The following is a 51,853-nucleotide window of genomic DNA, read 5'->3' on the forward strand; positions in this document are numbered from 1 at the left end:
CAAATCCCGTCGTAGCCACCAAATTATTGGGGTATCGCCAAGCGGTAAGGCACCGGATTCTGATTCCGGCATTCCGAGGTTCGAATCCTCGTACCCCAGCCATACAAGACAATTTGAAAAGACACTATTGGGGTGTCGCCAAGCGGTAAGGCACCGGATTCTGATTCCGGCATTCCGGGGTTCGAATCCCTGCACCCCAGCCAAATTGACAACAGGCCCGCTTTTGCGGGCTTTGTTGTTTTTGTCGTCTGACAAATCTTTGTTTCAAACAGCTACGCTGCTGTTAAGTCCGGTCACAGAGGCGCTTCCCGAAGAGCAAAGCGTCCCGCGCAAGGACAAAAACGCCGGGAGCGTTTTTGAACAACGCACCGCGTTGGCCCGTTTACGGGCGCACCTCAGGGATGAGGTGCGTAATCGCGCGGGACGAGCGGTCATGGATGACGAACAGCGACTTTGCGATCGGGGAGCCCCTCTGTGGCCGCGCACGGACGCCGCAGCCACGCCTGTTCTCAAGTACTTAACACTCTGCTCTTCGGCCCCAAAGACCGCAGCCGCGCCTACCTCTTACCTACAAACCCAGCGCGTAGCGCAGCACCTTGCGCTTCAGCGCGCCCGAACGCTCCGCGGCCATCAGCCCCAGATTGCGTGCGAATTTCAGCGGCGGCAGCCGATTGCTAAAGGCGAAATAGAACAGATCCATCCCGCCCTGCATCAGCAGATTATCGCGACGACGCTGTGACTGATAACGACGCAGCACATTCTCGGACGCCCACTCCTGCGCGTTGGCGCGCGCCTCCACCAGCACCTCCACCAGCGCGTCTACATCGCGATAGCCCAGATTAACGCCCTGCCCCGCCAGCGGATTAATGGTATGCGCCGCATCGCCGATCAACGCCAGGCCAGGCAGCACATAGCGCTGCGCATGACGGCGCACCAGCGGAAAACCGCCCGCCGCATGCGCTTTAAACCGTCTCAGCCGCGCCGGGAAGGTCGCGGCGATCTCTTTCTCCAGCTGGGGCAGCGGCATCGCCTGCAGCTGACGAATACGCGCCGGCGCGTCATACCACACCAGCGAGGCGCGATTATCATACAGCGGCAGAAAAGCGCGCGGCCCCTGCGGCGTAAACTGCTGCCAGGTGGCGTCGCCCGCCGGGTGCTCGCAGGTCACGCTAATCAGCAAACAGGATTGCGCATAGCTCCAGCCGTCGATGCCGATGCCCGCCATCTGCCGCACCTGCGAGTTGGCGCCGTCGGCGCCGACCACTAGCCGGGCGTGCAGCGCCTCGCCATCGCTGAGATCGAGCCGCCAGCCGCCGTTCTCCTGCTGCAAACCTGCGAGCGTCGCGGGACAGCGCAGCGCAATACCGAGCTGCTCCATCCTTTCCCACAGCGCGCGCTGCAACACGCTATTTTCGACCATAAAACCCAGCTCCGGCAGGCCGAGCGACGCGGCGTCGAAACTAACGTGAGCCGTCTGCCACTCCCAGGTTTCCAGCTTGCGATAGGGCGCGCAGCGCATCGCCTGCACGCGCGGCCAGACGTCGAGCTGCTTCAGCAGACCCGCCGAGGCGCTGCCGATGGCGGAGATACGCACGTCGGGATCGCTGTCGGCGTCAAAAGGCGCAGGCTCCGCGCGCTCCACCACCGCGACGCGAAACTGCTGAAGCGCCAGACCGCACGCCAGCGCGGCGCCGACCATGCCGCCGCCCACCACCACCACATCAAAGCGGTTATCCTGCATTGCTCATCTCCTTCTGAATCTTTACCCGCTGCGAAAAGCGGGATAACTGGCGCAAAGTGTACCGGAAAAACGCCCGGGCAGCAGAAATGGCCTGCCCGACGAGAGAGGGATCGTCGCTCGCGCCGCAGATATGCGAAGTATGGCGGCTATGCGCTGGTCACAACAGCGTCAAAGCATTACAATACGCGCCCTGCACCTCACTGCACTGAATCAATGGCTAGTTCGACAATGAAAAAACTGCATATCAAAACCTGGGGCTGTCAGATGAATGAGTACGATTCATCCAAGATGGCTGACCTGCTGAACAGCACCCACGGCTACACGCTGACCGAGGAAGCTGAAGAGGCAGACATTCTGCTGCTCAACACCTGCTCAATTCGCGAAAAGGCGCAGGAAAAAGTTTTCCACCAGCTTGGACGCTGGAAAAACTTAAAAGAGCGCAACCCTGATTTGATTATCGGTGTCGGCGGCTGCGTGGCGTCGCAGGAAGGGGATCACATTCGCCAGCGCGCCAGCTATGTGGATATCGTATTCGGTCCGCAAACCCTGCATCGTCTGCCGGAAATGATCAACAGCGTGCGCGGCAGCAAAAGCCCGGTGGTGGATATCAGCTTCCCGGAAATCGAAAAATTCGACCGTCTGCCGGAACCGCGCGCGGAAGGTCCCACCGCCTTCGTCTCCATCATGGAAGGCTGCAACAAATACTGCACCTTCTGCGTCGTGCCCTATACGCGCGGCGAAGAGGTCAGCCGTCCCTGCGACGACATCTTGCTGGAGATCGCGCAGCTGGCGGCGCAGGGCGTGCGTGAAGTCAACCTGCTCGGCCAGAACGTCAACGCCTATCGCGGCGCGACCTTCGACGGCGAAATCTGCACCTTTGCCGAACTGCTGCGCCTGGTGGCCGCCATTGACGGCATCGACCGCATTCGCTTCACCACCAGCCATCCGATCGAATTCACCGACGACATTATCGAGGTCTACCGCGACACGCCTGAACTGGTGAGCTTCCTGCACCTGCCGGTACAGAGCGGCGCAGACCGCATTCTGACGCTGATGAAGCGCGCCCATACCGCGCTGGAGTACAAAGCGATTATCCGCAAGCTGCGCGCCGCGCGCCCGGATATCCAGATCAGCTCCGACTTTATCATCGGCTTCCCGGGTGAAACCCAGCAGGACTTCGAACAGACCATGAAGCTGATCGCCGACGTCAACTTCGACATGAGCTTCAGCTTTATCTACTCCGCGCGTCCCGGCACGCCGGCGGCGGATCTGCCGGACGACGTCTCGGAAGAAGAGAAAAAGCAGCGCCTCTATATCCTGCAGGATCGCATAAATCAGCAGGCGATGGCCTGGAGCCGCCGTATGCTCGGCACGGTGCAGCGCATTCTGGTGGAAGGCACCTCGCGTAAAAACGTGATGGAGCTGTCGGGCCGTACCGAAACCAACCGCGTGGTGAACTTCGAAGGCTCGCCGGAGATGATCGGCAAGTTCGTCGATGTGGAGATCGTCGACGTCTACACCAACTCGCTGCGCGGCAAAGTGGTGCGCACCGAAGATGAGATGGGCCTGCGCATCGTAGAAAGCCCGGCATCGGTTATTGCGCGCACGCGCAAAGAGAACGAGATCGGCGTCGGCACCTTCCAGCCTTGATACGCGCTTCACTCAGCGGCGGCGCCTGTGGCGTCGCCGCTCTTTTCTTCTGCACGCCCTTGGTTTCTGGACGCGCTGCCCAAATATCGTTAGCGATGCTTGCGCCCCGGCGACATGCCATAAATAATTTCTCAAAGTGCCGTCGTTAATCAACCCGGCATCAGCACACATTCTAACTGGCCCTGAGTGACCCAAAGGATTCGTTTGAATATCGAAACTCGTGAAATCGCCCTTGAACCGGCAGATAACCGCCGACTGATGAGCCTGTGCGGTCCGTTCGACGACAACGTCAAACAGCTTGAGCGTCGTCTGGGCATTGAAATCAACCGTCGCGACAACAGCTTTAAGCTGGTTGGTCGCGCGCTCTGCGTCAACGCCGCTGAAGATATTCTGCGTACCCTTTACGTCGATACCGCGCCGGTGCGCGGCGTCATCCCGGATATCGATCCAGAGCAGATCCATCTGGCGATTAAAGAGAGTCGCGTGCTGGAGCAGACCGCCGACAGCGTGCCGGAATTCGGCAAAGCCGTGCATATCCAGACCAAACGCGGCGTGATCAAGCCGCGCACGCCGAATCAGGCGCAGTACATCGCCAATATTCTCGACCACGACATCACCTTCGGCGTCGGCCCGGCCGGTACGGGTAAAACCTACCTTGCGGTTGCGGCGGCGGTGGATGCGCTGGAGCGCCAGGAGATTCGCCGAATTCTGCTGACGCGTCCGGCGGTGGAAGCGGGCGAAAAACTTGGCTTCCTGCCTGGCGACCTGAGCCAGAAGGTCGATCCCTACCTGCGCCCGCTCTATGACGCCCTGTTCGAAATGCTGGGCTTCGAGCGCGTCGAAAAGCTCATGGAGCGCAACGTGATTGAGGTCGCGCCGCTCGCCTATATGCGCGGCCGCACGCTGAACGACGCCTTTATTATTCTTGATGAAAGCCAGAACACCACCATCGAACAGATGAAGATGTTTCTGACGCGCATCGGCTTCAACTCCAAAGCGGTGATCACCGGCGACGTCACGCAGATCGACCTGCCGCGCAGCACTAAGTCGGGCCTGCGCCATGCCATTGAAGTGCTCTCCGATGTCGAGGAGCTGAGCTTCAACTTCTTCCACAGCGAAGACGTGGTGCGTCACCCGGTTGTGGCGCGAATCGTCACCGCCTATGAAGCCTGGGAAGAAGCGGATCAGAAACGCCGCGACAAGCTGGCGGAAGAGCGTAAACGCGACGCGCTGGCGGCGCAGATCGAGGCGCAGGAGAGTAAATGAGCCAGGTGATTCTTGATCTGCAGCTGGCCTGCGAGCAGACCGGCGGCCTGCCTGACGAGGCCGCTTTCCAGCGCTGGCTGGAGGCGGCGGTTACCCCTTTTCAGCCGGAAAGCGAAGTCACCATTCGCCTGGTGGACGAGGCGGAGAGCCATGAGCTTAATCTGACTTATCGCGGCAAAGACAAGCCGACCAACGTGCTCTCTTTTCCCTTCGAGGCGCCGCCGGGCATTGAGCTGCCGCTGCTGGGCGACCTGATCATTTGTCGTCAGGTGGTGGAGCAAGAGGCGGAAGAGCAAGGCAAAAGCGTTGAAGCGCACTGGGCCCATATGGTGGTGCACGGTACGCTGCATCTGCTCGGCTACGACCATATCGAAGATGACGAAGCTGAAGAGATGGAAGGGATCGAGACTGAGATAATGCTTGCTCTTGGTTATCCCGATCCGTACATTTCGGAAAAAGAAGACGCCTGAGCCGCTGGCTCAGTTTATCCCGCTGTCGGCGAGGACGCCGACAGCAACCACCCTCATCAGAGAGATCTCTAAAAAAACGCCATGAGCGACGACCATTCTCAAAACAGCGATGCACCCAGTAGTAAAAAGGGATTTTTTTCCCTGCTTATCAACCAACTGTTTCACGGCGAACCGCAAAACCGTGATGAACTACTGGAGCTGATCCGCGACTCCGAGCAAAAAGAGCTGATTGACGAAGATACCCGCGACATGCTCGAAGGGGTGCTGGATATTGCAGAGCAGCGCGTGCGCGACATCATGATCCCGCGTTCGCAAATGATTACCCTGAAGCGCAACCAGACGCTGGACGAGTGCCTGGACGTGATTATCGAATCCGCGCATTCACGTTTCCCGGTAATCAGCGAAGACAAAGACCATGTCGAAGGCATTTTGATGGCGAAAGATCTGCTGCCGTTTATGAGCAGCGAATCAGAGCCGTTCAGCATGGAAAAAGTGCTGCGCCCGGCGGTTGTGGTGCCGGAAAGCAAGCGCGTCGACCGCATGCTGAAAGAGTTTCGTTCTCAGCGCTATCATATGGCGATCGTTATTGATGAATTCGGCGGCGTCTCCGGCCTGGTCACCATCGAGGATATCCTTGAGCTGATCGTCGGCGAAATCGAAGATGAGTATGACGACGAAGAAGATCGCGATATCCGTCAGCTGAACCGTCAGACCTATACGGTGCGCGCCCTGACCCCGATTGAAGATTTCAACGAGGTGTTCGGCACGCAGTTCAGCGACGAAGAAGTGGACACCATTGGCGGACTGGTCATGCAGGGATTCGGCCATCTTCCCGGACGGGGAGAGAGCATTGACATCGACGGTTATCATTTCAAGGTCGCGATGTCCGACAGCCGTCGCATCATCCAGGTACACGTAAAGATTCCGGAAAACGCGCCGTTACCCCAACTGGATGACGAATAACCCTATGTCTTTGGCCCTGCTTTACCCGCGCCAGCGGGTACGTTTGTTGCTGGCATTGTTAACGGGTGCCGTCGGCACCCTCTCCTTTTCCCCCTATGATTTCTGGCCCGCCGCGCTGCTGTCGCTGGGCGGCCTGCAGCTGCTGACGCTGGATCGACGCAGCGGCCAGGCCACCGCTATCGGTTTCGCCTGGGGCTTCGGCCTGTTCGGCAGCGGCATAAACTGGGTTTACGTCAGTATCGCCACCTTTGGCGGCATGCCCGGACCGGTCAACGTCTTCCTGGTGATTTTGCTGGCCGCCTATCTGTCGCTCTACCCGGCGCTGTTTGCCGGCGTGCTTAGCCGCATCTGGCCGCGGGCGACGCTGTGGCGCCTGGCGCTGGCGGCGCCGGCGCTGTGGCAGCTTAGCGAGTTTCTGCGCGGCTGGGTGCTGACCGGCTTTCCCTGGCTGCAGTTCGGCTATAGCCAGATCGACGGCCCGTTAAAAGGCCTGGCCCCGCTGGCGGGCGTGGAAACCCTCACCTTTATTCTGATGATGGTCGCAGGCCTGCTGGCTTACGCCATTCACCAGCGCAGCGTAAAAAGCGCTGTCGCCGCGCTGCTGCTACTGGCGCTGCCGTGGCCGCTGCGTTATATCCACTGGACCCAGCCGCAGCCGGCGCGCAGCGTCGAGGTGGCGCTGGTTCAGGGCAATATTCCGCAGTCGATGAAGTGGGATCCGCAGCAGCTGCTCAACACGCTGCGCGCCTATAACGGCCTGAGTCAGCCGCTGATGGGCAACGCGCCGCTGATTATCTGGCCGGAGTCGGCGATTACCGATCTGGAAAGCAATCAGCAGCCCTTTTTGCGCGCGCTGGACGGCGAGCTGCGCCAGCGCGGCAGCGCGCTGATCACCGGCATCGTCGATTCTCGTCTGGAGCAGAACCGCTATCACGACTACAACTCGGTGATCGTGCTGGGCGGCGAGAAGCCCTACAGCTATCAGAGCATGAACCGCTACCAGAAAAACCATCTGGTGCCGTTCGGCGAGTTCGTGCCGCTGGAGAACCTGCTGCGTCCGCTGGCGCCCTTCTTCGATCTGCCAATGTCCTCCTTCAGCCGCGGCGCCTATCTGCAGCCGCAGCTGCAGGCGGCGGGCTACCACCTTACCAGCGCTATCTGCTATGAGATCGTGCTGGGCGAGCAGGTGCGCGCCAATTTCCATCCCGACACCGATTTTCTGCTTACCGTCTCCAACGATGCCTGGTTCGGCCACTCTATCGGCCCGTGGCAGCACTTCCAGATGGCGCGCATGCGCGCGCTGGAGCTGGGGCGTCCGCTGCTGCGCGGCACCAATAACGGCGTGACCGCGGTGGTGAATGCGCAGGGCGAAGTCGAGAAGATCCTGCCGCAGTTTACCCGCGGCGTGCTGCTGGATAAGGTGACGCCGACCACCGGCGAAACGCCTTACGCCCATGCCGGCCTCTGGCCGGTCTGGCTGCTGACGCTGTGCGCCGCGCTGCTGGCGCTGTGGCGCCGCAAGGCCTGACCTGCCGTACGGCGGCGAGCGCCCTGCTCGCCGCCTTTCCCCATATTCCGCTCGCTTTTACGCCTTCGCCCCCGATTTTCTGCTGCGCCGTTAACCTGGCACGATGCTTGCTATCAGTAACCCTGTTTCCTGTAAACCTGGCGGACTAACGCGTTAACGCGAGCTGCGCTGCACCGTTTAAAGGCAGAGCGACGCACCCTGAGCGCGCAACCTGAGAAATACGCCTCAATTTGGTGCGGAACACTTCGCAAAATAAGAAACTTTTTCGTTTCATAACGTTAACAATCCGCTATGTTAGTGAATATTCTTAGCGCGCCGACGCGATGAGATAACAAAAAAAGCAGCAGGAAATACACACAACATCACACATCTGCGCAGTTTATATTCTGCGCGACATCTCTTGAAGGAGTTGGACCATGCAGATTCGCAAAGTGGCACTATCGCTTTTGCTGGCAGGCGTTGCGGCAGCGGGCGCGGCCCAGGCGGAAGACCTCAGCGGCACCCTGAAGAAAATCAGCGATAATGGCGTTATCGTCGTGGGGCATCGCGAGTCCTCTGTTCCTTTTTCTTATTACGACAACCAGCAAAAAGTCGTGGGCTATTCGCAGGCTTACTCCAACGCCATCGTCGAGGCGATTAAAGCGAAGCTGAACAAACCGGATCTGCAGGTCAAGATGATCCCTATCACCTCGCAGAACCGTATTCCGCTGCTGCAGAACGGCACTTACGACTTCGAGTGCGGATCCACCACCAATAACCTTGAGCGCCAGAAACAGGCGGCGTTCTCTGACACCATTTTCGTTATCGGCACGCGTCTGCTGGTGAAAAAAGGCGGCGACATCAAAGATTTCGCCGACCTGAAAGGCAAAACCGTGGTCGTCACCTCTGGTACCACCTCGGAAGTGCTGCTGCATAAGCTCAACGACGAGAAGAAAATGGATATGCGCATCATCAGCGCGAAAGACCACGGCGACTCGTTCCGCACGCTGGAAACCGGCCGCGCCGTCGCCTTTATGATGGATGACGCCCTGCTGGCCGGCGAACGCGCTAAGGCGAAGAAGCCGGATAACTGGGAGATCGTCGGCACGCCGCAGTCGAAAGAGGCCTATGGCTGTATGCTGCGTAAAGACGACGCGTCGTTCAAAACCCTGGTCGATGACACCATCGCCAAAGCGCAGACCTCGGGCGAAGCCGCGAAGTGGTTCGATACCTGGTTCAAGCAGCCGATTCCGCCGAAGAATCTGAACCTGAACTTCGATCTCTCAGCGGATATGCAGGCGCTGTTCAAAACGCCGAACGACAAAGCACTGAACTAACAACGACAACAAGGGCGGCTTCGCTGCCCTCTCGATTGCTGAAAACCCGGCGCGGACAGACAAGCTGCTCAGGTCGTTCCCCTGAAGCAGGCAATACAGACGCCGTTCATCAATCTTCAGGGTAGCTTAGCTACCCTTTTTTACCGGAGCTCGTTATGGGTATCGACTGGAACTGGGGCATCTTTCTCGAACAGGCCCCGTTCGGCAACACGACCTACCTTGGCTGGCTGTGGTCCGGATTTCAGGTGACCATCGCGGTCTCCTGCTGCGCCTGGATTATCGCCTTTCTTGTAGGATCTTTATTCGGCATTCTGCGCACCGTGCCTAACCGCCTGCTTTCGGCGATCGGCACCTGCTACGTAGAGCTGTTCCGCAACATTCCGCTGATCGTGCAGTTTTTCTTCTGGTATCTGGTGGCGCCAGAGCTGGTGGGCGAGAAGCTCGGCATGTGGTTCAAATCGGAGCTGGACCCCAATATCCAGTTTTTCACCGCGTCGGTGATCTGCCTCGGCCTGTTTACCGCCGCACGCGTCTGCGAGCAGGTGCGTGCCGCCATCCAGTCGCTGCCGCGTGGGCAAAAGAACGCCGGTCTGGCGATGGGATTGACCCTGCCGCAGACCTACCGTTACGTGCTGCTGCCTAACGCCTACCGCGTGATTGTGCCGCCGATGACCTCGGAAATGCTCAACCTGGTGAAGAACTCCGCTATCGCCTCGACCATCGGGCTGGTGGATATGGCGGCGCAGGCGGGCAAACTGCTCGACTACTCGGCGCACGCCTACGAGTCCTTTACCGCGATTACGCTGGCCTATATCGCCATTAACCTGGTGATCATGCTGATTATGAGTCTGGTGGAGCGCAAGGTGCGCCTGCCGGGGAATCTGGGAGGAAAATAATGTACGAGTTTGACTGGAGTTCAATTCCTCCCAGCCTGCCCTACCTGCTTAACGGTATGGTGATTACGCTGAAGATCACCGTGACTGCAGTAGTGTTCGGCATTATCTGGGGCACGCTGCTGGCGGTGATGCGGCTGTCGAGCTTTAAGCCCATCAGCTGGTTCGCCAAAATTTATGTCAACCTGTTCCGCTCGGTGCCGCTGGTCATGGTGCTGCTGTGGTTCTATCTGGTGGTGCCGAGTTTCCTGCAGCAGGTGCTGGGCCTGTCGCCCAAAACCGATATCCGACTGATTTCAGCCATGGTCGCTTTTTCGCTGTTTGAAGCGGCGTACTACTCAGAAATTATTCGTGCCGGCATCATCAGTATCTCACGTGGGCAGGGTAACGCCGCGCTGGCGCTGGGCATGACGCACTGGCAGTCGATGCAGCTGATTATTCTGCCGCAGGCGTTTCGCGCCATGGTGCCGCTGCTGCTGACGCAGGGCATCGTGCTGTTCCAGGATACTTCGCTGGTCTATGTCTTAAGCCTGGCGGACTTTTTCCGCACCGCGTCCACCATTGGCGAGCGCGACGGCACCCAGGTGGAAATGGTTCTCTTCGCCGGTCTGGTCTACTTCGTTATCAGCCTGAGCGCTTCGCTGTTGGTCAGCTATCTAAAAAGAAAAAGGACGGTTTAAATGATTAGCCTGAAAAATGTTTCTAAGTGGTATGGTCACTTTCAGGTGCTGACCGACTGCACGACCGAAGTCCAGAAAGGGGAAGTGGTGGTAGTGTGCGGGCCGTCAGGCTCGGGCAAATCGACCCTGATCAAAACCGTTAACGGTCTGGAGCCGATTCAGCAGGGCAATATTCTGGTGAACGGCACCGAAGTGAACAACAAGAAAACCAATCTGGCGCAGCTGCGCAGCAAGGTCGGCATGGTGTTCCAGCACTTCGAGCTGTTTCCCCACCTCAGCATCATCGATAACCTGGTGCTGGCGCAGGCAAAAGTGCTGAAGCGCGACAAAACCGCCGCGCGGGATAAAGGTCTGAAGCTGCTGGATCGCGTCGGGCTGACCGCTCATGCGCAGAAGTTTCCCGGCCAGCTGTCGGGCGGCCAGCAGCAGCGCGTGGCGATTGCGCGCGCGCTCTGCATGGATCCTATCGCCATGCTGTTCGACGAGCCGACCTCGGCGCTCGATCCGGAAATGATCAACGAAGTGCTCGACGTGATGGTGGAGCTGGCGCAGGAAGGCATGACGATGATGGTGGTGACGCACGAAATGGGCTTTGCCCGCAAAGTAGCGAACCGCGTCATTTTTATGGATGAAGGCAAGATTATCGAAGATACGCGTAAAGACGACTTCTTTAATAATCCGCAGTCGGATCGCGCGAAGGATTTCCTGGCGAAGATTCTGCACTAAGGGATAACCTGGCCCTGGCGCTTATGCGCCAGAACCGCCTGGCGGCCATCCGGCCTGCGACAGCCTTGTCGCGGGCCGTTTTACTCTTCGGACAGTCTCATCCGCGTAAGCACAGTCGCCGTTCTTACGGCTCAAACGGCTGGCGCTGGAACTGATCGTGGCCGCACTCCGGGCAGCACGTTAACGTCTCAGGGGTATAAATCGCGCGCGTAAAGTGACACTTCTCGCACACCAGATTGCCCAGCCCCACCACCTCGCCGCTCTGATACACGCCGTGATGATGGAGATCCTGAAACACCTCGCGCCACTCCAGCTGGCTCTTGTCGGTAATATCCGCCAGCTCTTTCCACAGGCTCTCGCGCATAATGCGCATAAACAGCGAATCGTTCGCCTTCTCTGGCTGATGGACCTCCTGATAGCTGCGTGCAAACTCCTCTAAATCGCGTCGAACCGCCGCCAGCGCCTGGTCGATCTCGCCCGGCGTCGCGGACTCGCTGGCCATCAGCTGCTGACGTCGCGACGTCACCAGCGCGTCGATATCCCGATCGCCCTGGCGCAGTCGCTCCGTCAGCGCGGCCAGGGATTCACGGTAAATTTGCGCCACTTTGTTCATTTTATTCTCCTTTCTGCGCGGGTAAGCCAGCTTTAAGTTTAGCCGCTTTGCGCCGTTTGCCGCGTTGTTTAGCAAAGCGAATCGGAATATGAGAGCAGGATGCAGCCTTCCGCGAGAAATCGCCGCAACAGGGCGGTGAAGTGTTGTTGACCGGCAGCCATATGGGTATGCTATGCGGATCTTAAAGTAAGCTAAGCGTTATTCATTAAGGACCACAGGCTGCCATGCAAGAGCAATACCGCCCGGAAGAGATAGAATCCCGCGTCCAGCAACACTGGGACGAAAACCAAACGTTCAAAGTGACCGAAGATGAGAGCAAAGAGAAATATTACTGCCTCTCCATGCTGCCCTATCCTTCCGGCCGCCTACATATGGGCCACGTGCGTAACTACACCATTGGCGACGTGATCGCCCGTTACCAGCGTATGCTCGGCAAAAACGTGCTGCAGCCGATCGGCTGGGACGCGTTCGGCCTGCCGGCGGAAGGCGCGGCGGTAAAAAACAACACCGCGCCCGCGCCATGGACCTACGACAACATCGAATATATGAAGAACCAGCTGAAACTGCTGGGCTTCGGCTATGACTGGAGCCGCGAGCTGGCCACCTGCAAGCCGGAATACTACCGCTGGGAACAGTGGTTCTTCACCAAACTGTATGAAAAAGGCCTGGTTTATAAAAAAACCTCGGCGGTGAACTGGTGCCCGAACGATCAGACGGTGCTGGCGAACGAACAGGTTATCGACGGCTGCTGCTGGCGCTGCGACACCAAAGTCGAGCGCAAAGAGATCCCGCAGTGGTTCGTTAAGATCACCGACTATGCCGATGAGCTGCTTAACGACCTCGACACGCTGGAAGACTGGCCAGAACAGGTCAAAACCATGCAGCGCAACTGGATTGGCCGTTCCGAAGGGGTCGAGATCACCTTCGACGTTGCCGACAGCGAAGAGAAAGTGACCGTTTACACCACGCGTCCGGACACCTTCCTGGGCGCTACCTACGTCGCGGTCGCCGCTGGCCATCCGCTGGCGCTGCAGGCGTCGATGGGCAACCCGGTGCTGGCTGACTTTATCGCCGAATGCCGCAACACCAAAGTCGCCGAAGCAGAGATGGCGACGATGGAGAAAAAAGGCATGGCAACCGGCCTGTTCGCCATCCATCCGCTGACCGGCGACAAAGTGCCAGTCTGGGTCGCCAACTTCGTGCTGATGGAGTACGGCACCGGCGCCGTTATGGCGGTTCCGGCGCACGACCAGCGCGACTGGGAGTTCGCCACCAAATACGATCTGCCGATTACGCCGGTCGTGCTGAACCAGGACGGCAGCGAGCCGGACGTCAGCGCCGCCGCAATGACGGAAAAAGGCACCCTGTTCAACTCTGGCGAATTCAGCGGTCTGAGCCATGAAGCAGGCTTTAACGCTATCGCCGACACGCTGGCCGCGAAAGGCGTCGGCGTACGTAAGGTCAACTACCGTCTGCGCGACTGGGGCGTCTCCCGTCAGCGCTACTGGGGCGCGCCGATTCCGATGGTGACGCTGGAAGACGGCACCGTGATGCCGACGCCGGAAGATCAGCTGCCGGTGATCCTGCCGGAAGATGTGGTGATGGACGGCATTACCAGCCCGATCAAAGCGGACCCGGAGTGGGCGAAAACCACCGTTAACGGCCAGCCGGCGCTGCGTGAAACCGACACCTTCGATACCTTTATGGAGTCATCCTGGTACTACGCGCGCTACACCTGCGCCAACTATGATGAAGGTATGCTGGATCCGGCCGCGGCCAACTACTGGCTGCCGGTGGATCAGTATGTCGGCGGGATTGAACACGCCATCATGCACCTGATGTACTTCCGCTTCTATCACAAGCTGCTGCGCGACGCGGGCCTGGTGACCTCTAATGAGCCGGCGAAGCGTCTGCTGTGTCAGGGTATGGTGCTGGCGGACGCCTTCTACTACCTCGGCGCCAACGGCGAGCGCAACTGGGTCTCTCCGGTAGACGTCACCGTCGAACGCGACGAGAAAGGCCGCATCGTGAAAGCGACCGACAGTCAGGGCCGCGAGGTGATTTACGCCGGCATGAGCAAAATGTCGAAGTCGAAAAACAACGGCATCGACCCGCAGCTGATGGTTGAGCGCTACGGCGCCGACACGGTTCGCCTGTTTATGATGTTCGCTTCGCCGGCGGAAATGACGCTGGAGTGGCAGGAGTCAGGCGTCGAAGGCGCGAACCGCTTCCTGAAGCGCGTGTGGAAACTGGCCTACGAACATACGGCAAAAGGCGCGACGGTAGCGCTGGATATCGGCAGCCTTAACGACGATCAGAAAGCGCTGCGTCGCGATCTGCACAAAACCATCGCCAAAGTTTCAGACGACATCGGCCGTCGTCAGACCTTCAACACCGCCATCGCGGCGATTATGGAGCTGATGAACAAGCTGGCGCGCGCGCCGCAGGAGAGCGAGCAGGACCGCGCGCTGATGCAGGAAGCGCTGCTGGCCGTCGTCCGCATGCTCTACCCGTTCACCCCGCACGCCAGCTATGTGCTGTGGCAGGAGCTGGGCGGCGAAGGCAGCGTGGACAACGCCGACTGGCCGGTAGCGGACGAGGCGGCGATGGTGGAAGAGTCGCTGCTGGTGGTTGTGCAGGTAAATGGTAAAGTGCGTGGTAAAATTACCGTGGCCGCCGACGCGACGCAGGAGCAGGTTCAGGCTCGTGCCGCCCAGGAACATCTGGTGGCGAAGTACCTTGACGGCGTCACCATCCGCAAAGTGATTTATGTACCCGGCAAACTGCTTAACCTGGTCGTAGGTTAAGTTCAGGAGGAACTGTGCGACATCTGATTATCAGGCTGTTTGTCCTGCTGGCGGTGATGGTTACCGCCGGCTGTGGTTTTCATCCGCGCGGCACCACGCAGGTGCCAAGCGAGCTGAAAACGCTGATCTTGAACAGCGGCGATCCGTACGGTCCGCTGGCGCGCACGGTGCGTCAGCAGCTGCGCATCAACAACGTCACCATCGTTGAAGATACGAAGCAGAACCGTACCGACATCCCGACGCTGCGCCTGGGCGCTGAAACACAGGGCCGCGATACCGCCTCGGTGTTTATCAGCGGTACCACCGCGGAATACTCGCTGATGATGAACGTGACGGCGCAGGTTCTGCTGCCGGGCAAAGGCATCTATCCGATCAGCACCACGGTGTATCGTTCGTTCTTTGATAACCCGAACGCGGCGCTGGCGAAAGATGCCGAGCAGGACATGATCGTGCAGGAGATGCGTCAGCGCGCCGCAGAGCAGCTGGTGCGTAAGCTGCTGACCGTGCATGCCGCGCAGATGAACCAGAAAGAGACGCTGCCGGCGTCGGCCAGCGAACCTGCGGTGCCCGCGCCAGCCTCCTCCTCTTCCGCTACCAGTACGCAATGATCAGGATCTATCCTGAGCAACTTGGCGCGCAGCTCCGCGAGGGGCTGCGCGCTTGCTATTTGTTAGCCGGAAACGAGCCGCTGCTGCTGCAGGAGAGCGCCGACGCGGTGCGCGCCGCTGCCGTCGCGCAGGGGTTTGAGGAGCATTTAAGCTTTACGCTCGACGCCCAGACCGACTGGGAAAGCCTCTTTGCCAGCTGTCAGGCGCTCAGCCTGTTCGCTCAGCGTCAGACGATGACGCTGCTCTTCCCGGAAAACGGCCCCAACGCCGCGATGGCCGAACAGCTAAATAAGCTGGCGGGCCTGCTGCATGCCGATATTTTGCTGATTTGCCGCCTGGCGAAGCTGACCAAAGCCCAGGAGAACAGCGCCTGGTTTAAGGCGCTCTCCGCCCATGGCGTGCTGGTACCCTGCCAGACGCCGGAGCAGGCGCAGCTGCCGCGCTGGGTGGCGACGCGCGCCAAAAGCATGAAGCTCTCGGTAGACGACGCGGCGATCCAGCTGCTCTGCTACTGCTATGAGGGCAATCTTCTGGCGCTGGCGCAGGCGCTGGAGCGCCTGTCGCTGCTCTGGCCCGACGGCAAGCTGACGCTGCCGCGCGTGGAAGAGGCGGTCAGCGATGCGGCGCACTTTACCCCGTTTCACTGGGTGGACGCGCTGCTGGCGGGCAAAAGCAAGCGCGCGCTGCACATTCTGCATCAGCTGGAAAAAGAAGAGAGCGAGCCGGTTATTCTGCTGCGCACCCTGCAGCGCGATTTAATGACGCTGCTGCACCTGCAGCGCCATCAGGCGCAGCAGCCGCTACGCGCATTGATGGATCAGCAGCGCATCTGGCAGAACCGCCGCGCGCTGTTTACCGAGGCGCTGCAGCGCGTGGACGGCGCGCGCCTGCAGCGCGCGATTCGCCTGCTGACGCAGATTGAACTCACCCTGAAGCAGGATTACGGGCAGCGTATCTGGCCGCAGCTGGAGACGCTCTCGCTGCTGCTCTGTCATCGACATTTTCCTGCGAGCTTCGCCAGTGTCTGAACTTCACGCCCTGTTCGGCGGCACCTTCGATCCCATCCACTTCGGCCACCTGCGGCCGGTAGAAGCGCTGGCGCAGCAAACCGGCCTGGCGCGCGTGCTGCTGCTGCCTAACAACGTGCCGCCGCATCGCCCGCAGCCGGAAGCCAGCGCGGCACAGCGCGTCGAGATGCTGCGCTGCGCCATTCAGGACCGGCCGCTGTTCGATATCGATACCCGCGAGCTGATGCGCGAAACGCCGTCGTGGACGGTGGCGACGCTGGAGGCGCTGCGTGCCGAACGCGGGCCGGATCAGCCGCTGGGATTTATTATTGGTCAGGACTCGCTGCTTAACCTGTCGGGCTGGCACCGCTGGCAGGATTTGCTGTCGCTTTGTCATCTGCTGGTGTGCAAGCGTCCCGGCTACCCGACCGAGATGGCGTCGCCGGAGATGCAGCGCTGGCTGGAGAGCCATCTGGCCGTTGATACGGCGCAGCTGCACCAGCAGCCCGCCGGCTTTATCTGGCTGGCCGATACGCCGCTGGTGAATATCTCCGCCACGGAAATCCGGCAGCGCCGTCACGCCGGCCTGTCGTGCGAGCAGCTATTGCCGCCGGCCGTTATCGACTATATCGACCGCGCTGGCCTCTATCTGAAATAAGCGCTCACCGGGCGTATATCGCACGGGCAAAGGCGTGCTATACTGCGCGGCTTAATTTTTTGGCTGCCTCATCGGGGCCAGCAGCCGGCCCGCTACTATCCGTATTAAAGGGGAACCTTTTGCAAGGTAAAGCACTCCAAGAGTTCGTTATTGATAAGATTGATGATCTTAAAGGTCAGGATATCGTCGCGCTCGACGTTCAGGGTAAATCCAGCATCACCGACTGCATGATCATCTGCACCGGCACCTCGACGCGCCACGTCTCGTCTATCGCCGATCACGTGGTGCAGGAGTCGCGCGCCGCCGGTTTGATCCCGCTCGGCGTCGACGGCAAAAACGCCGCTGACTGGGTGGTGGTCGATCTGGGCGACGTCATCGTGCACGTCATGCAGGAAGAGAGCCGCCAGCTTTATGAGCTGGAAAAACTCTGGAGCTGACGCGTGAAACTGCAGCTTGTGGCCGTGGGCACAAAGATGCCCGACTGGGTGCAAACCGGTTTCACTGAGTATCTGCGTCGTTTTCCCAAAGATATGCCGCTGGAGCTGGTGGAAGTCTCTGCCGGAAAACGCGGCAAAAACGCCGATATCAAGCGTATCCTGGAAAAAGAAGGCGAGGCGATGCTGGCCGCAACCGGCAAGGGCAACCGCATCGTTACGCTCGATATTCCCGGCCAGCCGTGGGAAACGCCCCAGCTTGCTCAGCAGCTGGAGCGCTGGAAACAGGACGGCCGCGACGTCAGCCTGTTGATTGGCGGTCCGGAAGGATTATCGCCTGCCTGCAAAGCCGCCGCCGAGCAGAGCTGGTCGCTTTCCGCGTTGACGCTGCCTCATCCGCTGGTGCGCGTGCTGGTCGCTGAAAGCCTCTATCGCGCCTGGAGCATCACCGCCAATCATCCTTATCATCGTGAATAACCGGTAAGGCTAACCCCGACATTTTAAGTAGCGGATGAAATTACAAAGCAACGCCTTTCGCGATTACAGTGCCGAGCAGAAACTCTTTGTCCGTCGGGCGTTAATTGCGTTCTTCGGAATTCTGGTGCTCTCCAGCGTGCTGGTGGTCAATCTTTACCACCTGCAAATCCTGCGCTTTGAAGATTACAGTACCCGCTCTAACGAAAACCGCATCAAGCTGGTGCCGGTGGCGCCGAGCCGCGGCATTATCTACGACCGCAACGGCACCGCGCTGGCGCTTAACCGCACCATCTATCAGGCGGAGCTGGTGCCGGAAAAAGTCGACAACCTCAAGCAGACGCTGGAAGATCTGCGCCCGGTGCTGGATCTCACCGATGAGGATCTCGACGCCTTCGACAAAGAGCGCAAGCGCGCGCGTCGCTTTACCTCGATTGCCGTTAAAATCGGTCTTAACGACGTACAGGTAGCGCGCTTTGCCGTCAACCAGTACCGCTTTCCCGGCGTCGAAGTGAAAGGCTATCAGCGTCGCTACTATCCCTACGGCCCGACGCTGACGCACGTCGTCGGCTACGTCTCCAAAATCAACGACCGCGACGTGGCGCGCCTCGATAAAGAGGGCAAGTGGCCGAACTACGCCGCGACGCACGATATCGGCAAGCTGGGCATCGAAAGCTACTACGAAGATGTGCTGCACGGCATTACCGGCTATGAAGAGGTCGAGGTGAACAACCGCGGCCGCGTGATCCGCCAGCTGCACGAGCAGTCGCCGCAGGCCGGACGCGACATCTGGCTGACCATCGATCTCAAGCTTCAGCAATATATCGAAACGCTGCTGGCCGGCAGCCGCGCGGCGGTGGTGGTCAGCGATCCGCGCACCGGCGAGATTCTGGCGATGGTCTCCACGCCCAGTTACGATCCAAATCTCTTCGTCGACGGCATTTCGGGTAAAGATTACCGCGGCCTGCTCAACGACGAAAACCGCCCGCTCTATAACCGCGCCATTCAGGCCTCCTATCCGCCCGCCTCGACGGTGAAGCCCTATGTGGCGGTCTCCGCGCTGAGCGCCGGCGTCATCAACCGCAATACCAGCCTGTTCGATCCGGGCTGGTGGCAGCTGCCCGGCTCGGAAAAGCGCTATCGCGACTGGAAAAAATGGGGCCACGGCCGTCTCAACGTGACCAAATCGCTGGAGGAGTCGGCGGATACCTTCTTCTATCAGGTGGCGTATGACATGGGCATCGACCGCCTGTCAGAGTGGATGAACAAATTCGGCTACGGCCACCGCACCGGCATCGATCTGCCGCAGGAGAGCGCCGGCAACATGCCGACGCGCGACTGGAAGATGAAGCGCTTTAAAAAGCCGTGGTATCAGGGCGACACCATTCCGGTCGGCATCGGTCAGGGCTACTGGACCGCGACGCCGCTGCAGATGAACAAGGCGCTGATGATCCTGATTAACGACGGCGTGGTCAAAGTGCCGCACCTGCTGCGCGCCACCCGCGAGGGACGCACCATGGTGCCCTGGCGTCAGCCGCCGGGCGAACCGATCGGCGACGTTCACTCCGGCTACTGGGAGATCGCCAAAGACGGCATGTACGGCGTGGCGAACCGCGCAAACGGCACGGCGCATAAAAGCTTCGCCGACGCGCCCTATAAAATCGCCGCCAAATCGGGCACCGCGCAGGTCTTCGGCCTGAAAGAGAACGAGACCTATAACGCGCACAAAATCGCCGAGCGTCTGCGCGACCATAAACTGATGACCGCGTTTGCCCCCTATGACAAACCGCGCGTCGCCGTCACCATGATTCTGGAAAACGGCGGCGCAGGCCCGGCGGTCGGCACGGTGATGAGACAGATTCTCGACCACATTATGCTGGGCGACAACAATACGGCTCTGCCGGACGCGGTCCCTACCCCGCCCGGCTATGAAGGTGAATAACGATGTCGATGAACGATAGTCCGCAGAAAAGATCGATCTGGACGCGTATCCACATTGATCCGCTGTTTATGCTGGTGATTCTGGCGCTGCTCGCATATAGCGCCATCGTGATCTGGAGCGCCAGCGGTCAGGATCCGGGCATGATGGAGCGCAAAATCGGCCAGATTGCGATGGGCCTGGTGATGATGCTGGTGCTGGCGCAGGTGCCGCCGCGCGTCTATGAGGGCTGGGCGCCCTATCTCTATATTATCTGCGTGATATTGCTGATCGCGGTGGACGCCTTCGGCCATATCAGTAAAGGCGCGCAGCGCTGGCTCGACCTCGGCGTGGTGCGTTTCCAGCCCTCGGAGATCGCCAAGATCGCCGTGCCGCTGATGGTGGCGCGCTTTATCAACCGCGACGTCTGCCCGCCGACCTTAAAGAATACCGGCATCGCGCTGATCCTGATCTTTATGCCGACGCTGCTGGTCGCGGCGCAGCCCGACCTCGGCACCGCTATCCTGATTGCCGCCTCCGGGCTGTTCGTGCTGTTTCTTTCCGGCATGAGCTGGAAGCTGATCGGCGTGGCGGTGCTGCTGGTCGCGGCCTTTATTCCGGTGCTCTGGTTCTTCCTGATGCACGACTACCAGCGCGACCGCGTAATGATGCTGCTCGATCCGGAAAGCGATCCGCTCGGCGCGGGCTACCATATTATTCAGTCTAAAATCGCTATCGGCTCCGGCGGATTGCGCGGCAAGGGCTGGCTGCACGGCACCCAGTCGCAGCTGGAGTTTTTGCCGGAGCGCCACACCGACTTTATCTTCGCCGTGCTTGCGGAGGAGCTCGGCCTGGTGGGCGTGCTGATCCTGCTGGTGCTCTATCTGCTGCTGATCCTGCGCGGGCTGGTGATCGCCGCGCGCGCCCAGACCACCTTCGGCCGCGTGATGGCGGGCGGATTAATGCTGATTTTGTTCGTTTATGTTTTCGTTAATATTGGCATGGTAAGTGGTATCTTACCGGTGGTTGGCGTCCCTCTGCCGCTGGTCAGCTATGGCGGCTCGGCGCTTATTGTCCTTATGGCGGGATTCGGCATCGTAATGTCGATCCATACTCACAGAAAAATGTTATCTAAAAGCGTTTAAGAGGCTGCACATGCGTAAGGAATGGCCTGCTGTTGCTCTGGCACTACTGGTTTTGACCGCCTGTACCACCACCCAGGAACCGCAAAACACCGCGCCGCCGCAACCGGCCTATAACGGCCCGGTGGTGGAAATCCCGGGCGTCGAGCCAAAATATGAGCCCATTAATCCCGGCACCAGTCAGGATTACAGCGCGAACGGCAAGTCTTACCGTATCGTCAAGGATCCTTCTAACTTCAGCGAAGTGGGATTAGCCGCCTGGTACGGCGACGAAGCGCAGGGCAAGCGCACCGCTACCGGCGAAAGCTACGATCCCGATGCGCTGAGCGCGGCGCACCCTACGCTGCCGCTGCCCAGCTACGTGCGCGTCACCAACCTCGCCAACGGTCGCCAGATCGTGGTGCGCGTCAACGATCGCGGTCCTTATACGCCGGGACGCATTATCGACCTGTCGCGTGCGGCGGGCGATCGCCTCAATATCTCTAACAATAGCCGCGTGCGCGTCGATTACATCAAGGTCGCGCCGGACGGCACGCTCTCCGGTCCCGGCACCATCGGCACCGTGGTGGCCAAACAGAGCTACGCCCTGCCCGCGCGCCCCGATCTCGGCGGCAACGGCGTGATGAACGGCAGCAGCGAACCTGCCGCCGCGCCGGTGCCGGCGCAGGATATTCGCGCCGTCGACAACCGCACCCTGCAGAGCAATGGCGAGATGGGCGCACCTGTCAGCAGCAGCGGCTTCCTTGGCGCCCCTCAGCCGCTGGCAAACGGCGTGCTGGAGGGCAGCGAGCCTGCGCCGCAGCCGGTCGCCGCGCCCGTGGCCGCACCAGCGGCGGCGCCTGTCGCCAGCAGCGCGACCGCACAGCCTTCCGGCGGTTTCGTGGTGCAGGTGGGCGCCATCAACGACGCCGCGCGCGCGCAGCAGATGGCGCAGAGCCTCGGAGAGAAATATGGCGTGCCCGGCTCGGTCGAGAATGCCGGCAACAACGTCTATCGCATTCAGCTCGGCGGTTTTAAAAACCGCGCCGACGCCGCTGCGCTGCAGCAGCGCCTGAATGCCAACGGGCAGGCTTCATTTATCACCAGCGCGCGTCGTTGAATCCCCGGCTTGCCGCGCTGGACATCTCTGCTAACAACAGAATGCCAAAGCCAGATGCCTGTAAAACAGGCATTTGCTATGATGAGCCACTTTTTTTTTAACCTTAACTCACGGATGTTGTAGTCCATAACATGAACACGCTGAAACCCTCTCGTTTTCTGAAACGCCTGACAGTGGGATCACTGGTCGCCTTTTCGCTCAGCCACGTAGCATTTGCTGATGACGTCAACCTTAAAACGATGATCCCGGGCGTGCCGGATATCGATGCCGAAGCCTATGTGCTGATCGACTACAACTCGGGCAAAGTGCTGGCCGAGAAGAACGCCGATGCCCGTCGCGATCCCGCCAGCCTGACCAAAATGATGACCAGCTATGTCATTGGTCAGGCGGTCAAAGCAGGCAAGATCCACCAGGAAGATATCGTGACCGTCGGCAAAGACGCATGGGCGACCGGCAACCCGGTGTTCAAAGGCTCGTCGCTGATGTTCCTGAAACCGGGCGATCGCGTGCCGGTTTCCCAGCTGACGCGCGGCATCGTGCTGCAGTCGGGCAACGACGCCTGCGTGGCGATGGCGGACTATGTCGCTGGCAGCCAGGACGCCTTCGTCGGCCTGATGAACAACTACGTGAAGGCGCTGGGCCTGCAGAATACCCACTTCCAGACGGTGCACGGCCTGGATGCGGACGGCCAGTACAGCTCGGCGCGCGATATGGCGCTGATCGGCCAGGCGCTGATCCGCGACGTGCCGGACGAGTATTCGGTTTATAAAGAGAAAGAGTTTACCTTCAACAATATCCGCCAGACCAACCGCAACGGTCTGCTGTGGGATACCAGCCTCAACGTCGACGGCATTAAAACCGGCCACACCGAAGCGGCAGGCTACAACATCGTCTCTTCCGCCACCGAAGGCCAGATGCGTCTGATCTCGGCGGTACTGGGCGGCCGCACCTTCAAAGGACGCGAAGTCGAGAGCAAAAAGCTGCTCACCTGGGGCTTCCGCTTTTTTGAAACCGTGGCGCCGCTGAAGGCGGGCAAAGAGTTCGCCTCTGAGCCGGTCTGGTTCGGCAACAGCGATCGCGTACAGCTGGGCGTAGAGAAAGACGCCTACCTGACCATTCCGCGCGGCCGCATGAAAGATTTGAAAGCCAGCTATGTGCTGAACAACAGCGAACTGCACGCCCCGCTGCAGAAAAATCAGGTCGTGGGCAGCATCAACTTCCAGCTTGACGGCAAGACCGTGGAACAGCGTCCGCTGGTGGTGCTGAACGAAGTGCAGGAAGGCGGATTCTTCAGCCGCATCATCGATTACATCAAGCTGATGTTCCATCACTGGTTCGGCTAAGCGGCCTGGCGGTTGAAAAGTCGCCACGTCGTCGCCATAACTACGCTATGATAATGCTCCCGCTTCGGCGGGAGCCTGTTTTTTATGCACCGGAGTCAATATGAAAACCAAACTGAATGAACTGCTCGAATTCCCTACTCCTTTTACCTATAAAGTGATGGGTCTGGCGCAGCCGGAGCTGGTTGATCAAGTGGTTGAAGTGGTGCAACGCCATGCGCCAGGCGACTACTCGCCCGACGTCAAGCCAAGCAGCAAAGGCAACTACCACTCGGTATCGATCACCATTAACGCCACGCATATCGAACAGGTGGAAACCCTGTATGAAGAGCTGGGCAATATCGATATCGTGCGCATGGTGCTGTAAGTGCCGGCGTCGGCGAAGGGTCTTGGTCTTGCCCTTTGCCGACGTTATACTCAGCCTTTCCTCCTTAACCGGACCGCCGTTTTGTCAGCAGATACGCTTCTTATTCGTCAGCTCGGCCAGCGCGACTGGCAGCCCGTCTCCGATGCCATGCATCAGTTTACCGATCGCCGTAACGGCGACAGCCGCGACGAAGTCTGGCTGGTGGAGCATCACGCCGTTTTCACCCAGGGTCAGGCCGGCAAGGCCGAACATCTGCTGATGCCGGGCGATATTCCGGTAGTCCAGAGCGATCGCGGCGGTCAGGTCACCTATCACGGCCCGGGCCAGCAGGTGATGTACGTGCTGATTGACGTTAAGCGCCGCAAGATCGGCGTGCGCCAGCTGGTGACCGCGCTGGAAGAGACGGTGATCGGCACGCTGGCGCACTTCGGCGTCGAGGCGCGCGCGCGTCCAGACGCGCCGGGCGTCTATGTCGGCGAGGAGAAGATCTGCTCGCTCGGCCTGCGCATCCGTAAGGGCTGCTCGTTTCACGGTCTGGCGCTTAACGTCGCGATGGATTTAACCCCGTTTCTGCGCATCAATCCCTGCGGCTACGCCGGGATGCGCATGACGCAGCTCAGCGCCTTTCAGCCCGGCGTCAGCCTGGCGGACGTGCAGCCGCTGCTGGTGGCGGCCTTCGCGCGCCAGCTGGGCTTTACCCGGGTAGAATGGCTGGCGGCTGAATCCGCGCCGCTGCCTTAACCGTGCATGCGAATTTACAAAATTGTAACTTTTCCCGCCGCCGGACGGCTGCTTCTGCCAGGCGGAACTGATATAATTTTTGAAATTTTATCAAATAAAGTTGAAAGCTTTACCGCTGGCCTGAAGGCGAAAGCTCTCATCACGCAATCCGACCGGAACCTGCAGACTTATGAGTAAACCAATTCAGATGGAACGCGGCGTCAAATATCGCGACGCAGATAAAATGGCGCTGATCCCGGTGAAAACCGTGGTGACAGAACGTCAGGAGCTGTTACGCAAGCCCGAATGGATGAAAATCAAGCTGCCTGCGGATTCCAGTCGAATCCAGGGCATCAAGGCGGCGATGCGCAAAAACGGCCTGCACTCGGTGTGCGAAGAGGCCTCCTGCCCTAACCTGGCTGAATGCTTTAACCATGGCACCGCGACCTTTATGATCCTCGGCGCCATCTGTACCCGCCGCTGCCCGTTCTGCGACGTGGCGCATGGCCGCCCTAACGCCCCGGACGCTGGCGAACCGTTGAAGCTGGCGCAAACTATCGCCGATATGGCGCTGCGCTATGTGGTCATTACCTCGGTAGACCGTGACGACTTGCGAGACGGCGGCGCGCAGCACTTCGCCGACTGCATCAGCGCGATCCGCGAAAAGAGCCCGACGATTAAAATCGAAACCCTGGTACCCGATTTCCGCGGCCGTATGGACCGCGCGCTGGAGATCCTCACCGCCACGCCGCCAGACGTCTTCAACCACAATCTCGAGAACGTGCCGCGCGTCTATCGTCAGGTGCGTCCGGGGGCAAACTACGACTGGTCGCTGAAGCTGCTGGAACGCTTTAAAGAAGCGCATCCGTCGATCCCGACTAAATCGGGTCTGATGGTGGGCCTGGGCGAAACCAATGCGGAAATTATCGAAGTGATGCGCGACCTGCGCCGCCACGGCGTCACCATGCTGACGCTGGGCCAGTACCTGCAGCCGAGCCGTCACCATCTGCCGGTTCAGCGCTACGTCAGCCCGGCCGAGTTCGATGAGATGAAAGAAGAAGCGCTGGCGATGGGCTTCACCCATGCCGCATGCGGGCCTTTTGTGCGCTCTTCATATCACGCGGATATGCAGGCGAAAGGCCTGGAAGTGAAATAAACTCACTCCTGTCGCAGGCAATAAAAAACCAGACGCTGTAAGGTCTGGTTTTTTTATGTCCGTAAGAAATAAATGGTTACATCTATTCTCTGGCGGTCATGCATCACTCTTTATGGGTGACGCGCTCTGCCGGAACATCTTCAGCCGTTGTCTTGGTTGCGGTGGGTTCTTCATCTTTCATGGCTTTTTTGAAGCCTTTGATTGCGGAGCCCAGATCGCCACCCAGTGAACGTAACTTGTTGGTGCCAAAAAGCAGTACGATGAGCGCACCGATGATCAGCAGTTTGGCAATACTGATACCTTCCATACTTTACCTTTCAACCTAAGCGAAGAAAATGAACAGTGCTATTTACGCGCAGATCGCCGCCAACCTCAACTAGATTCTGTAACAGAGTAAGATTGTTGATGCGGCATTAAATAAAACGGCTTAAAAACGCCTGGGTGCGCGGATGCTGCGGCTGCGCAATCACCTGCTCGGGCGGCCCCTGCTCCACTACCACGCCGCCATCCATAAACACCACCCGGGCGGCCGCTTCGCGTGCGAATCCAATCTCGTGGGTCACTACAATCATGGTCAGCCCCTGATCCGCCAGCGTGCGCATGGTGGCCAGCACTTCGCCGACCAGTTCAGGGTCAAGCGCCGAGGTCGGCTCGTCGAACAGCATCAGCGTCGGCTTAATCGCCAGCGCGCGAGCAATCGCCACACGCTGCTGCTGGCCGCCGGACAGATGCCGCGGCCAGGCGTCCGCCTTGTCGCTCAATCCTACCGTCGCCAGCAGCGAACGCGCATAGGCGATCGCCTCGTGACGCGGAAATTTATGCACGCCGATCGGCGCCTCGATAATGTTCTGCAGCACCGTCAGATGGGGATAGAGGTTGAACTGCTGGAACACCATGCCGATCTTCTGGCGCTGAAGGGCGATTTTACGCGGCGAGAGGCGATGCAGAATGCCCTTTTTCAGCTCGTAGCCAATCTGCTCATCTCCTACCATGATCGAGCCGCCGTTCATATCTTCCAGATGGTTGATGCAGCGCAGGAAGGTCGATTTGCCCGAACCGGACGGCCCGAGGATCACTACCACCTCGCCGGGAAAGACGTCGAGATCGATCCCTTTCAATACCTGGTTATGGCCGTAACTTTTATGGACGTTACGCGCGCTGACCAGCGGCGCGACAGCACTCATAAATCCTCCTTCTGAAGCAGGCGCGCGCCGGAGAGCGGCGTGGATGCGCGCGACTTCGCCGCCTCTACCGTGCGGCGCGTGCCGCGCGCGTAGTAGCGCTCTATCGCCGACTGGCCGACGTTGAGAATCGAGGTAATCAGCAAATACCAGATCACCGCCACCATCAGCATCGGGATAATTTCAAAGGTGCGGTTATAGATCGCCTGCACCGAATAGAGCAGATCGCCCATGGCGATGACGCTCACCAGCGAGGTCGCTTTAATCATGCTGATCAGCTGGTTGCCGCTGGGCGGAATAATGGCGCGCATCGCCTGCGGAATGATGATGCGTCGCAGCGCGCGACTGCGGCTCATGCCGAAGGCCTGGGTGGTTTCGACCTGGCCGTTGTCCACCGACAGCAGTCCGGCGCGGATAATCTCCGCCATATAGGCCGCCTCGTTCAGCGCCAGCCCGGCGATGGCCGCCGTCAGCGGCGTAATCAGATCGTTGGTGTTCCAGCTGGCCCAGGTCACGGATGTCCAGGGCAGCGTCAGCGAAAGCGTGGGAAACAGTGTCGACAGGTTGTACCAGAATATCAGCTGCACCAGCAGCGGCGTGCCGCGAAAGAACCAGATATAGAGGCTGGCGATGCCGTTCAGCAGCCGGTTCTCCGACAGACGCCACACCGCCAGCAGCAGTCCCAGCCCGGTGCCGAGGATCATCGAGACCACAGTCAGGCCGAGCGTGATTTCCAGCCCCTTCAGCACCGATTCCTCGGTAAACCACTGCAGCACCACCTTCCATTCGAAGTTGGGGTTGGTCGCCACCAGCCAGAGAAAGTTGGAGGCGAGGATCAGCGCCACAATCCAGGAGGCCCAGCGTCCCCAGGCGGGCGCGCTGCGGGCGAAAGCCACGTCGCGCTGCTGCACGTCGGCCCTGTCCGTGGCTCGTGTATTGTGGATGTCTGGACTCATTTTGCCGCCCCTTTCGCCAGGTTGAGACCCGGCGCGCTAATCATATTGCCGTCCAGCTTCCACTTTTTCATGATGGCGGCGTAGGTACCGTTTTGGTAAAGCGCCTTATAGCCATCCAGCACCACCTGGCCCAGCTGCGACCCTTTCGGCACCACCGTGCCCTGGAAAATATCGCCGAAGCCGTTTTTCTGCCCCTTGCCCGCCAGCTCAAGCTGGCCGCTCGCCTGCTCGATAAAGTATGTCAGCGGCGCCTGCGAGGAGAAGAAGGCGTCCGATCGCTTCGAGCGTACCGCAAGAATCGAGGAGGGCTGATCGGTGAAGGATTGCACCACCACGGCCGGTTTGCCCGCCGCTACGCACGCTTCCGACTGTTTGCGGATCACCTGTTCTGCCGATCCCGCCGCCATCACCGCGATGCGCTTGCCGCAGGTATCCTCCAGTCCGTTAATTTTTTGCGGATTGCCCTTCTGCACTCCGAACACCACGAACTCCTGCACGAAGTCGATAAAATCCACTTTCTGCTGACGATCCGGGTAGTCGCCTATCGGGCCGATCGCCAGCTGGTAGCGACCGGAGTTAATGCCGGAGAGCACCCCTGACAGCCCGCTGACCGTGGCGTGCTCGATTTTTACGCCCAGCAGCTGGCTCAGCGCGCTGCTGAGATCGGCAGAGGCGCCGTCCATGGCGTGCGGACCGTTGACGATTTCATAGGGCGGAAAGGATCCGTTGTTTACCGAGATCATCTTGCCCGCCTGCTTAATGGCGTCGGGCAGGCGGTCATGCAGCCCCTTATCGACCTGCTGCGTCGGTATGGCGTCGGCGGCGTGGGCCAGCGAGGCGCTCAGGCCAAGCGCCAGCAAAATGGCGGTTGCACTCTTTTTCACGGTGGTTTCTCCCAGGCGTGCTTATTCTGTTTTGAGTTCCGGACGGGCGAAGCGGCGATTTTCCAGCACCGGCAGCACGCTGCGCGCATAGGCGATACGCTGCGGATCGAGCTCTGCAAACACCAGCGCGGTCGACTCCGGCGCTTTGGCGATGGCGACGCCCAACGGATCGACGACCAGGCTGTTGCCGATGTTGCGCGGGCCGCACTCGCCCACCGCCACCATATAGCAGGTGTTCTCCAGCGCCCGCGCCGTCGTGAGCAGCTCCCAGTGCCTCTCTTTCAGCGGACCTTTTACCCAGGCGGCGGGCAGCACCAGCACCTCGGCGCCGTCCAGCGCCAGACGCCGCGCCAGTTCGGGAAAACGCACGTCGTAGCAGGTCATCAGCCCCACCTTCATGCCGGCGACCTCGACCAGCGGCGGGATAACGGCGCCGGGATTGACGCGCTGCGACTCCTGCATAGCGAAGGCGTCGTAGAGGTGCAGCTTTTCATAGGCGGCGATGATTTCGCCGTTGCGCAGCGCAACCAGCACGTTCAGCGCTTTGTCGCCCTCGGTCGGCACATGCACGCTCATCATGGTGGTCAGCGCGCTGCCCTGACTTTTCGCCAGCAGCTGCGTCAGAAAAGGGCCGTCCAGCGGCTGGGCCGCCTTCAGCACCAGATCGGGATCGGCGATATCGCGCGCCAGCACCCCTTCCGGCAGCACCAGCAGATCGGCGCCGCCCGCTTCGGCGCGCGCCATAAGATCGAGGCAGATAGCCGCGTTTTCCTGCCATTCGCGGCTGACTGCGAACTGCCCCATCGCTACTTTCATCATATGTCCCCCTTGCTGGCCGCCGGGAAGATCGCTTCCGGCGTCAGGCGCGTTTTCGTCAAACCCTGCAGATAAAGCTCATCGGCAAAGTCGGCAATCATCTTCTTGTTAACCTCAAACCCGTTCTGATTCCAGCTGGCGGGCAATTCCTGCGCGGTGCGTCGCAAATCGTCCAGTAGCCAGGGCGTGGTGTCAGCGTACTTCTCCCGCTTTTGCATCCATAACCGCCATGAGCGGTCGATAATCTCGCTGAGCGCCAGCGGCAGCCAGGGATGCGCCTCCGCCAGCGCCGGCTTGAGCGCCAGAATATGGATGCCCGGCACATAGCCGACGCGATGGAAATAGTCGCGCTCCGCCTGCTGGAAATCGACCTGTAGCTGACGCAATCCGGAGTCGGGCTGGAAAAATCCTTCCGGCATAAAAGGCGTAAACAGCGCGTCCAGCTCTCCTGCCCGCAGCAGATCGAGCAGCGGTCGCTCGCCCGGCGCCGCCTCGATGCGGCCCGGACGGCCAAACCCCGCCAGGCGATCGACGACGGGATGCGACTCCGTCAGGCGACCGGCGAACCAGTAAGCATCGTCGATCTCTATGCCCGCCTCACGCAGCACGGCGCGCGTCCAGGTGTTGCCGGAATCCTGCCAGCCGGTGACGCCGATGCGCTTGCCTTTCAGCTGCGCCGGCGTCGTGAGCGGACTGTCGGCAGTGGTGATAATGCAGCGCTGCCGAAAGCCGCGCATCAGAAAGTGCGGCAGCCCCAGCAGGCCGGTTTCGCCGCGCGCGCGTCCCTGGGCATAGCGGCTGAAAGAGACTTCGCCGCCCTCATAGTCGGGGCTATTGGCCAGGTGATCGACCAGCGTGCCGACGCGGTCAATCACCAGTTCAAAGCCCTCTGGCTGCAGGTCGCCCAGCGCCAGCGGCGTAAAGTAATCCCAGTCGCGCACGGCCAGTCTGACGGTTAGTCTGCTCATGTTTGCCCCGTTAGCAGGTAGCGCCCTGCGGCGCCGATGATTTATTCATCAAATAGTGCTTGAATTTGATACTAGTTCGGGAATACTTATCTGAACAATCATTAATTCGTTACTGAACAAAGTATTTTCTTATGACGCAAACGGTAGATATCGACTGGCTGAGCGAGCAGATAAGCGACGCCTCAGTAAAAGGCATTGCGCTGGCGGCTTCCACGCTGATCCGCGAGGGCAAGATTGCGGTAGGTATGCAGATGCCTGCCGTACGCGAGCTGGCGGAGAAGCTGGGCGTCAGTCCGGCAACGGTGTCGGCGGCCTGGGGACAGCTCAAAAAGCATAAAGTGCTGGCGGGCAAAGGACGCAGCGGCGTCTGGGTGTCGGGCAATACCGTGATGCCGCGCCCGATTCGTTTTGAAAAGATCGGCAACTACGGCGACAACATCCGCGCCGATCTGTCGATGGCCTCGCCCGATCCCGCGCTGCTGCCCGATCTGCAGCCTGCCCTGCTGGCCGCGCTGCAGTCGCCGCACCTAAACAGCTATGTTCGCGAGGCGATTTCGCCGGTGCTGTTGTCGGCCATCAAGCCGCGCTGGCCCTACGCGGCCGAAGCCTTTCTGGCCACGGACGGCGGCTTCGACGCGATGAATCTGGTAGTGCAGACGCTGGTGTCGCCGGGCGATCGCGTGGTGATTGAGGATCCCACCGCGACGCGGCTGCTGGATATGCTCGATAACGTCGGCGCGGAAATTCTGCCGTTAGCCTGCGACGATGAGGGACCGCTGCCGGAGATGCTCGCCGCGCTGCTGCAGAAGTCGCCGGTGATGGTGATTTACCAGCCGCGCACCCATTCCGCGACCGGCAACAGCGTCAGCCGAGCGCGGCAGGCCGCGCTGGCGCAGACGCTGGCGCAGAGCGCGACGCTGATTGTCGAAGATGACGGGCTGGGCGATCTCTCCGCGACGCCCGCCTGGAGCCTCGGCACTATTTTTCCTGACCGCACGCTGCACGTCCGCTCGTTTTCCAAAGCTTACGGCCCCGATCTGCGGCTGGCGGTGCTCTCCGCTACGGCCGAGATGGTGAGGCGCATTCAGGCGTGGCGCAATTTCGGCGTCAGCTGGACCAGTCGAATTTTGCAGGATAGCGTCGCCTGGCTGCTGCAGGACGCCGCGACGCAGGAGACGATCGCCGCCGCGCGCGCAATCTATCGCCAGCGTCGCGAGCAAATGCTGGCGGCGCTGGCGGCGCACGGGCTGAGGCTGCCGATGCGCGACGGGCTAAGCATCTGCATACCGGTGGCGTCGGAGCAATATGCGATGATTACCCTGGCGGCGCGCGGCATCGCCGTGCTGCCCGGCGAGCGCTGTCGGCTGGGGCCGACGCAGTTTATACGCGTCAGCATCGCCTGTTTGCAGGAGAAGCAGCTGGAGATGCTGGCCAGCGCGCTGGCGATCGCCGCCGGGCGCGAGGCGCGGCTTAGTTCAGACCTTTGATATGGTAGCGCGGCGACTCTTCATAGCCTTCGCGCAGGTAAAACTGGTTGGCCTTGAGCCGCGATGCGTGGCAGTGCACTTCCATGCGGTCGCAGCCGCGCTGCATCGCCATCGCTTCGGCGTGCTGCAACAGCTGCTGGCCGACGCCCTTGCTGCGTTCCCCTTCTGCGATGCAAAAATAGCTGATGCGCGCAAAGTCGCCCGCCAGCGCCAGCTGAGGAATAAAATGCATCGACAGGAATCCCAGCACCTGGGTGCCATGCTCCGCCACCAGCAGCATCTCGTCGGGATCGCTGCTCAGCTGGGCAAGGCGTTTATCGATAAAGCTCTCGGTGCCGCCGTAGCCTAATTCGGCCAGCAGCGCGCTGAGCGCAAAGCTGTCTTTCGCCTGTGCCTGACGTATATTCATCCTGCCTCCTGAAGAAGATAATGCTGCCGCTCTGTTATATAGCGTCGGCAAAAAAAAAGCTGCAACTAAGGGTTGTTATAATAATGTTACGAGGGTTTTATGTGACTGACGCCGCAGTTCGTGCGGCGTTACGCATTCAACATAAGCAATTCAGGCGGAGTTAATCTTTGTCGGCAAGGTCGGGCAGCGTAACGAGCGGGTTTTGGCCTTTTTAAGGTATAAAAAAACCCGCCATAAAGCGGGTTTTTGAAATTCTGACTGTTAACTTACAGGCTGATAACGTTAGCAGCAGATGGGCCTTTGGCGCCTTCGGTGATTTCAAACTCTACGCGCTGACCTTCAGCCAGAGTTTTGAAGCCGTTGCTCTGGATAGCAGAGAAGTGTACGAACACGTCTTTGCTGCCATCTTCTGGAGTAATGAAACCGAATCCTTTAGATTCATTAAACCACTTAACGTTACCTTTAATCTTGGACATCTATATTACCTTTACATGAAAAATGGACACTAAACTGTGTCGCCGTCTAGTACAGCAATTGCCGTGACATTTGTCCAGTGAGAATTGATGAAAAAGTGATAAATATCGCCTTTTTTTCACTTCCTCCCCGCCTGACAGACGCCCCTAAAAGTTAAAACTGAAACCGCAGCCAGGCGAAGTAGACGTTGCCGTTATTGTAAGTGCCCGGAATATAGGTCATCTGAAAATTTAGTGGACCATAACCCACCGACGCCAGCGGCAGCAGCGCGGGAACCGGAATATAGCGCCAGTTATCACGCGCCGTGACGCCAGCGGTGTAGCCGGCGCCGAGATGAAAACGGCTTCCGTCGATCGGATGCCACGTCGCCTCCCAGCCGTAGCCGGTGAACGGCTCCCACTTGTTATAGGAGTCCTTAAAAGCCATCAGATAGAGGCCGTGCCAGTTGCCCTTATCGTCATAGCGTGAGATACCGCCGCCCGCACCCCAGGGGCGCTCGTTGTAGCGCTCGATATGCTCGTCATCGTAGGTCCAGCGGTTATGCCAGGTGATAGCGGGCAGATAAAAATCTTTGTTCTGAGGCTCTTCCCAGGTCTGCTGCACGTTGCTGGTGAAAGTGTTCCAGCCGCTCTGGATGCTTTGCGTCAGGGTCGCAGCCTGAAGGGAACATGAAAAAATAAGCGCGGAGCAGGCGCCCACTACGGCGCTCGAAGAAGACCGGTTCACAACTCTTTTCCTGTACAAATCGACGGCGCGCCGACCAGCTTGCTCCTTTCCGGCCGCACGCATCCTGGTTAAATACAATCCTGCGTCAGGGGCGCGATTATGCTCAACCGAAATCAAACCGGGACCAAACAGAGAAAAATAACTGCGTTTAGCCGCCTCGACAGGCGTGTCCAAGGCCATTTCAGCGCCTCATCAGGCAGCTTCTGATATGCCGCTCCGCGCCGGGGTTACCAAAAGAAACAATAACTTTATGTAATTATTAAACAATTAAACAGCAACCCCAAAAGATAACGCGCATTAATTGTTTAGGATTTTTGATAAATAAACCGGAGGGATTTGTTAGAATAGCGCCTGTTCGATTCAGGCAAGGAGAGCATTAGTATGGTAATGAAGATTCGCTGCACCGCCTGCGGCAGTGCGAAGTTTACTTTTACCCACGATCCCTCAGCAGATCCGGCGTTTCATGGCGCACGCTGCGCCAGCTGCAATAAGCGTCTGACGGCGCGGGATCTGTTGCCGAATACGCTCGTCGACCCTATCGCGCGCTGTCTGGTCGCGCAGGCGTCTAAGAGGAACAGAAGCAAGGGCACCTGAGCGGTGCCCGCGTTGATTCAGAAAATTAACTTAAATACGCCGGTCAGCGTCAGTAATCCAACAATGAAAATGATGGCGATAATCCACAAAATTATTTTCATATCCATGTTCCTTTGCCAGTAAAAAACCTTTCCGGATAAGAGTATAGCCTATCGCTGCGTTTTTGCTGGACCACTTTCCGCGCTGGCCGGCGTGCACCCTTTCCAGATAAGCCCGAACTATTTTTGCGACGCCGGTCGCAGCAGCTGCTTTTTTAACCACTTCACGCTTCGTTTCCGCCTTTTGCACCCGCTAAACTTTTAGCGGCAAAGGCAGGCCTCTGCGACGACCACCGTAAGATGAGCAACAAGGAGACACTATGAGCATGATAAATACCAGTATGGGTCGCTACAGCCTCAAGGCGAAAAATGCTGGCGATCACATTAAAGGGTCTTTCGCTATCAATGATGAAGGCGGCACGCAGCTCAGCATGCAAGAGTTCGATGAGCACTATATTGATGATGTTATCAACAACGTGATCTACCCCGTCACCGGCGGTAATCGCGAAATTTCGCGCGCGCTGCGCGAGCAAATGGTCAAAGCCGGCTTTGAACAGCCGCACTAACCCCTCTTTGGGCCACGCGTTGTGGCCCATCTCCTCCTCTGAAACCATCACTTGCCGTCGCTTTTTTTTAGCCGCAGGATGCGGTGTACCCATAAAAAGGAGAAGAGCAAAGTGAGTGAACTCTATCGAATCAATGCCGCGCGGCTGCATCAGTTTGTGCAGGCGATATGGCTCCACGCCGGCAGCGAAGCCGACGAGGCGCGTCTGGTGGCGGATCATCTGGTGGCGGCGAATCTGGCCGGACACGACTCCCACGGCGTCGGCATGATCCCCAGCTATATGCGCTCGTTCAGCCAGGGCCATCTGCAGCTTAATCAGCATCCGGTGCTGGAAAAAGACGCCGGCGCGGTGCTGACCTTTCACGCCCGTTCCGGCTTCGGCCAGGTGGCCGCTTATGAGGCGATGCAACAGGGCATCGCGCGCGCGCAACAGCTGGGGATCGCCGCGGTCGGTCTGCACCACTCGCACCATATCGGCCGCATCGGCCACTGGGCTGAACAGTGCGCCGCGGCGGATCTGGTCTCTTTTCATTTCGTCAACGTGATGGGCGACCCGATGGTGGCGCCGTTCGGCGGCAGCGATCGCCGCTTCGGCACCAACCCCTTCTGCGCCATTTTTCCGCGCCGTGACGCCAGCCCTCTTCTGCTCGATTTCGCCACCAGCGGCATCGCCTTCGGCAAAACGCGCGTCGCCTGGAATAAAGGGGTCGACGTGCCGCCTGGCTATTTGATCGACCATCAGGGCAAGCCGACCGAACACCCTGCCGTTATGCATGAAGCGCCCTACGGCTCGCTGCTGCCCTTTGGCCTGCACAAGGGCTATGCGCTGGCAACCCTGTGCGAAATCCTCGGCGGCGCGCTCTCCGGCGGACGCACCACCCATGAGGAAACGGTGCTCGCCAGCCATGATGCGATCTACAACTGCATGACCGCCATCATCCTTAACCCGGAAGCGTTCAACGCGCCGGCGATGCAGGAGGAAGCGGAAGCCTTTCTTGACTGGGTGAAGCGATCGCCGCAGAGCGGCAGCGAGCCGATTCAGGTGCCGGGGGAATGGGAAGAGGCGAATCGCGCGCAGCGCGAGCGTGAGGGGATCCCGCTGGACGCCAACAGCTGGGGGCAAATTTGTCTCGCGGCGACCCAGGCGGGAATGCCTGACGAGGAGCTGGCCGCGTTTCGCGCGCTGGCCAGCTAAGGCTATCCGCCGGGCAACGCCCGGCGGTAAAGCTTAAATCACCATCGACAGCAGCATACAACCCACCAGACCGCACACCGAAATAATGGTTTCCAGCGCCGACCAGGAACGAATAGTCTCGCCAATCGTCAGGTTGAAATACTCTTTAAACAGCCAGAAGCCGGGATCGTTGACGTGGGAGAAGATGACGCTGCCGGAACCGACCGCAATCACCATCAGCTCCGGACTGGCGCCGCTGCTGGCGATCAGCGGTGCGACGATGCCGCCCGCGGTAATCGCCGCCACGGTGGCGGAGCCGAGCGCAATACGCAGCACTGCGGCAATCGACCAGGCCATAAAGATGGGTGAAACGTTGCTCTCCTGCATCATCGCGGCAATATATTTATCGACGCCGCTGTCCACCAGCACCTGTTTGAACGCCCCGCCGCCGCCGATAATCAGCAGCATCATGGCGATAATTTTAATCGAATCGGTAATGGTGCCCATTACCTCATCCATGCTGCGTCCGCGATTAAGGCCGAAAGTGAAGATGGCGATCAGCACCGCAATCAGCGTCGCCATCACCGGATCGCCGAAAAACTCCGCATAGGGCAGCAGCACATGCCCTTTCGGCAGCACCATTTCCGCCAGCGCACGCAGCGCCATCAGCACCACCGGCACCAGCGCGGTCCAGACGCTGACGCCGAAGCCTGGCATCTCTTCTTCGCTAAAAGTTTTCGGGTTATAGAGCCCTTCGGGGATCGGTTTATCGATGCTTTTCAGGAAGCGGGCGTAAACCGGGCCGGCGAGGATCACCGTCGGGATGCCGAGCAGCGTGCCCCACAGCAGGGTTTTGCCCATATCGGCGTTAAACAGCGTTGCGATCGCCGTCGGACCGGGATGCGGCGGCAGGAAGCCGTGCGTCACCGACAGCGCGGCCGCCATCGGCACGCCGACGTAGAGCAGCGGCACGCGCGCCGAAGCGGCGATGCTGAACACCAGCGGCAGCATCAGCACGAAGCCAACTTCATAAAAGAGCGCGAAGCCAACGGTAAAGCCGGTCAGCACCAGCGCCCACTGAATATGCTGCTTGCCGAACTTCTCAATCAGCGTCGTGGCGATGCGTTGCGCGCCGCCGCAGTCGGCCAGCAGTTTGCCGAGCATGGCGCCGAAGCCCATAATCAGCGCCAGGCTGCCGAGCGTGCCGCCGACGCCGTTTTTAATTGAAAGGATCACTTTATTGACCGGCATGCCCTGCATCATGCCGACCACCAGCGCCACCAGAATGAGCGCGATGAATCCATTAAGTTTGAAGCGAATCATCAGCAGCAGCAGTAACGCCACGCCGATCGCCACAATAAGTAAGGGCATAGGTTTTCTCCACCTTACTGACCGGCCAGCGCCAGCAGCATATTGTTATCATGGGTCCGAAACGGACATTGGGTACGGCATCGAAAAAACGGACTAACAGTCAGACACAACCTGTTACCAGTAACATGTTAAGGGTAACATCCTGATGAAAGCACCTCCCTGCAGAGGCTGAATTTCTGTTTTGCGAAGGTGATCAACTTTTCATCGCAGCGTTATCAGAAAGTTTGCCGCTGCCGCCGTTCGGCTTTTGGTTACACTCTCTCTTTTCCTGATGACATAAGGATGTTGCGGTGAGTGAGAACCTGATCGAGCTGTACAGCAATCAACGAACCCTCTCTGGACGCGGCAGTATCAGTAAGCTGGTGCCGCTACTGAGCGCCGATCCTCAGCCTACGCTGCTGTTCTGCGGGCGCTCTTTTCTTAACGGGCCGATCTACGCGCGTCTGAAAAGCGAACTGAACGATCTCATTATTGGTTATGAAATCGTGGCGCATGAAGCGTCACCGGCTGAGATTGACGCCTGGGTCACACGCTGGCGCGGTCACGTAGACCGCGTGGTGGCGATTGGCGGCGGCAGCGTGCTCGACGGTGCCAAAGCTTTCAGCGCCATGATGCAGCATCCGCTTCCCACCGCGCGCTATCTGGAAAAGGTCGGCGACACGCCGGTGCAGGCGGTAACGCTGCCGCTGATCGCCGTGCCGACCACGGCCGGCACCGGTAGCGAGGCGACGCAGAACGCCGTGGTGACCGACCAGCATGACATCAAGGTTAAGGCTTCGCTGCGCCATCCGGTATTTGTCCCGCAGGTGGCGATTCTGGATGCGGATTTGCTGAAAGGCGCGCCCGATAAGGTGCTGGCGACCTGCGGCATCGACGCCTTTACCCATCTGTTCGAGGCTTACCTCTCCAGCAAGGGCAATCTGTTTACTCGCCAGCTGGCGCTGACCGGGCTGCGCCAGTTCGTTCAGGCCTGGCCCGCGCTAAACCGCGACGATGCGCAGGGCGACGCGGCGCGCGAAGCGATGATGATGGCCTCATGGCTGGGCGGCGTCTGCCTCAGCAGCGCCGGTCTGGGGGTGATCCACGGCATCGCCGGCGAACTGGGCGCCATCAAGCCTTATCATCACGGCGAAGTCTGCGGCCGGCTGCTCTTTCCGTTCCTCGATCTGCTGGCAGAAAGCGACGATGCGCAGCAGCAGCAGCTGATGCAGGATCTGCAGCAGCAGCTTTTCGCCGCGCCGGAGGCGCAGCCAGCGCGCTTTTTGAAAAACTGGCTGCAGCAGCAGGCGATCGCGCCTTTCTGGCAGGAGACCCAGACGCTGAGCAGCGAAGAAGCGGAGTGGATTCTGGCGCGCGCCAACAGCAAAAACTCGCTGGTGAACTACAGCCAGCAGGCGATGCGCGCGATGCTGGCGCAGGCGTGGCGCGTGGTGCCCGCGCAGGCATAACGGGCAGCGACGCCGCCGCCCGCCCGCCCGCGCAGCTTTCAGGCGAACGGCGGCGCGCCCGCCAGCATCGTCTCAATAACCTGCAGCACGCCCGCCTCGTTGTTGCCGGGCGCAGCGTAGCGCGCCGCCTCTTTCACCCGCTGCGGCGCGTTGGCCATGGCGAAGCTAAACCCGGACTGCCTGAGCATTTCCAGATCGTTGCCGCCGTCGCCAAACGCCAGCACCTGCTGATGATCGATGCCCCAGCGCTGCGCCAGAATATTCAGGCCGTTGGCCTTGTGGTGGCCCGGCACGATAAGATCCACCGAGCCGTGGCCGCTCGAGGTCGCCGCCGCCGCGCCCGCGTGCAGCCGCTGAATATCCGCCATCAGCGGTTCGACATAGTCGTCGGAGAGGTTAAGCGCGAACTTGAACAGCCGATCGTCGCCCGTCTCTTCCAGCGAATTAATGGCCTTCAGCCGATGGCAGTAGTGGCGCATTTTCGCCAGCCACTGCTCTTCCACTACGCCGCTGAAGTAGTAGGCGCTTTCACGTCCGCACAGGATATAACGCAGGCCGGGATAGTTGCCGTTTTGCAGCGTATCGAGCACCGCATGCACGTCCGGGCGAGAAAATGCGCCGCAGAACAGCTCTTCTTCGCCATCCAGAATCCAGGCGCCGTTCTCCGCCACAAAAGCGATCTCGCTGGCGATAGCGGGAAAGAAAGATTTCAGCTGGTAGTACTGATTGCCGCTGGCGACGACAAATTTAATGCCGCGCGCTTTCATCTCTTCATAGCAGCGCATAAAGCGCGGGCGATCGTACTGCTTCTGGTTATCAAGAAAGGTGCCGTCCATATCGACCGCCACCATTTTTACCGCTGTCATCTCGACTCCTTATCAGGCGAAAGGGAACAGTGTGGAAGCAAAGCATAGCCTGGCGAGCGTGAAAAAAAGAGGAACAGGCGCGCGTGCGGGCAGCCGGTTTTCAGAAGATTGAGGCGGAAATCAGGGAGAACGGGCGGCCGGGGCCGCCCGAATGGCAGGTTTAGTTAAAGGCGTTGCCGAGGATCAGCGAAGTGATAATGCCCGTCGCGGCGGCAATCAGCACATAGTTACCGTCGATATAGGACCAGTACTCGCCGCGCGGCGGCTCCGGCAGACGGCGCTCGCGCCAGTCGTCTACCCGATAGTGCGGGCCGCGATATTCGTGCGGCATCGGGTGGCCGCGGCGAAAATCGTGTCCGTTCCACGCGAAATGATCGCGGTCACGGTCGCGATAGTCATGTCGGTCGCCATGCGGGTTGCCGGCGAAACGGTCGCGATCCGGACCGCGATCCGGGCCATGGCCCTGCGGACCACGGCCGCGATCGTCATGGCGGTCGCCATCGTGACGATTGCCGTCATGCTGCTGCCAGGGCTGGCCATGATGGTCGCCCGGGCCGTCAGCCCAGGAAAGGGTAGAAATCAGTGAGCTGCATGCAATAAAAGTCGCGATAACGCGTAATGTTGTTTTTTTCATCGTAAACCTCCAGTGGCAACAGCGAACGTCGCGCCGTTGAGCTCTACTATCGGCGATTTGCATGGCGCCTGCATCTCCAAAACTCTTAAAAATCGGTAACTTACAGACTATTACGCCGTTTAGCGCTTCCTTAACACTCGGCAGAAATTGTGGAGACCGCTGGACCTGCGGGCGGTGCGACGAACAGAGCGGGCGGTAGCGCGTAAAATGGCGGTTTAACAAAGCGGAAAATAGAATCAAACAGAAATGAAAACCCGATCGAAATCGATCGGGGGAATCGAAATTCCTTTATACCGAAGACCGGCTAATCCTTGCCAAATCAAGGAAAAAAACTAGAGGAGACAACACCACATCACCAGTGTTGAACAAAGAGATTAACACTGTGGCTATTATTTTGGCAGCACTAATTTTCCTAATTAGGATATTTCCTGATTTATATCACGCTGCGCCGACTTATTTTTTAGCGTGAATTAGACGTTCCGTTAAATATCCGCCTCGGGCATCTCTATTCAGGCAAAACAGGTATGGGGTCTGACCAGAGAGGGAAATTAATTATTCGGCCTATTAATTTGGCTGCTAAATATTGCCTTACGAAAACTTTAGCGCGCGGTCTGGCTGCTCGCCCGCATGCCGCGTCAGATCTGCCCGTGACGAAGCACAGCCCCAACTAAAAAAGCAACATTGTTTTCATTTTATTTACCTTTTATCCACCCTGCTTAGCCTGCTTCATTAATCGTAATTTTTTAGCGAAAGCGATAAAGCGCGTGATATGCGCTGCGCCCAATAAAAAAATCGTCAGCTAAAAAGCTGCGGTAAATCCTCTATTTCCAGCGCGCTAAAATAGTATCCCTGCAGACCGTAAAGCGGGATATGTTCCAGCGCCGCCATATCCTCTTTATTCTCGACACCCTCTACGATTATCTGCGGACAATAGCGCTGAATATTGGCCATCAATACTGGAAAGATCGATTTATCCTTTTGCTCCCAGAAAAAGCGCTTGTCGATTTTCACCGCCTCAAACAGGCCGGTATAGAGCGCTTCCAGATTGGCGAAGCCGGTGCCGAGATCGTCGAGGAAGAAACGAATGCCGCGCGCCTTCAGCCGATGCAGCGTTTCGCGCGCCTCGTGATCCTGATGAAAGTCGATAGCTTCGGAAACCTCTAAGCGTATGACGCTGGCGGTGCTGAGCAGCCAGCCCAGCCGCGCATCCTCTTCCAGCATAGTCACCATATCGCGGTCTACATTGATACTGACGAACAGGTGATGCGCCTCAAGCAGCGCCACGACCGGCGACAAATCGCTCAGCTGCTCATAGAGTAGATCGCGCTTTTCGCTGCACGGCATATTTTCAATCACCATAAAGGGATTGCGCGATTTCCCCGCCAGCGAGGTATAGCGCGTGAGCAGCTCAAAACCGACAAAGCGGCCGCTCTGCGACATAACCGGCTCAAGGATAAATTTTTTACTCAGCGTAGAGGCCAGGGAGTGTGAATTCATAAATACCTCGGGCAGAGCCCAAACGGCAGCGATCGCCCGCACGACGCCAGCAAGGCTAACTGCGGTTTATTTAAGAGTAGCGAAAGATAGCGCGACGGGAAGGTAAATTAACCGCGCGTTTTGTCAACGCGCGGTCGGCGGTTCAGGGCGCGCTTAAGGTCACCGGCGCGTCCGGCAGACGGGTAAAGTGGGTCACGATGTAGTGGAAATCGGCCGTGGGATTGAGCTGTGCAAACGTCTGCGGATAGAGATCTTTCGCCAGAATCTCCATGCCGATGATGTTGTAAGGATGGTTATAGAAGTGGTGATAAACGCCATAAACGCGGCCATTCTCGACCGGCGCGATCTGCTTCAGACCGCTGCGGTTCAGCAGGCCGCTAAAGGTCGCTGAAATCTCTTGCGGCGTCGTGTTATAGCCAAACGGCAGTACGCCAGGATTAGGACGCTTCGAGCCGGTCATAATATAAACATCCGGCTTCATGGCGATAATCTTCTCCAGCGAGACGAAGCCGGCATTGCCCGGCAGCAGCGCGGAGCCGATATTCTTACCGCCCACCGCCTCCACCAGACCGCCCCAGCCGTTATGGCCGTGAGTGAAACAGCAGTTGTCGCTGTTGCCGGCGATCGGCTCAATAAATACCGTCGGCTTCTGCGGCACTTTTGCGATGGCCGCGTCGAGCTGCTGTAAACGCTGCTGATAAAAGGCGGTATAGTCGGCCGCCTCTTTCTCGCGGTTAAGCACCTTGCCGAGCAGCGTCACGCTGCGCGCGGTGTTCTCTTTCGGGTGCAGCTCATAGTCGATAAACAGCACCGGAATGTTGAGCCCTTTCAGCGTATCCAGCACGCCTGACTGCTGCAGCGCCGATTTCGCGCGCAGCTGGGCAATCATCAGATCCGGCTTCTGCGCCAGCACGCTTTCGAGATTGACCTGCCCCTGATCGTTGAAGCCCATATCAACAATGTTGCTCGCCTGCGGCCAGCGCTGCTTCAGCAGATCCCAGGTCTGGGTATCCTGCTTTTTCGGCAGGTTATTCCAGGCCACCACGCGCCTGAAGGGATTGTCGCGGTCGAGCAGCGCCAGCGCCAGCACGTCGCGGCCATCCTGCAGGATCACATGCTGCGGCTCATGATCGAGCCGAATAGCGTTGCCGTCGAGATCGGTGATCTGCAGCGGATACGTGGTGGCGCCGCACGCCGCCGACGTCAGCAGCCCGGCCAGCAGAAGTCCCTTTTTCATCGCTTACTACCTCAGTAACTAATAATTATTCTCAACAAAGTTAGCATGTTGCGGGACGGGAAAGCTATACCGCCGCTAAACGGCCCGCGCGTAGCGGGCGCCTTCTCGTTAACTGATCAGGGAGTAGAAGATGGCGGAGATCGCCACCAGTCCAACCAGCACCACAAACAGATTGCTGAGATGCCCGCTGTATTTGCGCATCGCGGGAACGTGGCGGATGGCGTACATCGGCATCAGGAACAGAATTATCGCGATCACCGGCCCGCCGAGGGTTTCGATCATATCGAGAATGCTTGGATTCCAGCTCGCCACCAGCCAGGTGCTGAGCAGCATAAACAGCGCCGTCGCCCGGTTCAGCTTCGCAGGCGCCAGGCTTTTGCCGCGGCTGTGCAGCATTTTATTGACCAGACCGTTAAAGCCTTCGCGCGCGCCGAGATAGTGCCCGAGGAAAGATTTGGTAATGGCGACGATGGCGATCAACGGGCCGAGCCAGGCGATAACCGGGACGTTAAAGTGGTTGGCGAGATAGGAGAGAATCGAGATGTTCTGCGCCTTCGCCGCGGCGAGATCCTGCGGCGACAGGCTGAGCACGCAGCTAAAGACAAAAAACATCACCGTCGCCACCATCAGCAGATGGGAACAGGCGAGAATGCGCGAGCACCTGGGCTCCGCACCTTCGCCATACTCCGCGCGCTTCGCCACGGCGAACGAGGAGATGATTGGCGAATGGTTAAAAGAGAAGACCATCACCGGGATCGCCAGCCACAGCGTCATGGCGATGCCTTTGCCGCCGCCGCTATGGTGCAGCGACAGGGTCTGCAGCGCCGCGCCGTGCCAGTGCGGGATTAGATAAACCGCCAGCAGCATCAGTACCGCGACAAAGGGAAAGACCAGAATGCTCATCGCCCTGACGATCATCTGTTCGCCGAAGCGCACCACCGTCATCAGACCGATAATCAGTATCAGCGACAGCAGCACGCGCGGCGGCGACACCAGCCCTAACTGATGCTCAATAAAGCTCTCTACCGTATTGGTGATCGCCACGCTGTACATCAGCAGAATGGGAAAGATGGCGAAGAAGTAGAGCAGCGTAATGATTTTGCCCGCGCCGGCGCCGAAGTGCTCTTCCACCACGTCCGTAATATCTTCTCCCGCGTTTTTGCCGGAGAGCACAAAGCGGGTCAGCGCGCGATGGGAGTAGAAGGTCAGAGGAAAGGCGAGGATCGCCATAATGATCAGCGGCAGCAGCCCGCCGACGCCCGCGTTGATCGGCAAAAAGAGCACCCCTGCGCCGATTGCGGTGCCGTAAAGCCCCAGCATCCAGGTGGTGTCGGTTTTGCGCCAGCCGCGTTCGGCGGGCGCCTCTGCGGCTGCGGTCAGCGCGCCGGTTTGCGTGGTTTTCATCTGCCTGTCCTGTCGTCATGACCTCAACGCCGTCGACGGTGAGTTGGCATCGACGGCCGCATTACCGCGCCGCCCTGCTCCGCCGCTCTGCGGCAGCGCGAAAGGTCGCGGCAAAAAAACGTCTCTCCACGGCGGGAGTAAACGATTGCGCAGGATTTTTACACACCTTAACGACAGGCTTCAACCACGATGCGCCAATCGTGCATATTTAGGTCGAATATGCGTTAACTCGGCGATGTGGCCGCGTTGTCGCGCGCGCTCTGCCGCGCTGGATTTAAATTTTTAAACGAAACCACAGATTGGCATTACAAAGCGCGCCGGGCGTTCTATAGTTCACCCGCAACACTTAACCCTGAGGTTTATGCATGCGTGTTAAAGGACTAAATATCGGTTTCTTCATCGTGATTCTGGCGATAGTGACCGTTGCATTTTTCGATGTACTGGCGCCCTACTTTTCACCAATTCTCTGGGCCGCCATCCTGGCGGTGATCTTCGCCCCGCTGAAGACCTGGCTGCGGCACAAAATGGGCGATCGCAACGGTCTGGCGTCGCTGGTGACGCTGCTGATTATCTGCCTGATTGTGTTTACGCCGCTGGCGATCATCGCCTCTTCGCTGGTGGTGGAGGTTAACGCCGTCTATCTCAAGCTGCAGAGCAATTCGGCGCAGTTTCCGACGGTATTCGCCGATCTGCTGCATCACCTGCCCGGCTGGCTACGCAACTTTCTCTCTGAGCATCAGATGAATAACGCGGCGCAGATCCAGCAGAAGCTCTCGACCTTCGCGCTGAAGGGCGGCCAGTATATGGCGGGCAGCGTTTTCCTGATCGGCAAAGGTACCTTCACCTTTACCGTCGGCTTCGGCGTGATGCTCTATCTGCTCTTCTTCCTGCTGAAGGACGGCTCCTATCTGGTGCATCTGATTCTGGAGGCGCTGCCGCTTTCGACCTACGTGAAGCATCACCTGTTTATGAAGTTCGCCGCCGTTTCACGCGCCACGGTCAAGGGCACGGTGGTGGTCGGCATCGTGCAGGGGATTCTGGGCGGGCTGGCGTTCTGGTTTGTGGATATCGACGGCAGCCTGCTGTGGGGCGCGCTGATGGCGTTCCTGTCGCTGATCCCCGCCGTGGGCTCGGCCATTATCTGGGTGCCTGCGGCGATATTCTTCTTCGCGACCGGCGCGCTGTGGAAGGGGCTGTTCCTGGTCGGTTTCTTTGTGGTGATCGTTGGACTGGTGGACAATATTCTGCGCCCGCTGCTGGTGGGTAAAGATACCAAAATGCCTGATTACCTGATCCTGATCGCCACCTTAGGCGGCATGGAGATTTACGGCATTAACGGCTTTGTGATTGGTCCGCTGATCGCCGCGCTGTTTATCGCCTGCTGGAACCTGCTGTCGGGCAAGGATAACCGCGACAACGTCGAAGAGATTGACGAAGAGTTTATCGAGGAAGGGAAAAAGCTGTCGGACGAAGCCGCTCTCGGGAATGACGCGGGTAGTGGTGCGTAAGCGGCCTCCCTGCCGACGCGGCCCGCGCAAACAGGCACCTCATCTCTGAGGTGCGGGAGTTGCCGGGCCAACGCACCCTTTTACCGGCTTTGGGAGCCGTCTGTGTGGAACGCACTCAGGCGGCTCTGGCGTTTAGTGAATCGCGTCGGTTTTGCCATGCCAGTAGTTATAGAGACGCAGCGCCGCAGGCTGTATCGCGTCAGTGCTCTGCAGGTAGGCGATCTCATCCATACCGTCGAGTTTCTCGACCTCATCGATATCGCCATGCAGCGCAATCGCCTGCAGCGAAGGCTGTAGCTCGGCGGGCAGCTCCGGCCACTCCGCCAGCGCTACGCCGGTCATATAGCCGAAGCACCACTCCTCCACCACCAGCAGTTCGCGGCCGTCCATTTCACGGTAGCCGAACAGCGGCTCAAACTGCTCCGGGTAGAGGCTGAGGCGCTCGGCGATATCGTTCATCATCCGCGCCGCCAGCGTATTAAAACGCTGCTCGTCCGCTGGATCGTCCCAGTCCGGCGCGCTTTCGCCCCAGATAACCGGCTTCATCGCATCGAGCGCCAGCGGCGACGGACTGGAGAGCGCCGCGGTAAAAAGACCGTCCAGCTCGCTGATATCGATCAAGCCGTCTTCGCTGTCGTGCTCCATCAACACATCTTCCATCCACTCGATTTCGTCTGCGTTCAGTGGGCCTGTAGCCATGGTAATTCCTCTTGTGGTGTGTCGAAGGGGTGGGCGGCGCGCGCTGGCAGGCAGCCCTGTGGAAAGTCGGGTGAGAGAACCGCGTCTCTGCAGGGAATCTATTTCGCTGCGGGTAGTGTGCCTGAGAGCAGGCGCGAAGCCAACCAAAGAGACCGGCGGCGAGCGGATGTCGTGCCGCGCCGGTATGAAGCCGGTCACGAAATTGATATGGCAAAAAGGGGTCGTCAGCGGCGGCGAGCGGCCGCTTATGCGCGCTATCGCCAGTCGCTGCCGGAGGTCGCTCTCAGCAGGCCGAAAATTCATGCATCACACGCATTAATCGATACGCAAAATGCACTTATTAACTCCGCCTTCCTGTTCCAGTCTTGAGTCACAACAAAGTAATGAATCATTAACATTACGTAAACGCTGGAGCATTTAATGGAAACATCCTCTGCATCAATCAACACGGTTCGCGCCCGGGCAGGCGCGATCTTTCGCGTCACCTCGGGAAACTTTCTCGAGCAGTTCGACTTTTTCCTGTTCGGCTTTTACGCCACCTATATCGCCCACACCTTCTTTCCGGCGAGCAGTGAATTCGCCTCGCTGATGATGACCTTCGCCGTTTTCGGCGCTGGCTTCCTGATGCGCCCCATCGGCGCGGTGGTGCTGGGCGCCTATATCGATAAAGTGGGCAGACGCAAAGGGCTTATCGTCACGCTCTCGATTATGGCGACGGGCACCTTTCTGATCGTGTTGATTCCTTCCTATGCGGCGATCGGCTACTGGGCGCCGCTGATTGTGCTGATGGGACGGCTGCTGCAGGGCTTTTCCGCCGGCGCGGAGCTGGGCGGCGTCTCGGTTTATCTCTCTGAAATCGCCGCCCCGGGCAAAAAAGGCTTTTATACCAGTTGGCAATCCGGCAGCCAGCAGGTCGCCATTATGGTGGCAGCGGCGATGGGATTCGCCCTCAACGCCCTGATGGAGGAGAGCGCGATTCGCGACTGGGGATGGCGCATTCCTTTTCTGTTCGGCTGCCTGATCGTGCCGTTTATTTTCTTCCTGCGCCGCAACCTGGAGGAGACGGCGGAATTCAGCGCGCGCCGTCAGCACCCTGAAATGCGTCAGGTCTTTAGCACACTGCTCGGCAACTGGAAAACCGTGATGGCGGGCATGCTGATGGTGGCGATGACCACCACTGCCTTCTATCTGATCACCGTTTATGCGCCCACCTTCGGCAAAAAAGTGTTGATGCTCAGCGCATCGGACAGCCTGCTGGTGACCCTGCTGGTGGCGGTCTCAAACTTCATCTGGCTGCCGATTGGTGGGGCGATCTCGGATCGCTACGGGCGTAAACCGGTGCTGATCGCCATGGCGCTGATCGCCATCGCGACCTCCTACCCTGCCCTTAAATATCTGGCGGCCGATCCGAGCTTCTACTCGATGCTGGGCGTGCTGCTGTGGCTCTCGTTTATTTACGGACTCTATAACGGCGCCATGATCCCGGCGTTAACGGAGATCATGCCGATCTCGGTCCGGGTCGCCGGCTTTTCGCTGGCCTATAGCCTGGCCACCGCGCTGTTTGGCGGCTTTACGCCCGCCATCTCCACCGCGCTGATTGAAGTGACCGGCGACAAAGCCGCGCCTGGTTTATGGATGAGCTTCGCCGCCGCGTGCGCGCTGCTGGCGACCCTGTTTCTCTATAAGCAAGAGGCGGTTCATCATCACGCCGCTAAAAAAACGTTCGGTTAAGGAAAAAAAGATGAAACGATTGTTACCCCGCCTGCTGCTTATCGCGCCGCTGTTTATCCTGAGCTGGGATGCGTCGGCAAAAGAGATCACGGTAATGATCTCCGGCGGCTTCAAGGCCGCCTGGGAGAAACTCAGTCCCGCCTTCGCCGCTGAAAAAGGCTATATCATCAAGACGGTGCCAGGGCCGTCGATGGGCCAGTCGCCGGAGGCGATTCCCAACCGGTTAGCCGCGGGCGAAAAAGCGGACGTCATTATTATGGTCGGCTACGCGCTGGATAAGCTCGATAAAGAGGGCCGCCTGCTGCCCGGCACGCGCACCGAGCTCGCCGACTCAAAAATCGGCGCGGTGGTGAAAAAAGGCGCAGCCGTGCCCGATATCACGACGGCGAGCGCGCTCAGAGCCACCTTGCTGAAGGCGCATTCGGTTGCCTATTCCGACAGCGCCAGCGGAAAATATGTCGAGACGACGCTGTTCAACAAACTGGGCATCGCTGAACAGCTAAAGCCTAAGGCGACGATGGTGGAGAAAACCCCTGTGGCGCAAAGCGTCGCCAGCGGCCGCTACGAGATCGGCTTCCAGCAGGTCAGCGAACTGCTGCCGGTATCCGGGGCGACCTTTATCGGCAAGCTGCCGGAGGATATGCAGTATGTCACCCGCTTCGCCGGCGCGGTCTCCAGCCATTCAGCCCAGCCGGAAGAGGCGAAAGCGCTGCTGGCGTACCTCTCCTCTCCCGGGGTGCAGCAGCAAATTCAGGCAACCGGTCTCGATTCCGTTAGCGGTCGTTAGCCTGCCCCTCAGCCGCGTTTATCGCAATAATCATCGCCTCCAGCTCACCGGCAAGATGCGGCAGCTCCTGACCGGTGCGCTTCACGATGCCGACCGTGCGGCGCACCGTCGGCTCATTCAGAGGAAGGGTGGCTAAAAACGGGTGGCCCGCTTTCGGCATCGCCATCCCCGGCACCGCGGCGATCCCCAGCCCGGCCTCCACCATGCCCAGCAGCGTCGTAACATGACGCGTTTCGCAAACGCTCGGCTTTTCCGGCACGATGCCCGTCAGCGCCTGATCGAGCAGGTTGCGGTTACCTGAGGTCTTATCCAGCCAGACATAGGGCCAGCTATAAAATTCCCGCCAGCTCAGACTCTTCCTGCCGGCGAGCGGATGGTCGCGCGGGCAGACGGCGACGTAGGCCTCATCCACCAGCGGCAGAAATCTGACGTCCGGCTGCGGCGCGCCGGTAAAGCTCAGGCCGAAATCGGCCTGCCCGGCGATCACCGCGTCGTAGACGTCGCCAGCGCTGGAATCGATCAGCTTGATGCGCACGCGCGGGTAGTGAAGCTGAAACTGCGCGATGACTTTGGGCATAAAATAGTAGGCGGCCGACGGCACGCAGGCGACGGTCACCAGGCCCGTTCGGTGCGGATTGACGTCCCCGACGTCGGCGATGGCGCTCTCTAAATCTTTCAGGATCTGCTGCGCGCGCGGCGCGAAACTGCGGCCCGCCATGGTCAGGCTAACGCGCCGCGTGGTTCTTTCGAACAGCCTGACGCCAAGCGACGTCTCTAACTTTTCGATGCGTCGGCTCAGCGCCGGTTGAGAAAGATGAATCGCCTCTGCGGCGGCTTTAAAGCTTCTGAATGTCACCAGAGCCTGAAAAGCGTAGAGATCGTTAAGGTCGACGTTTAGCGTCATCGGCTTCATATCGCAGTAGGTTCCAGGTTAACGGCGGTAAGCGCCTTATTCTACAGGGATGCGCCGTCGTTGCGGGCATCTTTGCTACAGCGCCGGGGCTACCCCGCTACTTTAATTCCCTCAGCAGGCTGCCAGGCGTTCCACATCCGCCAAAAAACGTCGGCGACCACCTCTTTAAGGTTTTCCGGCTGAAACTGGACGCTGCTGCAGGCGGGTCCGAGCGCGGCCTCGATACGCGCCTCGCACTCGTCGGTGCCGAGATTCAGCACGAAGCCATCGCAGTGCAGGCTTAGCCAGATTATTCTGCCGCAGGTGCAGGACGAAGGGTTATGCAGGGTAACTGCCGTTGAGGTTTCTGTGGTGTTCATCATAGGGCCCATTAAGCGAATAGAGGCCGCGTTACAGGCCGGTTATCTGCCGGCCTGGCGGCAATAGCTGCCTTGTCGGCAGCCGGTAACAGCACGTGGCGCGATCGTTCAACGACTAAGCGGCGTCCGCCAGCTTGATTTCCTTTAACAGGCTGAACGCCATTTTCATGTGATCTTCACTGACGACAAACGCCCTGAAGACGCCGCGCTCGTCATAGCCTTTGGCGACGAGGCCGGTCGCTGAAAACGCCATTTGCCATTGATAAGCGGGATTCGCCGGATCGCCCGCCAGGTGGAGCGGCATATCGGGCGTTTTTACCTTGATCAGCATGGCGGGCAGCGTCAGCTTCGCGCCGCCGCCGGTGAGATTGCGGCCCAGCGTCATCGCCGCCAGCATGGCGGGCTGAAGATAGGGCATCAGCCTGCCCTGGATTTCCGCACAGTCGCCCAGCGCGTAGATATCGGGCGCGGAGGTGGCGAGCGCCTCGTCGACCACAATGCCGCGACGCACCTCAACGCCCGCCTTCTGCGCCAGATCGAGATCGGGACGCAGGCCGATGGCGCACACCACGGCGTCGAAGCGCCCTCGCTCGCCGTTGCTGAAGCGCGCTTCCAGCGCGTCGCCGTCGCGCGCCAGCTCGACGAGTTCGGTCTGGAACCGGAACTGAACGCCGCTGCGCACCAGATGATGCTGCAAGCGGCCGCCGATTTCAGGCGGCAGCAGCGCGGAAAGCAGAGATGCGCTGCGGTCGATAAGCGTCACCTGCTTGCCGGCGCGGTTAAAATCCATCGTTAGCTCGGTGCCGATCAGGCCGCCGCCGATCATCAGCACCCGCTCCGCGTTAGTCAGATCCGCTTCGCATTGCCGGAACTCTTGCTGGCTGTTCAGGGTATAGATGAGTTCCCTGCCCTTCACGGCGGGCACCATGGCGCCGGCGCCGGTGGCAAGAACCAGCCTGCCATAGGGAAAATCCCCCGCGCTGGTCTGCACCAGGCGCGCCGCGCGATCGATGCCGCTGACGCGGGTAAAGGGATGCAGCATGATGTTCTGGCTTTCCGCCCACTCCGCCGCCGTCTGGCGGGTTAACGCCTCGGCGCGATAGCCCATGCTGAAGACATGGCTGAGCTCGGGTTTGTTATATTCATCGCAGCTGTCGGCGGCGATAATACGAACCGGCACGCTTTTATCCTGCTGCCGGATAAATTTCACCAGCTGCCGCGCGGCGAAGCCGGAGCCGATAATAACGATATCTGCTGACACAGGTTTAGCCCTCATAAGGATCGAACACGGATTTGCCCAGCGCGCAGCCGGGGCATAAGAAATCGTCCGGCACCTCCTCCCACGGCGTGCCGGGCGCGACCTCCTGACCGGGTTCGCCCTCTGCCGGGTCGTAAACCCACTGGCATACGGTACAAATCATTTTCTGATCGCTCGCCCTGTCCGCTTCCGCCACGCCGCCGCCGCTGCTTTCGGGCGCGGCGGCGGCAATCACCGCGGCGGCGCTGTCGACGGCAGCCGCGGCCGTGGGGATCGGCGAGAGCGCCCAGGCG

General features: G+C 59.3%; 53 protein-coding genes and 2 tRNA genes. 32 read left to right on the top strand and 23 right to left on the bottom strand.

Annotation, left to right across the window (positions count from 1 at the left end; genetic code table 11):
* The first annotated feature begins 27 nt into the window (after window positions 1–27).
* Together B3229_RS15295 and B3229_RS15300 are read left to right on the top strand one after the other, a co-directional pair.
* Window positions 28–102 (top strand) — tRNA-Gln (locus B3229_RS15295).
* Window positions 103–128: 26 nt separating this feature from the next.
* Window positions 129–203, top strand: a tRNA-Gln gene (locus tag B3229_RS15300).
* Window positions 204–568: 365 nt separating this feature from the next.
* Here the strand turns inward: B3229_RS15300 and ubiF are convergent.
* Complete coding sequence (gene ubiF / locus B3229_RS15305; RefSeq protein ID WP_286872130.1) at window positions 569–1,741, bottom strand: 3-demethoxyubiquinol 3-hydroxylase; 1,173 nt, start codon at window positions 1,739–1,741, stop codon at window positions 569–571.
* Between the two features lie 213 nt (window positions 1,742–1,954).
* Here ubiF and miaB point away from each other — a divergent pair, with 213 nt between their 5' ends.
* The 9 genes from miaB to B3229_RS15350 all read left to right on the top strand — a co-directional run bounded on the left by miaB (window position 1,955) and on the right by B3229_RS15350 (window position 11,233).
* Window positions 1,955–3,391 (top strand): tRNA (N6-isopentenyl adenosine(37)-C2)-methylthiotransferase MiaB, encoded by a 1,437-nt coding sequence (gene miaB / locus B3229_RS15310; RefSeq protein ID WP_033751793.1) that lies wholly within the window; start codon window positions 1,955–1,957, stop codon window positions 3,389–3,391.
* Window positions 3,392–3,595: 204 nt separating this feature from the next.
* Entirely contained in the window at window positions 3,596–4,657 is a 1,062-nt protein-coding gene (locus tag B3229_RS15315) for a PhoH family protein (protein ID WP_033751796.1), read from the top strand.
* Window positions 4,654–5,127 (top strand): rRNA maturation RNase YbeY, encoded by a 474-nt coding sequence (ybeY, locus tag B3229_RS15320; RefSeq protein WP_033751799.1) that lies wholly within the window; start codon window positions 4,654–4,656, stop codon window positions 5,125–5,127. The genes B3229_RS15315 and ybeY overlap by 4 nt, the downstream gene beginning before the upstream one ends.
* 81 nt (window positions 5,128–5,208) lie before the next feature.
* Window positions 5,209–6,090, top strand: a complete 882-nt coding sequence (corC, locus tag B3229_RS15325) for a CNNM family magnesium/cobalt transport protein CorC (RefSeq protein ID WP_033751802.1) — start codon at window positions 5,209–5,211, stop codon at window positions 6,088–6,090.
* Between the two features lie 4 nt (window positions 6,091–6,094).
* Window positions 6,095–7,618, top strand: coding sequence for an apolipoprotein N-acyltransferase (gene lnt / locus B3229_RS15330; protein WP_286872136.1), 1,524 nt, complete (start codon window positions 6,095–6,097; stop codon window positions 7,616–7,618).
* Between the two features lie 416 nt (window positions 7,619–8,034).
* Window positions 8,035–8,934 carry an amino acid ABC transporter substrate-binding protein gene (locus B3229_RS15335; protein ID WP_048783099.1) on the top strand — a complete coding sequence of 300 codons (900 nt, stop codon included), beginning with the start codon at window positions 8,035–8,037 and terminating at the stop codon, window positions 8,932–8,934.
* Between the two features lie 155 nt (window positions 8,935–9,089).
* A complete protein-coding gene (locus B3229_RS15340; protein ID WP_033788922.1) occupies window positions 9,090–9,830 on the top strand; it encodes an amino acid ABC transporter permease in 741 nt (246 codons plus the stop codon).
* Complete coding sequence (gene gltK / locus B3229_RS15345) at window positions 9,830–10,507, top strand: glutamate/aspartate ABC transporter permease GltK (protein WP_033751813.1); 678 nt, start codon at window positions 9,830–9,832, stop codon at window positions 10,505–10,507. Before B3229_RS15340 ends, gltK begins: the two co-directional genes overlap by 1 nt.
* Window positions 10,508–11,233: an amino acid ABC transporter ATP-binding protein gene (locus tag B3229_RS15350; RefSeq protein ID WP_286872142.1), complete on the top strand. Its 726-nt coding sequence runs from the start codon at window positions 10,508–10,510 to the stop codon at window positions 11,231–11,233.
* Between the two features lie 124 nt (window positions 11,234–11,357).
* Here B3229_RS15350 and B3229_RS15355 read toward each other — a convergent pair whose 3' ends face one another.
* Window positions 11,358–11,846, bottom strand: a complete 489-nt coding sequence (locus B3229_RS15355) for a zinc ribbon-containing protein (protein WP_286872143.1) — start codon at window positions 11,844–11,846, stop codon at window positions 11,358–11,360.
* Window positions 11,847–12,070: 224 nt separating this feature from the next.
* Between B3229_RS15355 and leuS the strand changes: the two genes are divergently transcribed.
* From leuS to lipA, 13 genes are all read left to right on the top strand, one after another.
* The gene (leuS, locus tag B3229_RS15360) at window positions 12,071–14,653 is read left to right on the top strand and encodes a leucine--tRNA ligase (protein ID WP_048783104.1); all 2,583 of its coding nucleotides are present in this window, start codon (window positions 12,071–12,073) and stop codon (window positions 14,651–14,653) included.
* A 14-nt stretch (window positions 14,654–14,667) separates the two neighbouring features.
* The gene (gene lptE / locus B3229_RS15365) at window positions 14,668–15,261 is read left to right on the top strand and encodes an LPS assembly lipoprotein LptE (RefSeq protein ID WP_048783107.1); all 594 of its coding nucleotides are present in this window, start codon (window positions 14,668–14,670) and stop codon (window positions 15,259–15,261) included.
* Window positions 15,258–16,289, top strand: a complete 1,032-nt coding sequence (gene holA / locus B3229_RS15370; protein WP_286872146.1) for a DNA polymerase III subunit delta — start codon at window positions 15,258–15,260, stop codon at window positions 16,287–16,289. The genes lptE and holA overlap by 4 nt, the downstream gene beginning before the upstream one ends.
* On the top strand, window positions 16,282–16,926 hold the full coding sequence (nadD, locus tag B3229_RS15375) for a nicotinate-nucleotide adenylyltransferase (protein WP_286872148.1): 645 nt from the start codon (window positions 16,282–16,284) through the stop codon (window positions 16,924–16,926). Before holA ends, nadD begins: the two co-directional genes overlap by 8 nt.
* Before the next feature lie 119 nt (window positions 16,927–17,045).
* The gene (gene rsfS / locus B3229_RS15380; protein WP_033788909.1) at window positions 17,046–17,363 is read left to right on the top strand and encodes a ribosome silencing factor; all 318 of its coding nucleotides are present in this window, start codon (window positions 17,046–17,048) and stop codon (window positions 17,361–17,363) included.
* Window positions 17,364–17,366: 3 nt separating this feature from the next.
* Window positions 17,367–17,837, top strand: a complete 471-nt coding sequence (gene rlmH / locus B3229_RS15385) for a 23S rRNA (pseudouridine(1915)-N(3))-methyltransferase RlmH (RefSeq protein ID WP_033751828.1) — start codon at window positions 17,367–17,369, stop codon at window positions 17,835–17,837.
* 34 nt (window positions 17,838–17,871) lie between these two features.
* Window positions 17,872–19,776, top strand: coding sequence for a peptidoglycan DD-transpeptidase MrdA (gene mrdA, locus B3229_RS15390; protein ID WP_048783114.1), 1,905 nt, complete (start codon window positions 17,872–17,874; stop codon window positions 19,774–19,776).
* An 8-nt stretch (window positions 19,777–19,784) separates the two neighbouring features.
* Window positions 19,785–20,897, top strand: a complete 1,113-nt coding sequence (mrdB, locus tag B3229_RS15395; protein WP_048783134.1) for a peptidoglycan glycosyltransferase MrdB — start codon at window positions 19,785–19,787, stop codon at window positions 20,895–20,897.
* Between the two features lie 10 nt (window positions 20,898–20,907).
* Complete coding sequence (rlpA, locus tag B3229_RS15400; protein WP_277269070.1) at window positions 20,908–21,993, top strand: endolytic peptidoglycan transglycosylase RlpA; 1,086 nt, start codon at window positions 20,908–20,910, stop codon at window positions 21,991–21,993.
* A 131-nt stretch (window positions 21,994–22,124) separates the two neighbouring features.
* Window positions 22,125–23,336 (top strand): D-alanyl-D-alanine carboxypeptidase DacA, encoded by a 1,212-nt coding sequence (gene dacA / locus B3229_RS15405; RefSeq protein ID WP_048783118.1) that lies wholly within the window; start codon window positions 22,125–22,127, stop codon window positions 23,334–23,336.
* A 100-nt stretch (window positions 23,337–23,436) separates the two neighbouring features.
* Window positions 23,437–23,700 carry a DUF493 family protein YbeD gene (gene ybeD / locus B3229_RS15410; protein WP_033751835.1) on the top strand — a complete coding sequence of 88 codons (264 nt, stop codon included), beginning with the start codon at window positions 23,437–23,439 and terminating at the stop codon, window positions 23,698–23,700.
* An 81-nt stretch (window positions 23,701–23,781) separates the two neighbouring features.
* Window positions 23,782–24,441 carry a lipoyl(octanoyl) transferase LipB gene (gene lipB / locus B3229_RS15415; protein WP_048783121.1) on the top strand — a complete coding sequence of 220 codons (660 nt, stop codon included), beginning with the start codon at window positions 23,782–23,784 and terminating at the stop codon, window positions 24,439–24,441.
* Window positions 24,442–24,610: 169 nt separating this feature from the next.
* Window positions 24,611–25,576 (top strand): lipoyl synthase, encoded by a 966-nt coding sequence (gene lipA / locus B3229_RS15420; RefSeq protein ID WP_033751839.1) that lies wholly within the window; start codon window positions 24,611–24,613, stop codon window positions 25,574–25,576.
* Window positions 25,577–25,679: 103 nt separating this feature from the next.
* Here lipA and tatE read toward each other — a convergent pair whose 3' ends face one another.
* The 6 genes from tatE to B3229_RS15450 form a co-directional block, all read right to left on the bottom strand.
* Entirely contained in the window at window positions 25,680–25,883 is a 204-nt protein-coding gene (tatE, locus tag B3229_RS15425) for a twin-arginine translocase subunit TatE (protein WP_033751842.1), read from the bottom strand.
* A 106-nt stretch (window positions 25,884–25,989) separates the two neighbouring features.
* Window positions 25,990–26,760 (bottom strand): amino acid ABC transporter ATP-binding protein, encoded by a 771-nt coding sequence (locus B3229_RS15430; protein ID WP_286872160.1) that lies wholly within the window; start codon window positions 26,758–26,760, stop codon window positions 25,990–25,992.
* Window positions 26,757–27,713: an amino acid ABC transporter permease gene (locus B3229_RS15435; protein WP_286872162.1), complete on the bottom strand. Its 957-nt coding sequence runs from the start codon at window positions 27,711–27,713 to the stop codon at window positions 26,757–26,759. Before B3229_RS15435 ends, B3229_RS15430 begins: the two co-directional genes overlap by 4 nt.
* Entirely contained in the window at window positions 27,710–28,597 is an 888-nt protein-coding gene (locus tag B3229_RS15440; protein WP_286872164.1) for an ABC transporter substrate-binding protein, read from the bottom strand. Before B3229_RS15440 ends, B3229_RS15435 begins: the two co-directional genes overlap by 4 nt.
* A gap of 21 nt (window positions 28,598–28,618) precedes the next feature.
* Window positions 28,619–29,413 carry a deaminated glutathione amidase gene (locus B3229_RS15445; protein WP_048783136.1) on the bottom strand — a complete coding sequence of 265 codons (795 nt, stop codon included), beginning with the start codon at window positions 29,411–29,413 and terminating at the stop codon, window positions 28,619–28,621.
* Window positions 29,413–30,381, bottom strand: coding sequence for a nitrate ABC transporter substrate-binding protein (locus B3229_RS15450; RefSeq protein WP_286872166.1), 969 nt, complete (start codon window positions 30,379–30,381; stop codon window positions 29,413–29,415). Before B3229_RS15450 ends, B3229_RS15445 begins: the two co-directional genes overlap by 1 nt.
* Before the next feature lie 131 nt (window positions 30,382–30,512).
* Here B3229_RS15450 and B3229_RS15455 point away from each other — a divergent pair, with 131 nt between their 5' ends.
* A complete protein-coding gene (locus tag B3229_RS15455; RefSeq protein WP_286872168.1) occupies window positions 30,513–31,868 on the top strand; it encodes an aminotransferase class I/II-fold pyridoxal phosphate-dependent enzyme in 1,356 nt (451 codons plus the stop codon).
* Here B3229_RS15455 and B3229_RS15460 read toward each other — a convergent pair.
* The 3 genes from B3229_RS15460 to pagP form a co-directional block, all read right to left on the bottom strand.
* Window positions 31,852–32,277, bottom strand: coding sequence for a GNAT family N-acetyltransferase (locus tag B3229_RS15460; protein WP_048783129.1), 426 nt, complete (start codon window positions 32,275–32,277; stop codon window positions 31,852–31,854). The genes B3229_RS15455 and B3229_RS15460 overlap by 17 nt on opposite strands.
* A gap of 266 nt (window positions 32,278–32,543) precedes the next feature.
* Entirely contained in the window at window positions 32,544–32,753 is a 210-nt protein-coding gene (gene cspE, locus B3229_RS15465) for a transcription antiterminator/RNA stability regulator CspE (RefSeq protein ID WP_033751857.1), read from the bottom strand.
* Window positions 32,754–32,904: 151 nt separating this feature from the next.
* Complete coding sequence (gene pagP, locus B3229_RS15470) at window positions 32,905–33,477, bottom strand: lipid IV(A) palmitoyltransferase PagP (RefSeq protein WP_376747201.1); 573 nt, start codon at window positions 33,475–33,477, stop codon at window positions 32,905–32,907.
* A 387-nt stretch (window positions 33,478–33,864) separates the two neighbouring features.
* On the opposite strand from pagP, the gene B3229_RS21310 reads away from it, so the two are divergent.
* Complete coding sequence (locus B3229_RS21310; RefSeq protein ID WP_414692028.1) at window positions 33,865–34,071, top strand: ECs_2282 family putative zinc-binding protein; 207 nt, start codon at window positions 33,865–33,867, stop codon at window positions 34,069–34,071.
* Window positions 34,072–34,101: 30 nt separating this feature from the next.
* Here the strand turns inward: B3229_RS21310 and B3229_RS15475 are convergent, their stop codons facing one another.
* Window positions 34,102–34,359 carry a hypothetical protein gene (locus tag B3229_RS15475; RefSeq protein WP_286872171.1) on the bottom strand — a complete coding sequence of 86 codons (258 nt, stop codon included), beginning with the start codon at window positions 34,357–34,359 and terminating at the stop codon, window positions 34,102–34,104.
* Between the two features lie 70 nt (window positions 34,360–34,429).
* On the opposite strand from B3229_RS15475, the gene B3229_RS15480 reads away from it, so the two are divergent.
* On the top strand, window positions 34,430–34,675 hold the full coding sequence (locus B3229_RS15480; protein WP_033751866.1) for a hypothetical protein: 246 nt from the start codon (window positions 34,430–34,432) through the stop codon (window positions 34,673–34,675).
* Between the two features lie 111 nt (window positions 34,676–34,786).
* Complete coding sequence (locus B3229_RS15485; RefSeq protein WP_286872176.1) at window positions 34,787–35,869, top strand: malate/lactate/ureidoglycolate dehydrogenase; 1,083 nt, start codon at window positions 34,787–34,789, stop codon at window positions 35,867–35,869.
* A 33-nt stretch (window positions 35,870–35,902) separates the two neighbouring features.
* On the opposite strand, the gene gntT is transcribed toward B3229_RS15485, so the two are convergent.
* Complete coding sequence (gene gntT / locus B3229_RS15490) at window positions 35,903–37,219, bottom strand: gluconate transporter (protein WP_033751872.1); 1,317 nt, start codon at window positions 37,217–37,219, stop codon at window positions 35,903–35,905.
* Window positions 37,220–37,509: 290 nt separating this feature from the next.
* Between gntT and B3229_RS15495 the strand changes: the two genes are divergently transcribed.
* The gene (locus B3229_RS15495; protein ID WP_286872179.1) at window positions 37,510–38,667 is read left to right on the top strand and encodes an iron-containing alcohol dehydrogenase; all 1,158 of its coding nucleotides are present in this window, start codon (window positions 37,510–37,512) and stop codon (window positions 38,665–38,667) included.
* A 38-nt stretch (window positions 38,668–38,705) separates the two neighbouring features.
* Here the strand turns inward: B3229_RS15495 and B3229_RS15500 are convergent, their stop codons facing one another.
* From B3229_RS15500 to B3229_RS15520, 5 genes are all read right to left on the bottom strand, one after another.
* A complete protein-coding gene (locus B3229_RS15500) occupies window positions 38,706–39,533 on the bottom strand; it encodes a Cof-type HAD-IIB family hydrolase (protein WP_033751877.1) in 828 nt (275 codons plus the stop codon).
* 160 nt (window positions 39,534–39,693) lie between these two features.
* Window positions 39,694–40,167, bottom strand: coding sequence for an RcnB family protein (locus B3229_RS15505; RefSeq protein WP_033751878.1), 474 nt, complete (start codon window positions 40,165–40,167; stop codon window positions 39,694–39,696).
* Window positions 40,168–40,962: 795 nt separating this feature from the next.
* Window positions 40,963–41,664 (bottom strand): EAL domain-containing protein, encoded by a 702-nt coding sequence (locus B3229_RS15510; RefSeq protein ID WP_277268675.1) that lies wholly within the window; start codon window positions 41,662–41,664, stop codon window positions 40,963–40,965.
* A gap of 142 nt (window positions 41,665–41,806) precedes the next feature.
* Window positions 41,807–42,901, bottom strand: coding sequence for an ABC transporter substrate-binding protein (locus tag B3229_RS15515; RefSeq protein ID WP_286872185.1), 1,095 nt, complete (start codon window positions 42,899–42,901; stop codon window positions 41,807–41,809).
* A 108-nt stretch (window positions 42,902–43,009) separates the two neighbouring features.
* Entirely contained in the window at window positions 43,010–44,305 is a 1,296-nt protein-coding gene (locus B3229_RS15520; protein WP_286872188.1) for an HAAAP family serine/threonine permease, read from the bottom strand.
* Window positions 44,306–44,670: 365 nt separating this feature from the next.
* Between B3229_RS15520 and B3229_RS15525 the strand changes: the two genes are divergently transcribed.
* Window positions 44,671–45,813, top strand: coding sequence for an AI-2E family transporter (locus tag B3229_RS15525; RefSeq protein ID WP_033751883.1), 1,143 nt, complete (start codon window positions 44,671–44,673; stop codon window positions 45,811–45,813).
* 132 nt (window positions 45,814–45,945) lie between these two features.
* Here the strand turns inward: B3229_RS15525 and B3229_RS15530 are convergent, their stop codons facing one another.
* Window positions 45,946–46,512, bottom strand: a complete 567-nt coding sequence (locus B3229_RS15530) for a UPF0149 family protein (protein WP_084884381.1) — start codon at window positions 46,510–46,512, stop codon at window positions 45,946–45,948.
* Between the two features lie 420 nt (window positions 46,513–46,932).
* Here B3229_RS15530 and B3229_RS15535 point away from each other — a divergent pair, with 420 nt between their 5' ends.
* Both B3229_RS15535 and B3229_RS15540 read left to right on the top strand, forming a co-directional pair.
* Entirely contained in the window at window positions 46,933–48,243 is a 1,311-nt protein-coding gene (locus B3229_RS15535) for an MFS transporter (RefSeq protein ID WP_286872194.1), read from the top strand.
* A gap of 10 nt (window positions 48,244–48,253) precedes the next feature.
* Entirely contained in the window at window positions 48,254–49,030 is a 777-nt protein-coding gene (locus B3229_RS15540) for a molybdate ABC transporter substrate-binding protein (protein ID WP_286872197.1), read from the top strand.
* Here the strand turns inward: B3229_RS15540 and B3229_RS15545 are convergent.
* The 4 genes from B3229_RS15545 to B3229_RS15560 all read right to left on the bottom strand — a co-directional run.
* Complete coding sequence (locus B3229_RS15545) at window positions 49,017–49,934, bottom strand: LysR family transcriptional regulator (protein ID WP_277268679.1); 918 nt, start codon at window positions 49,932–49,934, stop codon at window positions 49,017–49,019. The two genes, B3229_RS15540 and B3229_RS15545, sit on opposite strands and share 14 nt — an antisense overlap.
* A gap of 98 nt (window positions 49,935–50,032) precedes the next feature.
* Window positions 50,033–50,305: a hypothetical protein gene (locus B3229_RS15550; protein ID WP_277268670.1), complete on the bottom strand. Its 273-nt coding sequence runs from the start codon at window positions 50,303–50,305 to the stop codon at window positions 50,033–50,035.
* A gap of 112 nt (window positions 50,306–50,417) precedes the next feature.
* Window positions 50,418–51,563 (bottom strand): NADH:flavorubredoxin reductase NorW, encoded by a 1,146-nt coding sequence (gene norW, locus B3229_RS15555; protein ID WP_286872201.1) that lies wholly within the window; start codon window positions 51,561–51,563, stop codon window positions 50,418–50,420.
* A 4-nt stretch (window positions 51,564–51,567) separates the two neighbouring features.
* Window positions 51,568–51,853: rubredoxin (locus tag B3229_RS15560; protein ID WP_286872204.1), on the bottom strand; the 286-nt coding region annotated here is incomplete at its 5' end.

Origin of the sequence: Pantoea sp. UBA5035 (assembly GCF_002415245.1) — a bacterium.
Lineage (GTDB): Bacteria > Pseudomonadota > Gammaproteobacteria > Enterobacterales > Enterobacteriaceae > Pantoea > Pantoea septica.

Coding starts and splice junctions, on each gene's coding strand:
- tatE (WP_033751842.1), bottom strand. CDS start 25,883: ATGGAAGGTATCAGTATTGCCAAACTGCTGATCATCGGTGCGCTCATC.
- B3229_RS15500 (WP_033751877.1), bottom strand. CDS start 39,533: ATGACAGCGGTAAAAATGGTGGCGGTCGATATGGACGGCACCTTTCTT.
- B3229_RS15340 (WP_033788922.1), top strand. CDS start 9,090: ATGGGTATCGACTGGAACTGGGGCATCTTTCTCGAACAGGCCCCGTTC.
- B3229_RS15445 (WP_048783136.1), bottom strand. CDS start 29,413: ATGAAAGTAGCGATGGGGCAGTTCGCAGTCAGCCGCGAATGGCAGGAA.
- B3229_RS15535 (WP_286872194.1), top strand. CDS start 46,933: ATGGAAACATCCTCTGCATCAATCAACACGGTTCGCGCCCGGGCAGGC.
- gltK (WP_033751813.1), top strand. CDS start 9,830: ATGTACGAGTTTGACTGGAGTTCAATTCCTCCCAGCCTGCCCTACCTG.
- holA (WP_286872146.1), top strand. CDS start 15,258: ATGATCAGGATCTATCCTGAGCAACTTGGCGCGCAGCTCCGCGAGGGG.
- B3229_RS15545 (WP_277268679.1), bottom strand. CDS start 49,934: ATGACGCTAAACGTCGACCTTAACGATCTCTACGCTTTTCAGGCTCTG.
- rlpA (WP_277269070.1), top strand. CDS start 20,908: ATGCGTAAGGAATGGCCTGCTGTTGCTCTGGCACTACTGGTTTTGACC.
- B3229_RS15525 (WP_033751883.1), top strand. CDS start 44,671: ATGCGTGTTAAAGGACTAAATATCGGTTTCTTCATCGTGATTCTGGCG.
- miaB (WP_033751793.1), top strand. CDS start 1,955: ATGGCTAGTTCGACAATGAAAAAACTGCATATCAAAACCTGGGGCTGT.
- gntT (WP_033751872.1), bottom strand. CDS start 37,219: ATGCCCTTACTTATTGTGGCGATCGGCGTGGCGTTACTGCTGCTGCTG.
- cspE (WP_033751857.1), bottom strand. CDS start 32,753: ATGTCCAAGATTAAAGGTAACGTTAAGTGGTTTAATGAATCTAAAGGA.
- B3229_RS15515 (WP_286872185.1), bottom strand. CDS start 42,901: ATGAAAAAGGGACTTCTGCTGGCCGGGCTGCTGACGTCGGCGGCGTGC.
- mrdB (WP_048783134.1), top strand. CDS start 19,785: ATGAACGATAGTCCGCAGAAAAGATCGATCTGGACGCGTATCCACATT.
- B3229_RS15520 (WP_286872188.1), bottom strand. CDS start 44,305: ATGAAAACCACGCAAACCGGCGCGCTGACCGCAGCCGCAGAGGCGCCC.
- B3229_RS15550 (WP_277268670.1), bottom strand. CDS start 50,305: ATGATGAACACCACAGAAACCTCAACGGCAGTTACCCTGCATAACCCT.
- corC (WP_033751802.1), top strand. CDS start 5,209: ATGAGCGACGACCATTCTCAAAACAGCGATGCACCCAGTAGTAAAAAG.
- B3229_RS15435 (WP_286872162.1), bottom strand. CDS start 27,713: ATGAGTCCAGACATCCACAATACACGAGCCACGGACAGGGCCGACGTG.
- B3229_RS15460 (WP_048783129.1), bottom strand. CDS start 32,277: ATGAATATACGTCAGGCACAGGCGAAAGACAGCTTTGCGCTCAGCGCG.
- B3229_RS15510 (WP_277268675.1), bottom strand. CDS start 41,664: ATGAATTCACACTCCCTGGCCTCTACGCTGAGTAAAAAATTTATCCTT.
- B3229_RS21310 (WP_414692028.1), top strand. CDS start 33,865: ATGAAGATTCGCTGCACCGCCTGCGGCAGTGCGAAGTTTACTTTTACC.
- ybeY (WP_033751799.1), top strand. CDS start 4,654: ATGAGCCAGGTGATTCTTGATCTGCAGCTGGCCTGCGAGCAGACCGGC.
- lipA (WP_033751839.1), top strand. CDS start 24,611: ATGAGTAAACCAATTCAGATGGAACGCGGCGTCAAATATCGCGACGCA.
- mrdA (WP_048783114.1), top strand. CDS start 17,872: ATGAAATTACAAAGCAACGCCTTTCGCGATTACAGTGCCGAGCAGAAA.
- B3229_RS15335 (WP_048783099.1), top strand. CDS start 8,035: ATGCAGATTCGCAAAGTGGCACTATCGCTTTTGCTGGCAGGCGTTGCG.
- ybeD (WP_033751835.1), top strand. CDS start 23,437: ATGAAAACCAAACTGAATGAACTGCTCGAATTCCCTACTCCTTTTACC.
- dacA (WP_048783118.1), top strand. CDS start 22,125: ATGAACACGCTGAAACCCTCTCGTTTTCTGAAACGCCTGACAGTGGGA.
- ubiF (WP_286872130.1), bottom strand. CDS start 1,741: ATGCAGGATAACCGCTTTGATGTGGTGGTGGTGGGCGGCGGCATGGTC.
- B3229_RS15430 (WP_286872160.1), bottom strand. CDS start 26,760: ATGAGTGCTGTCGCGCCGCTGGTCAGCGCGCGTAACGTCCATAAAAGT.
- B3229_RS15480 (WP_033751866.1), top strand. CDS start 34,430: ATGAGCATGATAAATACCAGTATGGGTCGCTACAGCCTCAAGGCGAAA.
- B3229_RS15355 (WP_286872143.1), bottom strand. CDS start 11,846: ATGAACAAAGTGGCGCAAATTTACCGTGAATCCCTGGCCGCGCTGACG.
- lnt (WP_286872136.1), top strand. CDS start 6,095: ATGTCTTTGGCCCTGCTTTACCCGCGCCAGCGGGTACGTTTGTTGCTG.
- B3229_RS15455 (WP_286872168.1), top strand. CDS start 30,513: ATGACGCAAACGGTAGATATCGACTGGCTGAGCGAGCAGATAAGCGAC.
- B3229_RS15505 (WP_033751878.1), bottom strand. CDS start 40,167: ATGAAAAAAACAACATTACGCGTTATCGCGACTTTTATTGCATGCAGC.
- B3229_RS15350 (WP_286872142.1), top strand. CDS start 10,508: ATGATTAGCCTGAAAAATGTTTCTAAGTGGTATGGTCACTTTCAGGTG.
- B3229_RS15540 (WP_286872197.1), top strand. CDS start 48,254: ATGAAACGATTGTTACCCCGCCTGCTGCTTATCGCGCCGCTGTTTATC.
- leuS (WP_048783104.1), top strand. CDS start 12,071: ATGCAAGAGCAATACCGCCCGGAAGAGATAGAATCCCGCGTCCAGCAA.
- B3229_RS15450 (WP_286872166.1), bottom strand. CDS start 30,381: ATGAGCAGACTAACCGTCAGACTGGCCGTGCGCGACTGGGATTACTTT.
- B3229_RS15530 (WP_084884381.1), bottom strand. CDS start 46,512: ATGGCTACAGGCCCACTGAACGCAGACGAAATCGAGTGGATGGAAGAT.